Source organism: Enterobacter cloacae complex sp. S1 (genome assembly GCF_014930525.1).
Taxonomy (GTDB): Bacteria; Pseudomonadota; Gammaproteobacteria; order Enterobacterales; family Enterobacteriaceae; genus Enterobacter; species Enterobacter hormaechei_C.
Map to the genome: position 1 here is coordinate 56,943 of NZ_JADBRE010000002.1, position 55,647 is coordinate 112,589.

Genomic DNA, 55,647 nt, shown 5'->3' on the forward strand with positions numbered 1-55,647 from the left:
TTCGTCGAAGTTGTTCAGGCCTTCCTGGTTTTCGATCTTGGAGATGATCTGAATGTTCTCGCCGCCGTGCGCTTTCAGGTGCTCACGGATCTCAACCACGTCAGAACGTTTACGGATAAAGGAGGCAGCAACGAAGTCCACGCCTTGTTCGCAGCCGAAGATCAGGTCTTGTTTGTCTTTTTCAGCCAGCGCTGGCAGAGCAATGGACACACCCGGCAGGTTAACGCCTTTGTTTTCGCCCAGATCGCCGTTGTTCAGCACTTTACAGATAACCTTGTTACCTTCGATCGCGGTCACTTCCATGCCGATCAGGCCGTCATCCACCAGCACGGTGTTGCCAACGGACAGATCGCTGGTGAAGCCTTCGTAGGTCACGGCAACGATTTCGTTATTACCTACAACGGATTTGTCGGTGGTGAAGGTGAAGGTCTGGCCCGCTTTCAGGGAAACGTCGTTACCGCCTTCCAGTTTGATGGTGCGGATTTCAGGACCTTTGGTGTCGAGCAGGATTGCCGCTTTTTTCCCGGTCTTGCTCATCACGTTGCGCAAGTTCTGGATACGCTGACCGTGTTCAGCATAGTCGCCGTGGGAGAAGTTCAGACGCATCACGTTCATGCCGGCATCCAGCATTTTGCTCAGCATCTCTTCGGATTCGGTTTTCGGGCCGATAGTACAAACAATTTTCGTCTTTTTCATGACAGTCTTAGTCTTTAAGTTGGGAAGGATATGGAAATCTCGCTCCGGGGGCGCACCGCCGCGGAGTCAAACCTGTGTTGCGAAAGAGTATATGACACGCACTAAGAATAGGTGACATCAAATGAGCGTGCAGAAGAAAGTGTGCCTGAGTGCCAGCCCAACGAAGGAGAGGAGAAGTTGTACGTTGTTTTTTGTATTCCAAGCGCTGAAACCATTCACCAGGGATTTGGCGCGCATTATACGCTGATTTACAGTAAAAAGGAAAATGGAAACAGCGTTTCAAAACAATCTGTGCAGATTCACATAAGTTTGTTATCAAGGCGTTAAGGTCTAATGTCATCTTATGACGGCAGGCGCAACGCCCGCCGTTTTTTGCTCACTTTTCCAGCGCCTGCTGAAGGTCGGCGATCAGATCCTTCGCATCCTCAATCCCCACCGACAGGCGGATAAGCTGCGGCACAATACCGTTTGCAAGACGCTGCGCCAGTGGTATGGAGGCGTGGGTCATGCTGTAGGGCTGGCTCACCAGACTTTCCACACCGCCCAGACTTTCCGCCAGGGTAAAGAGCGTAAGATGACGGATCACCTCTGTCGCGCGTTGCGCATCGCCTTTAATCACAACGGAGATCATGCCGCCCGGCAGCGCCATTTGTCTGCGTGCCAGCGCATACTGGGGATGTGACGCCAGCCCGGGATAGAACACGCGGTCTACCTGAGGATGCTGCTCCAGCCATTGCGCAATTGCCAGTGCGTTGGCGCTGTGCTTCTCAACGCGCAGTGAGAGGGTGCGAATCCCCCGCAGCGTCAGGAAACTGCTGAACGGATCCAGAACGCCGCCAACCGCGTTTTGCAGATAGCCCAGACGCTCCGCGAGATCCTTATTTGCCCCGACAACAGCCAGCCCGGCAACCACGTCTGAATGACCGTTGAGATATTTAGTGGCGGAGTGGACCACTATATCGAACCCCGCCTCCAGCGGCCGGTGAATGACCGGGGAGGCGAAGGTATTATCCGCCACGCTGATCGCATTATGGCGCCGGGCAATGTCCGCGATGGCCTCCAGGTCGGCCAGTTTCAGCAGCGGGTTCGTTGGCGTTTCCACCCAGATCATGCGCGTGTCCGGGCGAATGGCGGCCTCAAGCCCGGCTACATCGTCCGGCTTAACCCAGCTCACCTGTAACCCGGTGCTGCGCTTGCGCACGTTTTCGATCAGGCGATACGTACCGCCATACACGTCGTCAATGGCGACGATATGGCTGTCTTTATCCAGCAGTTCGAGCACGGTGGAAATGGCTGCCAGCCCTGACGCGAAAGCGTACCCGCGCGTGCCGCCTTCCAGTTCGGCGATGGCGGTCTCCAGCGCGTGGCGGGTTGGATTGCCGCTCCGGGAGTATTCGTAGCCGGTATGTTCACCCGGTGCCGGTTGCGCAAACGTCGACGTGGCGTAAATTGGCGGCATCACGGCGCCGTGCGGGTCGTGATACTCACCGCTGTGAACGCTGAGGGTGGCCAGGTTTTTCATCTTTTGCTCCTTTTATTTTGTCAGGCGGTTACGCCAGGCGGTGAGTACGTCACTGCGTGTGATCAGACCCAGAAAGCGATCTTCGTCATAAATAATCGCCACCAGGCCACGGTCAAAGATGGCGTACAGGGCGCTCTCCGGGGCCTGCTTATCCAGATATTCGACCTGACGCGTCATGGCCGCCGTCACGGGGAGAGAGAAGCGATCGGCATCTCCCCCGATGTGTCGCAGCAGGTCCCACTCGTCGATGATGCCGACGACCTTGTCGTTATCGAGCACCGGCAGCTGGGAGATGTCGTACAGGCGCATGCGGGCCAGTATGGTGGAAAGCGTGTCGTCCGGGGCGGCAGTCACCGTCGCGCCTTCATCGTGGCGCAGGGCAATATAGTCCGAGAGATCGCCTGCCTGCGGACGCGAAATCAGCCCTTGCTGACGCATCCAGTCGTCGTTGAACATCTTCGATAGGTATTTATTGCCGCTGTCGCAGGCGAAGGTGACCACACGTTTTGGCGTAGTCTGCGCCTGGCAATATTTCAGCGCCGCCGCCAGCAGCGTGCCGGTGGAGGAGCCTGCCAGGATCCCTTCCGTTTTTAGCAGATCGCGGGCGGTGGTGAACGCCTCGCGATCGGTAATGCGCCAGGCGCGGTTAACCCCTTCGATGTGCGCCAGCGGAGGGATAAAGTCTTCGCCAATCCCTTCAACCAGCCACGATCCGGCATCCTGATGGCGTCCGTTTTCAACCTGGTCCGCCAGCACCGACCCGGCCGGATCGGCAAGCACAAATTCCGTCTGCGGCGAATGTTCTGCAAACCACGCCTGTAAGCCACCCAGCGTACCGCCGGACCCCACGCCGACGACGATGGCATCGATCTGGCCGTCAAGCTGTTCAAACAGTTCCGGTGCGGTAGTGGTGCGGTGCGCCAGCGGATTGGCCGCGTTATTGAACTGATCAATATAAAACGCGCCTGGCAGTTCGTTCGCCAGCCGCCGGGCATAATCCTGGTAGTAGGCCGGATGCCCTTTATTCACATCTGAACGGGTCAGCACGACCTGCGCCCCTAACGCGCGCAGGTGGAAAATCTTCTCGCGGCTCATTTTGTCCGGCACCACCAGGATCAGCGAGTAGCCCTTCTGCGCCGCAATCAACGCCAGCCCCAGGCCGGTGTTCCCCGCCGTGGCTTCAATAATGGTGCCGCCGGGCCGTAGCTGGCCCGTACGCTCGGCTTCATTAATCATCGACAACGCGACGCGGTCTTTAATCGAGCCGCCGGGATTCTGGTTTTCCAGCTTCAGAAACAGCGAGCAGGGGCCGGTGTCCAGCTTGTGCAGCTGGATGAGCGGCGTACGGCCAATCAGTTCGGTGACGGAGTGGTAAAGCGTCATGGTCATGTCCTGTGAAGAGGTGATGACCGGATGATAGAACCATGAAATTTTCTCAATAAAGAACCTTTCACTGAGTTTTAGAACGGAAAGGAATAATCCTTGTGTTTTCAGATGGAAAGACAGCAAGACGTAAAGTTGTCCGGATGTGAGGATGGCTATATCCGCATAAAGTGCTGCAAAATTAGCCGATTTCGTCGGGTGAGTAAGACCTGATATGCAAATGGCAGATAATTATTGCTGATATTCATCTAAATGCTTTTCACCCGCCAGTTCGCTGCTTATTCCTGAGCGTTATAAGAAATTCTTTTTTGGTCATTTAAAAGCTGATAACGGCTGTTTACTATCTTTTGGACATCCATACTGCTAAACCGCTATATGCGAAACGGATAACGAATAAGAATGATTGTACTCAGCAATATTTCGAAGGTTTTTGACAACGGGAAACAGGCGCTGACAGCCGTAGATAACGTCAACCTGACGATAGAGCAGGGACAGATTTACGGGATCATCGGTTACAGCGGGGCCGGGAAAAGTACGCTGATCCGTCTGCTGAACGGTCTGGAAAAGCCCAGCGCCGGCAGCGTCACCATTAACGGTCAGGATATCTCCGCCGCGAAGGGAGAAGCGCTGCGTCAGGCACGCCTGAAAATCAGCATGGTGTTCCAGCACTTTAATCTGCTTTGGTCGCGCACGGTGAAGGAAAACATCGCCTTTTCAATGCAAATTGCCGGTGTGCCAAAAGCGCAAATTCAGGCTCGCGTTGCCGAGCTGGTGGAGCTGGTCGGCCTGAAGGGGCGCGAGAATGCCTACCCATCCCAGCTGAGCGGCGGGCAAAAACAGCGTGTGGGCATTGCCCGCGCGCTGGCCAATCATCCGGACGTACTGCTGTGTGACGAAGCCACCTCGGCGCTGGATCCGCAGACCACCGATCAGATCCTCGATCTGCTCCTGGACATTAACCGTCGCTTTAACCTGACCATCGTACTCATTACGCATGAGATGCACGTGGTGCGCAAAATCTGCGACCGCGTGGCGGTGATGGAAAACGGCAAGGTGGTGGAAGAGGGGGACGTGCTGAGCGTGTTTACGCATCCGCAGCAGCCGATCACCCGGCAGTTTGTCCGCCAGGTGAGCCAGTACGCGGAGGAAGAGACCTTCAACACCGAACTGGCAAACGATCTGGAAGGCACGGTGATCAGGCTGACCTTCACCGGGCACAGCACGCACAGGCCGATCGTCGGTGAACTGACCCTGCGCTACGGCCTGCCGTTTAACATCCTGCACGGCAAAATGACGCAAACCGCCCACGGTGTTTTCGGGCAGCTCTGGGTGCACGTGGTGGCATCGGACGAACAACTGAACAATATCCTCGCCGACCTGAAGCAAAGCGATATTGAAGGCGAGGTAATCAAGCATGGCTGAAGAACTCTTTCCGCACCTGAAGTGGGATCAGCTTTGGGCTGCAACCCAGGAGACGCTTTACATGACCGCGCTTTCCGGCGTGGCGACGTTTGTCCTGGGGATCGCGCTCGGTCTGGCGCTGTTTTTAACCGCCCGCGGCGGGTTATTCCACAACCGCACGGTCTACAGCGTGATGTCGATTGTGGTGAACGTGTTCCGCTCGATTCCGTTCATCATTCTCATCGTTCTGCTGATCCCGTTCACCAAGACCGTTGTGGGGACCATTCTCGGCGCTAACGCTGCGCTGCCCGCCCTGATTGTGGGCGCGGCGCCGTTCTACGCCCGTCTGGTCGAGATTGCCTTGCGAGAAGTAGACAAAGGAGTCATTGAGGCCACGCGTTCGATGGGCGCGCGGCTGAGCACGTTAGTGTTTCGGGTTTTATTGCCGGAATCTTCACCCGCACTGGTTTCAGGTATGACGGTGACGCTGATTGCGCTGGTGAGCTACAGCGCAATGGCAGGGGTGATAGGTGCCGGCGGTTTGGGAAATCTGGCTTATCTGGAAGGATTCCAGCGCAACCATGGTGACGTCACGCTGGTGGCAACGGTGACCATTCTGATCATCGTGTTCATTATCCAGTTCTGCGGCGATGCCATTACTTCACTGTTAGATAAACGCTAATAAATACACACAGGAACCACATCATGAAAAAGACACTGACACTGATCGCCGCCGCAACCCTGAGTGCCCTGAGCTTTGCCTCCTGGGCGGACACGCTCACCGTGGGGGCGTCCAACACCCCGCACGCGGAAATTCTGGAGCAGGCTAAGCCGATTCTGGCGAAGCAGGGGATCGATCTGGAGATTAAACCGTTCCAGGACTACATTCTGCCAAATACGGCGCTGGCGGGGCATGACATTGACGCAAACTATTTCCAGCACATCCCTTACCTGAACAGCGTCCTGAAAGATCACGCGGGCGATAAGGATTATGACTTTGTCAGTGCGGGCGCAATCCACATTGAGCCGATCGGTATCTATTCGAAAAAATACAAATCGCTGAAGGATCTGCCGGAAGGCGGCAAAATCATCATGCGTGATGCGGTTTCCGAGGAAGGGCGTATTCTCTCCATCTTCGAAAAAGAGGGTGTGATCAAGCTGAAGCCAGGCATCGATAAAGTGACCGCGCGCATCAGCGATATCGTGGAGAACCCGAAAAAGCTGCAATTCACCCCTAACGTTGAGGCATCTCTGCTGCCGCAGATGTACAACAACGACGAAGGTGCTGCGGTGGTGATCAACGCCAACTACGCAATTGATGCCGGTCTGGATCCGGTGCACGATCCAATTGCGGTTGAAAGCGGTGAGAATAACCCGTACGCCAACATCATTACCGTTCATCGCGGTGACGAGAAGAAGAAGGATATCGTCGCGCTGGTGAACGTGCTGCACTCCAAAGAGATTCAGGACTGGATCCGCACCAAATACAAAGGCGCAGTCATCCCGGTAAACAACTAATCTCCTGATTTTCCAGACGAAGCCCGGCGAACTACACGCCGGGCTTCTTTTTTGTATCCAGCCGACGAATGATTTAAGCTGACGGTTTAGGGCAACGGAGTGATGGCAATGGGCAATGTGACCAAAGACGAAGCGCTTTACCAGGAGATGTGTCGGGTGGTGGGCAAGGTCGTTCTCGAAATGCGTGATTTAGGGCAGGAGCCGAAACATATTGTCATTGCGGGCGTTCTGCGTACCGCGCTGGCGAACCAGCGCGTTAAGCGCAGTGAGTTGACCACCAAAGCGATGGAAACGGTGGTTAAAGCGCTGGCCGGCTAACTCGCCAGCGCTTCGCGAGCAGCTCAAGCGAGCAGCAGAGCAGGTAATAGATCACACCCGTGAAGATAAAAATGGCCGCCGGGTAAATTTGCACCCGGTTGTTGATCTGTCCCGCCACCGTGGTCAGTTCAGGAACGTTCACGATAAACGCCAGCGACGTATCCTTCAGCAGGCTGATAAAAATCCCCACCAGCGACGGCAGAATATTTCTCAGCGCCTGCGGCAGCAGCACGCGCCACAGCGTTTGCTGCGTACTGAACCCTTGAGAAAGCGCGGCCTCATTCTGGCCCGACGGCAGGGCTCTCAGTCCGGCTAACACCGAATGCATCACCGCAGCCGCGGTAAACCAGGCCAGCGCCAGCGTGACGGTCGTCGCGCCCGGGAGATCCCTGCCGGTTATCAGTGGCAGCAGATACCACATCCAGAATATCACGAAGATCAGGGGGATCCCGCGAATCAACTCTGCCCACGCAAACAGCGCACTGCGCACCACGCCGGGATAGCGCCAGGCGACGCAAGCCAGCACAATCCCGCCGGGCAGGGCAAGCGCGGCGGCGCCTGCGGCCATCAGCAGTGAGAGCAGTACGCCGCCGGGTTCTCCCGCAGCCGCACGTCCCCAAAGCAGATAATCCAGGTTTTCGACAATAACGTTAAATCCGGGGATCATGATATTTCCTCCCTGAATGGGGGCCGAGGCGCACCAGCACGCTTCCCGTCACCATCCCGGTAAGCAAGTAGAGCACCGTACCGACGGTGAAGGCTTCCAGTGCATGGGCGTTGTAACTTTCTATCTGGCGGACCTGGTAGGTCAGTTCGGCGAAGCCAATCCCGCTCGCGAGCGAGGAGAGCTTCATCAGGTTAAGGTACTGGCCGACGACGGGCTGCCAGGCGTTAGCGAGCCCCTGAGGCAGAAGAATGTAGCGAAACAGACGCCATGAGGAAAATCCCTGGGCGAGCGCCGCCTCCCGTTGCCCGGCAGGTACGGAATGCAGCCCCGATTCGACTTCTTCAATTAAAAACGCCGAGGTAAAGACGCCTAACCCCCAGGCGGAGCATAAAAACTCGGGCGTAAACCACCAGACGTCACCGGGCAAAATGGACCAGCTGTGGTCTGCGTTCACCGCGTCACGCAGCCCCTGCGGCAGCCCGTTCCAGGCGGCGAAATACCAGAACAGCAGCTGTACCAGCAGCGGCGTATTGCGAAACAGCGATACCCAGCCGCTGACGATCATTGTCCCGAAACGTCCCCCGGAAAGCCGCAAAAGCATAAAGAACAAGGCGAGCAGGCTGGCCAGCATAATCCCCGCCAGCGTCACCCACAGAGTGGTGAGAAATCCGGAGAGGATCCAGTGCAGGGGCTGTCCGGCCAGCACCCCCTGCCAGTCCAGAGCAGGCATTACAGTTGCTCCTGATGCAGCGGATCCAGCACTTTTTGCAGGAACCGCCTCGCACGGGGATGCGACGGTTGATTGAAAAATTGCGCCGGGGGCGCGGTTTCCAGAATTTTTCCGCCGTCGATAAAGACGATTCGATCGGCAATTTCCCGGGCGAACTGCATCTCATGGGTGACGACAATCATGGTGATCCCGCTGTGGGCGAGGGTTTTCATCACAAACAGCACTTCGCCAATCATCTCCGGGTCGAGTGCCGACGTCGGCTCGTCAAAGAGAATGATTTGCGGCGACGAGGCCAGAGCACGGGCAATTGCCACGCGCTGCTGCTGTCCGCCGGAAAGTTCAGCGGGGAAGCGGTGCGCCTTCTCCAGCATGCCGACCTTCTCCAGCAGCGCCAGCGCGCGATCCTGGGCGGGCAGGGGTTTCCAGCCGTGAACGTGCTCCAGTGCCAGGGTGATGTTCTGGCTGGCGGTAAGGTGGGCATAGAGATTGAACTGCTGGAACACAAACCCGACGCGGCTGCGTAACTGACGTAGCCTGCTGCCGGAAAGCTGTCCGGTCGGCTTGTGGTCGACCAGAATCTCCCCGCCGCTCAGGCTCTCAAGCTGGTTGATAAGCCGAATCAGGGTCGATTTTCCGGAACCCGAAGGGCCGAGAATGGCAACCACTTCACCCGGCATGATGGTGAGGTTAATGTCGGTTAAAACCGGATGGTCGCCGTAGCGTTTGTCCACATGGCGAAACTCAACGCTGGCCTGTTCCAGACGTGAAAAATCCGCGGCATTGGCCGCGGAGCGTGAAAATAAACCTGAGAGCATATTACCGGGCTTCTATTTTAAAGTTACGAGGCTGTGGAGCAGGGGTGCCTGGACCGAACCAGACGTCATAGATTTTTGCCGCCTGGCCATTTTTCTCCAGGGTTACCAGCTCATCGTTAACGGCTTTCAGCAGCGCCGTTTCACCCTTTTTCACCCCCACGCCAATCTCTTCTTTACTGAGCAGGTCGGGCAGGATTTTGAAGTCGGCTTTATCCGGCGCCTGCGCCAGCAGACCGGCCAGAATGGTGCTGTCCTGGGTAATGGCCTGCACGTTGCCATTGCGCAGTGCCGTCAGCGCCAGCGGGATGTCATCGTAAGAGAGGACGCGGGACTGCGGAAAACGCTGGTGCAGCGCCTGTTCACCCGTCGTACCTTTTACGGCGCCAATGCGTGCCCGGCTATAGTCATCAAGCTTGTCCGGTGATTTTGCCGGAACCAGGAACTGCTGGCCGGTGACAAAGTAAGGCGTTGAGAAATCAATGACCTGTGCGCGTTCCGGAGTGATCGTGATATCCGCCACGATGAGATCCGCTTTTCCGGACTGTAGCAGCGGAATACGGTTAGCCGGATTCGTGGCGACCAGTTCAAGCTTGACGCCGAGCGATTTCGCCAGCGCTTTGGCGAAGTCCACGTCGTAACCCACTATCTCATGCGTTTTGGCATCAATCGAGCCAAAGGGTGGATTGGCATCAAACGTGGCCACTTTCACCACGCCTGCTGCCTTGATATCCGCCAGCCGATCGGCCTGCGCCTGCGCTGAAACCAGGCCCCAGGCTGCCACTAATCCCAGAACCTGCGCCCGTTTTTTAAACCCTTTCATTTTTGCAGCCATAGTCATACGCCATCCCGTTGTTTTTGTTTTACCCCGTTACGCTCCCATAAGGGAATGCTATCGCCAAATAAGAAATCGTTCTTTGCTATGAGAAAAAAAGCATGAGTGAACAAGGTGTTAAAGAAGAGAGCAGACGGCGGGGCGCTATTTGCAGATCCTGCACATCGACAGTGGATTTTGATATTTCCCCCGGGCGCAATTTGGGTGTTTAACTGAGGACAGGTTAAGCGAGAAGGGTAATGACGATGAAAAAATGGATAAGCACGTTACGGCGGTTTTTTGCGCCCCGACCAGTGAATGCGGAGAACAGCGCGCAACGTGTTCTTGAGTCAATACTGCCTGTCGCCAGCCTGTATGGCGTGGACGTAGCCAACATCGACCCGGAGTGGTTCCATGATAAAACGTCACGCTGAACTGCGCCGGACGCGCGAAATGTACTGGAATGAGCTGTGCGTGGTGTCTGTAAAGCGAGGATGAAGGGAAAAATACCCAGGCTAATCCTCGGTAAATGATGGCCGTTTTGTTACCACTATCTCCTTTCACAGATGGAGATAATAATGAAACGGACAGTATTAACCCCCGCGCTTTCTGCCACCGCACTTCTGCTTACCATGCAGGCGGCACACGCTGGTCCACAGGCGCATGTTGTATGCAGTTATTCCCACACCCTCGGCGATGATGCCATTATGATGTTCGGCATGCCCAATGAGGCTATGCTGCACGATTTTTTTGGTAACGTGCACGCGGATGCTTACTCCAGCCGTGAATCTCTGCGTACCCAGGAAAACACCACCTGCGATAACAAAGCAGACAGCTCGGCCTACTGGGCTCCGTCGCTAAAATTGCCGGACGGAACGGTGGTCAAACCCGCCTATCAAAAAACCTATTATCAGGCATCGAACGTTGACGCCTGGCCGCTTCATCCGTTTCCGCCGGGGCTGTCGCTGCTGGCGGGCGATCATCATGGCACCGCGCCAAATACGCATATCACCTTTTTATGCGCCAATGGCAAGGGCTACACCACCAGAACGGGTGAAGTCTGCGGCTTACGCAAGGCGAAGGATGCCGTGCAGTTTAATATCGGCATTCAGTTCCCGAACTGCTGGGACGGGGTCAACCTGAAGCCCGCCCACGGCCTGGCTAACGCCACCTACGATACGAAAGGACAGTGTCCGTCCGCCTTCCCGGTGAAGATCCCGACGGTGAACATGAATATTGCGTACGTGCTCCCGACAATTAGCTCTCTGGATACCAGTAAAGTCCAGCTTTCCCTCGACCCCATCATGCATGGTAGTGAGCGTGAAGAGCGGTGGGGGAGCCTGTATACGGCGCATGCTGACTTCATGAACGGCTGGACGGAAGATGCCGCGCGATTTATGACCGACCTGTGCATGAACCGAGGAATGGATTGCGGCACCACCGTGCCGTATGGTTATTCAAAAGCGAAGGCTAACGTCTGGCTCAGCAGCATGGAACCGGCACTTTCACAGCCCGATCCCCAGGTCTTACTGGTGCAGGATAACTGGAAGAACGGTGGACGCACGAAAAACAGCGAAACATTGTCGCTGGTGAAGTTCAACATCCCTCCGCTGCCTGTCGGACAGGATCCTGCCAAGTTTAAATACCGCGTGAGAATTTATGGCGGGAAAGTGGAAACTGACGGCGCGGATCAAATCTTCTTCTATCCGGCGAGTAACGACTGGGAACCGGCCACCGTGAGCTGGCAGTCACGACCGTCCTGCAACTATCGCTCGGATGCGGTGCTGTACCTGAACCACTCCCGCGAATACCGGATGGTGGACGTGGATAAAGCGGTGCGCAAGGCGCTGGCAGAAGGGAAAACCGACATTTCGTGGTATATCGGCGGCGATCGTCAGGGAAATCACTATCAGTTTGAGACGGGGTCATCTCCCCAAAGCCTGATCCTGATGCTGACCGGGTTTAGCAAAACGCCGGAGATCTGATAGCCGGTAGCAAAAGGCATTCATAAAAAAAAGCACCGGGGAGCCCGGTGCTTTTTCTTCAGATCTTGCAGGCATCGCCGCAGTCGTCATCGGCGACAATCGCCTGGGCTTTTTTATCCGCATCGTCGAGACGTTCCGCGTTGCGCTCTTCTGCTTCATCCAGCCCGTTAAAGACTAAGTTATCGAGATCAATTTCCATGTGCCACCTGCGTTATTCAGTTTTTGATACTGGCACAGTATAAGTCAAAAAAAGCGGGCCAGGCACCCCTCAGCACATATGGATAATCCCTGCCATACTCAGTGCTTTATTGCTGAGGAAAGCCGATGATTACACTCTGTAAAACCTGCGGTACCGCTTACGATGAACAGCCCAAAAACTGCCCGATTTGCGACGATGAACGCCAGTATGTCCCGGTGACGGGCCAGGCATGGACGGACTTCGACAGCCTGACGACCACGCACACCAACAAATGGCAACAGCTGGAGCCGCAGCTGTTCAGCATCAAAACTGTTCCCTCTTTTGCCATCAACCAGCGGGCGCTTCTGCTGCGTACGCCACAGGGCAATGTTCTGTGGGACTGCATCGCCAACCTTGACCCGGCGACCAGAGCGTTAGTTAACGCGCTCGGGGGGATCAGCGCGATCGCGATTTCGCACCCACATTACTACACCACCATGCAGGAGTGGGCCGCGGCGTTTAACGCACCGATCTACCTGCACGCCAGCGATCGGCAGTGGGTGATGCGTGACAGCCCGGCGATACGCTTCTGGGAGGAGGACGCCCTGGAGATTATGCCCTTGGTGACTCTTCTGCGGCTGGGCGGGCATTTTGCCGGCGGCACGGTGCTGCACTGGCAGTCAGGCGACGGCGTGCTGCTGGCCGGTGATATTTTGCAGGTTACGCCCGGTAAAGACGCCGTGTCGTTTATGTGGAGTTATCCGAATATGCTGCCACTGCCTGCCCGCACAGTTGAGTCGGTGATTGGCCGACTGACAGGGAAAACGTACCAGCGCCTGTACGGGGCCTTTGAAGGGCAGAACATCCCGGCGAACGCGGATGAGATCGTGCAGCGGTCGGGCCAGAAATATATTGCTTGTCTCGGCTAAGGCGCGGTGGTTAAATTTTACGAGTGTGATCGCGATCATACCTAAACTAAAACAGATAAAAGAGAAATGGCTATGCAACATATCATTGAAGGTTTTCTCAGCTTTCAAAAAGAGATTTTCCCGCAACGTAAAGAGCTTTTTCGTAGTTTAGCGTCCAGTCAGAATCCCAAAGCGCTGTTCATCTCCTGCTCCGACAGCCGTCTGGTTCCGGAACTGGTTACGCAACAGGAGCCAGGACAGCTCTTTGTCATTCGAAACGCGGGCAACATTGTGCCACCGTTCGGGCCGGAGCCTGGCGGTGTCTCTGCGACCATCGAATATGCTGTTGTTGCCCTGGGCGTGACCGATATCGTTATTTGCGGCCACTCCAACTGCGGCGCGATGAAGGCGATTGCTGACAACGCCGATCTGGAGCCGATGCCGGCCGTTTCCCACTGGCTGCGCTATTCTGATGCGGCAAAAGCGGTGGTTGAGAAGAAAACCTGGGATAAGCCAATCGATAAAGTGAATGCGATGGTGCAGGAGAACGTCTTTGCGCAGCTGAGCAACATCAAGACCCATCCGTCGGTGGCGGTAGGCCTGCGCAACAACGCTATTCGCCTGCACGGCTGGGTATATGACATTGAAAGCGGCAAAATCCTTGCCCTGGACAAGAACACTAAATCGTTCGTGTCGCTGTCGGAAAACCCGGACGTCTTCTTCGAGTAACCCGCCCCGCAGGGCAGGGAAGCTCTGTTAAAATTCCATGAATGGTAACTTCCTTCGCACGCCCGACGCAGGTTTTCCAGCCGCTTTCGCCATCGCTTTACCAATTTCAGCGCACTCAGACAAACCCTGAACAAAGGGATGATCGTGCATTAGCCAGGGGATCGCCCCAAAAGCGATGCGCCCCCGCAGTGATGCAGGCGCCAGCAACGTATAGTCTTCCCCCACGTCCGGGACGTCATCGCCAGTTTCCGCAAGCTGTTTACGCAGGGTGGGGAAGGGAATGTCCTTGTTTTTGAGCGGCTTTTGCCCGCGCGCATCAATAAACACGTCGAAGCGGTAACGCTTTTCTGCCGTGGTGATGACGGTCTGATCGCTGCCGATATCCAGGTCGTAATTATCACCGAGTGCGACCACGCTAATGATCCCTGCCTCGCGCAGCGCCAGTAACCGGCGGATAGACTGCGGTGGAATGGCGGCATAATTATCAATAAACACACGCTCCAGCCCGGATTTAAACCGCTCTCTGTCATGCTCACTGAGTGAAGGGACGATGGCCTGAACCACTTCATGCAGACGAAGCACGGTATAGCGCCAGGCAACGGTGCGTTTTTCGCGCTTGTTGCGCTCCACTTCTTTCAGATTCGCTTCGGCCCAGGTGAAAGGGCCATGCTTTTTACGATCCTCAAACCAGACATCACGAAGCGTGTCGGCATTCAGCGTACCGAGCGATATCGCCTGGCACCAGCGCGGGTCGGCCAGCTCGAGCTCTTTCACCATCAGCGCAAAGATGCGGTCAAGCAGCCCGTCCGGGCCTTTGGCGATTTCACTTTCCGCCACAGACTCCGTTAACACGGACAGCGGTTCATAAGGGATAGGGCAGTAAAAGTCGGCCTCCGGCAGAACGCCCGTGCGGGACATCAGCGTGATTTTTAGCCCTTCGCTGCCTTTATTGACAACGAACTGCTCCCCGCTAAACCGGCCATGCTGCATCACAACCGCCATTGCAGCGTCCAGGCCGCTGAGGGAAGTACCCATGATCCCCACCTCACAGGCTCGGACCTCCGCGTCCATCAGCCCTGACCATGGGCTTGGGAAATATGCGCGGGTGGTTTCATCTTCATCAGGCCAGACGTGGCCGGTGGCAACAACCGCAAGATCAAACCGCCTTGAGAAAGGGGCATCGTTCACTGAAAGGGCCACACCGTCTGCATCAGCCTTAATATCCGTGACTTCTGCGTTGGGGTGCACCTCGACATGAAAGCCCGACTTTTTCGCCTCAGCAACGACGGCAAGAAACCGATCGTGAAAATATTCACCCAACAGAATACGCGGCAGGAATTGCCGGTCGTGCAGTTTCTCACTATCGACGTTATAGCGGGCAAGATGGGCCGCACTCTGCTGTTTGAGCCAGTCGAGGTAGGTAATAAAAATGGGCGGGATTTCGATACTGGCGATGTTCGCCAGCATCAGCCGGGAATTATCCTCGTCGCTGTAGGGCATCCCGACACCGGGTTGGTCTGCCTTTTCGAACACGGTGATCGAAAGCGGTGCTGCGTTGTTAAGAAGTGAGTAAAAGGTATAAATCCCTGTTGGACCTGAGCCGATAATGGCGATTTTTTTCATCGAAAGCGTTCCTGCATTTCTGAACCATAAAATAAGCGTAGCAGGAGAAAGGTTAAGTCATTCAATGAAGGTAGAAATTAAGACGTTTTGAAGAGGGATTTTGCACCATTTCAGGACTGAAATGGTGCGTCCGAGTGGACTCGAACCACCGACCCCCACCATGTCAAGGTGGTGCTCTAACCAACTGAGCTACGGACGCAGAATGGTGCGTTCAATTGGACTCGAACCAACGACCCCCACCATGTCAAGGTGGTGCTCTAACCAACTGAGCTATGAACGCATTGTGTTGTCGGTGACAACGGGGACGAATATTAGCGGCACAGCCCCAAGGTGGCAAGAGGGAAAATGCATTTTTCTCTCTGATTTCACGCGATTGCTTCATTACCGCGCAAAGTGAAGAGAAAGTAGCCGCCAGCCGGCGGCTACTGTGTCATTAACGTGCAGCGCGCTGCAAAATTACCGCAGACGGCTGACGTTGCAGGAAGCGCATACGCAGCATCATCATAATGGCCGCAGACGTTAAGCCGATGATAAAGCCCATCCAGAATCCGGCTGGCCCCATGCGATCCACCACCAGATCCGTGAGCGCCAGAATGTACCCGCACGGCAGACCCAGCACCCAGTAAGCGATAAAGGTGATGAAGAAGATGGAACGCGTATCTTTATACCCACGCAGCACGCCGCTGCCAATCACCTGGATGGAGTCAGAGATCTGATAAATGGCCGCCAGCAGCATCAGATGCGAGGCCAGGGTCACTACCTCCGGGTTGTCGTTATAGAGCAGGGCAATTTGCTCACGCAACAGCACGGTAAAGAGCGCGGTACAGACTGCCATGCAGACGCCGACGCCGAGGCCGGTGCGGGCTGCCGTTTGCGCGTCCAGCGTCGAGCCTTGCCCCAGACGGAAGCCCACGCGAATCGTCACCGCGGCAGCCAGGGACATCGGCAGGACGAACATCAAAGAGCTGAAGTTCAGGGCGATCTGGTGTCCTGCGACATCAATAATCCCTAACGGCGAGACCAGCAGGGCGACGACGGCAAACAGCGTCACTTCGAAGAACAGCGCCAGCGCAATGGGTAACCCCAGCTGAATGAGACGGGTCATGAGCGTCCAGTCGGGTGCGCTGAACGAGGTGTCGTTACGAATGTCACGCATGGATCGCGCATGTTTAATGTAGGTGAGCATACAGCCGAACATCACCCAGTACACCGCAGCCGTTGCCACGCCGCAGCCCACGCCGCCGAGTTCCGGCATGCCAAAATGACCGTAAATGAAGATATAGTTCACGGGAATGTTCACCAGCAAGCCGATAAAGCCCATCACCATGCCCGGCTTGGTTTTTGCCAGCCCTTCACACTGGTTACGTGCCACCTGGAAGAACAGATAGCCGGGCGCGCCCCAGAGCAGGGCGCGCAGATAACCGACCGCCTTATCCGCCAGCGCCGGGTCGATATTATGCATGGCGCGAATAATATACCCGGCGTTCCACAGGACGATCATAATCAGGACGGAGACCCCCCCGGCCAGCCAGAAGCCCTGGCGCACCTGATGCGCTACGCGGTCGCGTCGACCGGAGCCGTTAAGCTGCGCGATAACGGGCGTCAGCGCCAGCAGCAGGCCGTGACCAAAAAGAATGGCCGGGAGCCAGATTGAGGTTCCGATCGCCACGGCGGCCATATCGGTGGCGCTGTAACCACCGGCCATTACCGTATCCACAAATCCCATTGCGGTTTGGGCTACCTGCGCGACGATCACCGGTATGGCCAGTGCCAATAACTGACGCGCTTCGATCATATACTTCTGCACGTGAACACCTTTGTATTGTAGTTATTTGAGAGACTAAAAAGGCCGCCGTTACTGGCAGCAAGAAGAAAAAACAGAGGGATGCCAGCTATTGTAGCGGGGTTTAACTAATTATCTAGTGAAAAAATCGCCAGAAATTGCGCATCACTGGCAACCTGTTTTTTCAACTGTTATTGTGGTGGGATTATACGGTGTCATCGCCGTTCGGAATGAACAGGAGCTGTAAGCATGTTTACTGGTATTGTGCAGGGCACTGCCAAAGTGGTGTCCATTGATGAAAAACCGAATTTCCGCACTCACGTAGTTGAGCTGCCTGAATATATGCTCGACGGCATTGAAACCGGGGCGTCGATAGCGCATAACGGCTGCTGCCTGACGGTGACCGAAATTAACGGTAACCAGATTAGCTTTGATTTAATGAAAGAGACGCTGCGTATCACTAACCTGGGTGAGCTGGTGGTGGGAGATATCGTCAACGTGGAACGCGCGGCGAAATTCAGCGATGAGATTGGCGGGCATCTGATGTCGGGCCATATTATGACCACCGCAGAAGTGGCGAAAATCGTGACCTCGGAAAATAACCGTCAAATCTGGTTTAAGGTGCAGGATCCGTCATTAATGAAATACATCCTTTATAAAGGATTTATTGGCATCGATGGGATTAGTCTGACCGTCGGTGAAGTGACGCCAACGCGTTTTTGCGTGCATTTAATTCCTGAAACGCTGCAACGTACTACGCTTGGCGCAAAAAAACTGGGGCAGCGCGTAAATATCGAAATTGATCCCCAGACCCAGGCGGTCGTGGATACCGTTGAGCGCGTACTGGCGGCGAAAGAGGCGGCGATAATAAAGACCGTGGAAGAAGAATAAAAAATAACCCCGGGTAACCGGGGTTATTTTTTCAGCGAGCCACTCGCAAACCGTGCTCAATCCCACGACTAAACACCACCTGCCACAGCTGTATATCCCGCGCACGGAACGCGCCCGCACAGGCATTCAGATAATAGCTAAACATCCGTTTGAATCGTTCCGAATAGTGGTCGGCGATTTCAGGCCATGCAGCCTGGAAACGTTCATGCCAGGCCATCAGGGTGGTGTCGTAATCTGCGCCGAAGTTATGCCAGTCTTCCACAATAAAATGCGGTTCGCTGGCGTTCGCAATCTGGCGAACAGAGGGTAAACAGCCATTCGGGAAGATATATTTGTTGATCCAGGGATCCACATTGTTATCGGTGCGTTTAGAGCCGATGGTGTGTAGCAGGAAAATTCCCTCAGGCTTCAGGTTAAGATCGGCGACCTCGAAGTAAGTCTTGTAGTTCTTCGGCCCCACGTGCTCGAACATACCTACGGAAACAATGCGATCGAACTGCTCGTTCAGGTCGCGGTAGTCCTGAAGCCGAATATCAACATCCAGACCCAGGCAGCGTTCCTGCGCCATCTTCTGCTGTTCAGCCGAAATCGTGACACCGACTACGCTGACGCCGTAATTTTTCGCCATAAACCAGGCAAGACCACCCCAGCCACAGCCGATGTCCAGCACACGCATACCGGGCTGTAACTGCAATTTATCGCAGATCAGTTGCAGCTTGTCCTGCTGCGCCTCTTCCAGGGTCGTCGCTTTTTTCCAGTATCCGCAGGAGTACTGCATTAAAGGATCGAGCATACGGCTGAACAGATCGTTGCCCAGGTCGTAATGCTCTTTACCGACGATCCACGCCCGTTTTTTACTTTGCAGATTGAACAGGCGGGCGGAGGCAATGCGTAAGGTATCTTTGAAATGACGAGGGAGCTGTTTTTCAAGACCGGCGCGTAATACGCTGGAGAAGAACATATCCAGCCGCTCACACTCCCACCAGCCGTCCATATAGCTTTCACCCAGCCCTAACGACCCCTCCTGTAACACGCGTTTGAAAAAATCGGGATGCTTTATCTGGGGATCGGAGGGGGATGAGCCATTAATCGTAATGCCCGCACGTCCCAATAGTTCACTGACGATCCGGGACCAGTTATCGTCCGGAACGCTGACTTCTTCTATACACGATGAACTCATAGCTTCTCCATCACCTTGCTGTGATCAGAACCTTAAAACAGCGTAGACGCTTTTTTGGTTTGTGAGAAATCTCACGGTAAATGCCCGCGAGGCTAATATCCGACGTAGAACAGAGGAAGGGAGATAACCCTTGCCGAAATGCCTTCCATGGTAAAACGGGAGCGCTCCGGCTCCCGTTAACACTTAATATTTATCGTATTTAATCGAACCAAATTTAGTATAGGCCGCAAAATTTGGTGATTCAACAGAAAATTGTTAGCAACCTAATCACTGGTATTTAACATAGTTTCCCGCGCAATCAGGCATGCGACGTTTCTGTCTGCGCGTTTTCACTCTGCTCGCGATGGGCTGAGGACTGCATGCGATAGCCCAAACCCGACAGCGCAACGGTGACCAGCATCACGCTGGTAGTGGTGAGCAGCGGGGTTGCAATCAACGCAGAGACCACGAGACTTGCCAGGAAGCACAGGCCAAGTTGCAGGGTATTTTGCAGCGCGGCAGCGCGGCCTGTCGCCTGCGGAAATGGACGCAACGCCTGGGCTACAACAATAGGGTAGATGGCCCCGTTAGCGATCGCCATGACGCAGAACGGAATCAAAATTTCTGCAAGCCCGGCGCCGGGAATAAAGCCGACAGCCCAGGTCGCCATCACGCTTAGCGCATACAGCACCAGCAGCCAGGGCAACATCTGTTGGCCTTCCCATTTTTGCAGCGCGGCGCGACAGCCATAGCCACCCACCAGGAAGGCGATGGTCTGTGGTACATAACTCAGGCCGATAGCCGCCGGGCTGTAGCCCATGTCATGCAGAATGAACGGCGAACCGGTTAGCCAGGCAAAGAAGCTGGCAGAGCAGGCAGCATAAATCAGCACGTTACCGCGATAGGCTTTCGACCGCAGTAAAGAGGTAAAGGTGATGGGCTTTGCGTCCGGATGCGTCTCTTTTTTATGCGCAGGTTTAAGCCCGAAAGCAGGCAGCATCAGGACCAGCGTAATAGCAAAGAGCGTGGCGAAAATGGCCTGCCAGTCGAAATGCGCCAGGATCCAGCTGCCCAGTAACGGGGCAAGCGCCGGCGACAGGCCGACCAGCGGCATAATAGTGGCGAATATGCGGTTAGTGCGCGAGGCGGGGTAGTAATCGGTCACCAGCGCCTGCCAGGTCACCGCTGCGGCGCAGACGCCGACCGCCTGAATAAAGCGCAGCGCCAGCAACCAGGCGGCATCGCGGACCCACAGCATGCCCAGACAGCCTACGGCAAAAATCGCCAGCCCCAACAACAGGACGGGCTTACGGCCAAAACGATCCGAGAGCGGCCCCCACAGCAATTGCGCAAAAGCAAAGCCAGCGAGGAACAAACTTAAACTGGCGCTGATGGCGGCGGCAGGGGTTTGCAAATCTTCCTGCATCGCGGCGAACGCGGGCAGATACATATCGGTCGCCAAAAAGCCCAGCACGCTTAAGCCGCCGAGCCAGACTAAAAATCCTTTCCTGGGTTGCACTTTTTTTCTCCTGAGGAGGCAGGTGTACGTTGGCGCAGAGTGTAGGGAGTGCAAAGCGGCTTGTGAAACGCTAATATTTGGCGGGTGCATTCAAAAAATTTGCAGGCTAAAGATGTGGTCAGATTATTCCCTTGAAGTGGTTGATGCCGTGGCGCGTAACGGCAGCTTTACCGGTGCCGCCCAGGAGCTGCATCGCGTTCCCTCGGCTATCAGCTATACGGTGCGCCAGCTGGAAGCGTGGCTGGCGGTCCCGCTGTTCGAGCGGCGCCATCGCGACGTGGAGCTCACGCCTGCCGGAGCGTGGTTTTTGAAGGAAGGGCGGTCTGTTATCAAAAAAATGCAGATCACCCGTGAGCAGTGCCAGCAGATCGCCAACGGCTGGCGGGGGCATCTCGCTATCGCGGTGGATAACATCGTTAAGCCGGAGCGGACCCGGCAGATGATCGTCGATTTCTATCGTCATTTTTCCGACGTCGAACTGCGTGTTTCGCAGGAAGTGTTCAACGGCGTCTGGGATGCGCTGGCGGACGGCAGGGCGGAGATGGCGATTGGTGCAACCCAGGCGATCCCGGTTGGGGGGCGCTACGCGTTTCGCGACATGGGCATGCTGAGCTGGACCTGCGTGGTCGCGCGCGATCACCCGCTGGCGGCGCTGGAAGGTCCGCTGAGCGATGACACCTTACGCAACTGGCCCTCGCTGGTGCTGGAAGATACCTCCCGCTCGCTGCCCAAGCGCATTACCTGGCTGCTGGATAATCAGCGCCGCGTAGTCGCGCCGGACTGGGAGTCGTCGGCCACCTGTCTGAGCGCGGGGCTGTGCGTTGGCATGGTGCCGGTGCATTTTGCGCGCCCGCGCATCGATGCGGGAGAGTGGGTGGCCTTGACGCTGGAAAACCCCTTCCCGGATGCCGCGTGCTGTCTGACGTGGCAGCAAAACGACGTCTCGCCCGCCATGGCCTGGCTGCTGGATTATCTGGGCGACAGCGAAACGCTGAACCGGGAGTGGTTGCGGGAACCAGCATAGCTGGTCCCGTAAAGTGATTAACGACGGTAGTCTCGGAACGGACCGTCCGCAACGGAACGGCGTTCAATCAGGCGCGGGTGAACTTCAATGGACTGGGACTGTTCACGCTTGTTGACGATCCTGTCCAGCAGCATGTTGAAGGCCGTTTCACCCAGCGAATCTTTCGGCTGGTGAATGGTGGTCAGCGCAGGGGTAAAGAAGCGGGCGTTGCGCACGTTGTCATAGCCGATCACCGAGATATCCTGCGGGACGCGCAGGCCGAGTTCATCCGCCGCGCAGAGCGCGCCCATCGCCATGATGTCGCCGCCGCAGAACACCGCGGTAGGGCGATGCGGCTGGGAGACGATCTGCTGCATGGCGCGATAGCCCGACTCCGGCTCGAAGTCGCCCTGAACAATCCAGTTTTCCGGCACGGTGATCAGCGCCTCTTCCATCGCTTTCATGAAACCGGCCAGACGGCCAGCTCCGGTGTTACGCTCCAGCGGACCCGGGATCACGCCAATTTCACGATGACCGCGTTCTACCAGATAACGCCCCGCCATGTAGCCGCCTTCAAAGGCGTTATCAATAACGGAGTCGGTGAAGTCTGCGCGCGCTTCGCCCCAGTCCATGACCACCATCGGAATGTGGCGATACTCTTCCAGCATGGAAAGGACCGACTCAGGGTATTCAGAACACATTACCAGCAGGCCGTCGACGCGCTTTTGCGCCATCATTGACAGGTAAGCGCGCTGTTTTTCAATGTTGTTCCACGCGTTGCCCAGAATCAGGGTATAGCCTTTCTGGAAGCAGTTTTTTTCAACGGCTTCGATGATTTCAGCAAAGTAGGCCGCTTCACTGCTGGTGGCCAGCAGGCCAATCGATTTGGTGTGATTAACCTTCAGGCTGCGGGCGACGGCACTTGGCGAGTAGTGCAGTTCTTTGATTGCCGCCCAGACGGCATTACGCGTCTCTTCAGCGACAAAACGCGTTTTGTTAATAACATGTGATACGGTTGTAGTGGAAACGTTTGCGCGTTTTGCTACGTCTTTAATTGTTGCCATTAAATGTCACTCCAGACCATATCCTAAGCTCCTGAAAAAATTGAAGGTAAACGTTTGCCTTCTCTCACCCTTATCACGCAAACATGAGTTGCGACACGCCGGGAAAACGACACAGGACGTCAGGAGGGGGTCAGTGGCCGGTACGCTAATAAATTTAGCGTGGAATTTTGTCCTATCTTGATGAAAAGGGGAAGAGGTAAAGTGGATATCCGCTTAAATCCTGGAAGATTTTTGACCTGAACTGTGTAAAAATGAGCAAGCTCACTTTTCGTAGGGTGAATAAAAGGAGAAAAATTGATGAGTACCGATCTGAAGTTTTCGCTGTTTACCACCATTGTTGTTCTTGCCCTGATTGTTGCGGGTGGTTTAACCGCTGCGCTGCACTGATTCAGGAGGGGGGAGAACCTTCTCCCTCTCTTGCCGCTATTGTTACCTCTCCGGCAAAAATCTTTTGCCAAAATGTTAACTTCTCATTTTTTGTGATTGATGTCATGCTTTTGACTTCTTAGTTCTGTGCCGGGTTATGGCACGGTATCCGGAGTCTCTTCATGAAAATCAATTTTCCCCTGCTGGCCCTGGCGATTGGCGCCTTTGGGATTGGCACCACTGAATTCTCCCCTATGGGGTTATTGCCTGTTATCGCCCGGGGTGTGGACGTCTCAATTCCTGCGGCCGGTATGTTAATTAGCGCCTACGCGATTGGCGTGATGGTGGGCGCGCCGCTGATGACGCTGCTGCTTTCCCACCGCGCTCGCCGCAATGCGCTGATTTTCCTGATGGCGATTTTCACTCTCGGAAATGTGCTTTCCGCGATTTCGCCCGATTACACCACTCTGATGCTTTCGCGCATTCTGACCAGCCTCAACCATGGCGCCTTCTTCGGACTGGGCTCGGTTGTTGCCGCCAGCGTGGTGCCAAAACATAAGCAGGCCAGCGCGGTAGCCACTATGTTCATGGGCCTCACCATCGCTAATATCGGCGGCGTTCCCGCTGCCACCTGGCTGGGAGAAGCCATCGGCTGGCGTATGTCTTTCCTCGCAACCGCCGGACTGGGCGTGGTCGCGATGGTTGCGCTGTTCTTCTCACTGCCGAAAGGAAGTGCGGGAGAACGTCCGGAAGTACGTAAAGAGCTGGCGGTGCTGATGCGTCCTCAGGTGTTGTCCGCGCTGCTTACCACGGTACTGGGGGCCGGGGCGATGTTTACGCTCTACACCTATATCTCCCCGGTGCTGCACGATATTACCCACGCAACGCCACTCTTTGTTACCGCGATGCTGGTGCTGATTGGTGTCGGGTTCTCGATTGGCAACTATCTCGGCGGGAAATTTGCCGACCGCTCCGTCAGTGGAACACTGAAAGGTTTTTTAACGCTGCTGATTGTCATCATGGCGGCGATTCCGTGGCTGGCGCGTAACGAAGTGGGTGCCGCGATTGCCATGGTGGTGTGGGGCGCCGCAACCTTTGCCGTGGTGCCACCGTTGCAGATGCGCGTAATGCGCGTTGCGCACGAAGCGCCGGGGCTCTCTTCGTCGGTGAATATCGGTGCGTTTAACCTGGGCAATGCGCTGGGGGCCGCAGCGGGCGGGGCGGTGATCTCAGGTGGTTTGGGTTACAGCTTTGTGCCGGTGATGGGGGCGATCATTGCTGCACTCGGCCTGCTGCTGGTGATGATGTCTGGTCGTAAACAGCCTGAAGCGGTGTGTACGGCGGAATAAACAAAAACGCAGAAGGGCTGCCCCTTCTGCGTGTCTCTTACGCGGCGAAGTTCTTCGCAACAAATTCCCAGTTAACCAGTGCCCAGAAGTGTTCCAGGTAGTTCGGGCGCGCATTACGGTAATCAATGTAATAGGCGTGTTCCCATACGTCCACGGTCATCAGCGGCGTGGCGCTGGTGGTCAGAGGGGTACCCGCATTAGAAGTGGAAACGATTGCCAGTTTGCCATCAGCCTCTTTTACCAGCCAGGTCCAGCCGGAGCCAAAGTTTTTAACGGCTGCGTCAGTAAACTTCGTTTTAAAATCCGCGAAACTGCCGAACGCGGCGTTAATCGCTGCCGCCAGCTCGCCGGTAGGTTCTCCGCCTGCATTGGGGGCCAGGCAGTGCCAGTAGAAGGTGTGGTTCCACACCTGTGCGGCGTTGTTGAATACGCCGCCGTCTGAACTGCGCACGATCTCTTCCAGCGTTTTGCCTTCAAAATCGGTGCCCTTGATCAGATTGTTCAGGTTGGTGACATAGGTCTGGTGATGCTTGCCGTAATGGTACTCCAGGGTTTCCGCGGAAATGTGCGGGGCCAGGGCGTCTTTTGCATACGGTAGTGCAGGTAATTCGAACGACATTGCTTCTCTCCTTATAGTTTTATACGTTGCCAATAACCCTACAGACAACAAGGACAGAATAGCAAATTGAAAGGGTATGCAAAAGAGGAACTTACCCTGCCATGGAGGCGGCAGGGCAGGGTTTAGCGAATGGTTTTTGGCGTCATCACGCGGCGCGCACCCACATAGTGGCGCACCCAATAATCTTCGCTGAGGGAGGTGATCTGAATGTCCTGACCGCTGCGCGGTGACTGGATAAATTTACCGTTACCCACATACACCCCAACGTGATCGGCCGTACCGCGTCCCTGGGTGCGGAAGAACACCAGGTCGCCATTTTGCAGTTCGCCACGGTTTACAGGCGCGGCGTCCCGCAGATGGTACATCTCATTGGCGGTGCGTGGAATGCGAAACTTCACCAGATCTTTATAGGCATAATAAACCAGCCCACTACAGTCAAAACCGGTGCGCGGAGAGGTGCCCCCCCAGCGATACGGTTTACCTATTTGCCCCATCAGTTTGTTCATCGCCGTTTTTTGCGCTTTCTGCATACGCGCTTTATGCACGTCAGCCAGCTTCGTCACTTTTGCGCATTTCGTTTTATGGCCTTTGCGCACGGTGCATTTTTCATTCACCAGGCTGGCGGTCGTGCGGGTGGTTTTGTGCGTGCCGGAACGGAGAGTTTTGGGTTTACTGGAGGCGGTCTTTTTGGTCTGAGCGGTGGTTTTCTTCTTTACTGTTTTACTGGTGGTTTTTTTCTTACGTTCTGTGGTTTTTGCCAGATGCGATTTTTGTACAGCAGAATGCCGCGCCTGTTCAGAGGCGTTCGCCGCTGGCGTAAATGAGAGTGTGGTAAACAGTAAAGCACAGAGCGTCATCGAGATTTTAGTTATCCGCGCCACTGGGCAGTCCCCTGATAAATGCAGGCCACAATGCATACCCGCGTGAGATTTACAAAACCTGTCGATTCTAATCCATAAATTCAGAAGAAGTTAATAGCATTTTTCATTCAAAAATTATGTTTCGTTAGCAAGTGCAAAAAAATTCACCATTCTGTCGCACTCCTGTTCGCTCCTTAAGCAAAACCGCACCTCGTCTGGGGATAAACGACATTAGCAATGCAACTTTATGCGATAAGCGATAAAATAATTAGACGTGACAAAAATGTTATTTTCCGATGTCGGCCTGACCCGCTACAATGTCAGACTGATGCCGTAACAGAAGTTAAAGGAAGCAAGACATGAGCACCACTATTGAAAAAATTCAGCGCCAGATCGCTGAAAACCCGATTCTCCTGTACATGAAAGGTTCTCCGAAGCTGCCAAGCTGCGGCTTCTCCGCGCAAGCGGTTCAGGCACTGTCCGCCTGTGGTGAGCGTTTTGCTTACGTTGATATCCTGCAAAACCCGGACATTCGCGCTGAACTGCCAAAATACGCCAACTGGCCGACCTTCCCACAGCTGTGGGTTGATGGTGAACTGGTCGGCGGATGCGACATCCTGATTGAAATGTATCAGCGCGGCGAACTGCAACAGCTGATCAAAGAGACTGCGGCGAAGTATAAAACCGAAGAGCCGGACGCAGAGTAAGTTTTCTGCGGATATAAAAAAGCGACCACATTATGTTGGTCGCTTTTTTTTGTCCTGTGGGGCTATTGATTACCCAACCTACGATTGAAGATCGGCCTCGTCGCCCATCGGCAGCGGCCAGCCGCCGAGACGTTTCCAGCGGTTGACGATCTCACAGAACAGCTCCGCCGTACGCTCGGTGTCGTATAACGCGGAATGCGCCTGGGTGCCGTCAAACGCAATACCCGCCGTGATGCAGGCTTTAGAGAGCACGGTTTGCCCCAGCGCCAGGCCGCTCAGCGCGGCGGTGTCGAAGGTCACAAACGGATGGAATGGATTACGCTTGAGCGAGGCACGCTCGGCGGCAGCCATAGTGAAGCTGTGATCAAAGGTGGCATTGTGGGCCACCATGATGGCGCGGCTACAGTCATTCTCTTTCATGCCTTTGCGCACCATTTTGAAAATGGCGTGCAGCGCCTCGTATTCGCTTACCGCCCCGCGCAGCGGGTTTGTCGGATCGATACCGTTAAAGGCCAGCGCCTCTGGCTGTAAGTTTGCCCCTTCAAAGGGTTCAACGTGGAAATGCAGCGTGGTGTCCGGTACAAGCCAGCCCTGTTCATCCATCTTCAGCGTGATGGCGGCAATCTCAAGCAGCGCATCGGTTTTAGCGTTAAATCCGGCTGTTTCTACATCAATGACAACGGGATAAAAACCACGAAAACGGTCGCACAGACCGGTAAATTGAGCGTTATCGGACATCAGGGTCTCTTACAAGGGGGAAAAAGCAGTGCGCATTATGGCAAATTTTGAGAGGGGATGCAGCAAAACAACGGGCGCATAGTGCGCCCTGCGGGATCAATTGCCCAGGCCGCGACCAGCGTCTTTGGCTTCGATCAGTTCGATTTTATAACCGTCCGGATCTTCCACAAACGCAATTACGGTGGTACCGCCTTTAACCGGACCGGCTTCACGGGTGACGTTACCGCCATTGCTGCGGATACGTTCGCAGGCTTCGGCGGCGTTATCCACTTCCAGCGCGATGTGGCCGTAAGCCGTACCCAGCTCGTAGCTGTCCACGCCCCAGTTGTAGGTCAGCTCGATGACCGCTTCATCAGATTCCAGGCCGTAACCGACAAACGCCAGGGAGTATTTATATTCCGGATTTTCGCTGGTGCGCAGCAGCTTCATGCCCAGAACGTTAGTGTAGAAATCGATGGAACGTTGCAGGTCGCCAACGCGCAGCATGGTGTGAAGTAGGCGCATAATTTCCTCATTAACCAGTGGAATGGATTATCTTTTTGAACAGAAACGATGTTTTAGTATAGCGGCGAAAGGTCGCCGCTATCAATGTACAAAGCGGAATTACAGTGAAGGGTAGTCGGTATAACCTTCCGCGCCGCCGCCATAGAAGCTTTCAGGACGCTGCGGGTTCAGTTCGGCTTTTTTCTGCAAACGGGCAACCAGATCCGGGTTAGCAATGTAGTCACGGCCAAAGGCCACGGCGTCGATCAGGCCTTTACCGATCAAATCCTCGGCTTTCTCTGCCGTATACGCACCCGCCCCGATAATCACGCCGTGGAAGCGCTCGCGCACTTTCTGACGGAAGGCTTCACTGTAAGGCTTGCCGCCTGCCCAGTCCGGCTCGGACATGTGCAGATAGGCGATACCGCGTTTCGCCAGCTCTTCAATCAGATACAGCGCGTCTGCTTCTTCGTTCGGACCGTTGTCAACGTTCTGGAAAGTACCGATCGGGGAGACACGAATACCAATGCGGTCTGCGCTCCACTCATTACAGACAGCATCCACCACTTCAAGCACCAGACGCGCGCGGTTTTCAACGCTGCCGCCGTACTGGTCGGTACGCTGGTTGGAAGACGGGGACAGGAACTGATGCAGCAGGTAACCGTGCGCAGAGTGCAGCTCAACCAGGTCGAAGCCCGCTTCACGGGCGTTGGCGACGGCCTGACGGAAATCATTCACGATACCCGGGATCTCGTCCAGCTCCAGCGCGCGTGGCGTGGTGGTGTCGACGCGGATCGCATTACCGTTTTCATCGCGCAGGGAAGTGCGGGTATTGGCGTTCAGGGCAGAGGCAGAAACCGGCGCCTGACCGCCAGGCTGGATGCTGCTGTGTGAGATACGACCGGTGTGCCACAGCTGAACCGCAATACGGCCATCTTCAGCATGCACGCCTGCGGTGATTTTTTTCCACGCGGCGATCTGTTCCGGGCTGTGCAGACCCGGTGCACCGGCGTAGCCTTTTGCCTGAGCAGAAATCTGCGTGGCTTCGGAGATAATCAGGCCCGAGCTGGCGCGCTGACGGTAATACTCACCCATCAATGGCGTTGGGATATCGCCCGGCTCGATGCTGCGCAGACGGGTAAGTGGGGCCATAAACACGCGGTTTGGGGCAGTAACGGCACCCACTTTCAGTGGGGTAAACAGCTTTTCAGCGGACATAACGGCTCCTGAGTAGACCAGTCGACTAGTAAAAGGGTAAATAAAAACGCCGGCTACACGCCAGGCGCGGTAATACAGTTTTTCACATGCGCCAGCGCGCTTTCGAGCGGCACGGCGCTGCGAGACATTTTTGCTTGCAGGTTGGCGCCTAACCAGAGGGAATAGAGCACCTGTGCCTGCGTGAGCGGATCGCCGGAGAAGGAGAGCGTTTTTTCATTGCGCCCGCTCTCTAGCGCCTGAGCCAACAGGGCAATAACGCCGCTGGCCCCTTTATCCATTGCGGTGCGCATATCTTCGGAGAGATCGCACACTTCGGCAGACAGTTTTACCGTCAGGCAGCCGCTGATGATGCCCTGCTGACAGAACTGCGTCAGCGTTTCCTGATAGTAGTTCAGAACACGATCCCGGTAGTCACCTTCACCGCTGGCGAAGTGGGTTGCCAGGCGCTGATGGTAGCTGGCGTAGTGCCGCTCCAGCATGGCAACGCCAAACGCCTCTTTGGATCGAAAATAGTGATAAAACGATCCCTTAGGTACTTCAGCGGTTTTTAACAATTCGCTCAGCCCCATACCGGTAAACCCGCGATGCATGCAAAGGCGCTCGCCGGTAGCCAGCAAATGTTCTCGTGTATCGTGTTCTGTGTGTCTGCTCATGCCCTTACTCTAATAGACCGTTCGGTCTAATGCAAGCCCGCTTAGCGACGACATTGCGACAGAATATCCAGCTGCGGCTGATAAACCGCTGATTTCACGTCCATCATGCCCAGAACGGTGGCGAATAAATTGTCCTGTGAAACCGCCTCTTTTGCGGCATGGTCACGCAGGCAATCCGTGTTTACGCCGAAGTTTTTCGCATAATCCGGGGAGAGCCAGAACATAAACGGAATGTGCGTTTGCTGCTCAGGGGCCAGCATATATGGCGTACCGTGCAGGTAAATTCCGCTTTCACCCAGCGATTCACCGTGATCGGAGAGGTAAATCAACGCCGTGTTCATGGTGGCCTGCCGGGCTTTCAGCGCGTCGATGGTTCGGCTGACCACGCTGTCGGTATACAAAATCGAGTTGTCATAGGTATTGATCAGCGACTGATGATCGCAATCCTGAATTTCATTGGTATCGCAGGTTGGGGTGAACTTGCGAAAGCTGTCCGGATAACGGTTGTAGTAGGCCGGACCGTGGCTGCCCATCAGGTGGATCACCAGTACCGTATCCTGCTTTATTCCATCCAGTACGTTGTCCAGACGGTACAGGTTGACGTCGTCGATACAGGATTTGTCCTTACAGAACTGATCCAGTTTCCACTGGGTCATGTCCGTGTGTGGCACGCGGTCGCAGGCGCCTTTACACCCGCCGTCGTTGTCGCGCCACAGCAGGTTGAATCCGGCATGGTTAAGTACATCGAGCAGACCTTCCTGGTGATGGGCGAGGTCCGCGTCATATTTTTTCCGCGTCATGCCAGAGAACATGCAGGGGACGGAAACGGCGGTTTCCGTGCCACAGGAGGAGGCCTGTGGGAAGTTGATGACATCCTGCTTTTTCAGCTCGGGGTTAGTTTCACGCGGGTAACCATTTAATGCGTAGTTTGCGGCGCGGGAGGCTTCGCCCACCACCACAACCAGCACGGTTTTCTTGTGTTGGCTGGAAATCAGCGCCCCTTTATGAGCATCCTCGCCAATGCGGACCAGCGTCTGGTCGCCGGCAAACCAGCGCATTTTGCTGTATTTCACCACGGCGCTCACGTAATTCGCCGGGGTAACCATTTTGACGATGCTTTTGTTATTGCGGAACAGAGAAGCATAGTCTTTATAAAACACCGCCGCGACCAGGATGATCACCAGCAGCGCACCCAGCATAGCGGCGACACGCGTCAGGAGGGCATACCACCATTTTCCGGTGCGAATGCGCGTCAGGGCTAAAATAATCGATGGAACCAGACCTGCAACGACCAGCCACAGGATCATCTGCGGCGTCACCAGAGCAGTCGCTTCCTGGGAATTAGTTTCGAACACGTTCACAATCATGTTCTGATCGATAACCGTGCCATAGGTATACATAAACCAGGTTGCGGCGGCGCATCCCAGGGTCAGGACAATCATGAGCGGCTTGCGAATAAAGGGAATATTCAGCAGGCTGAAGACAATCACCCAGCCGCAGAACAGCACCAGCGGCACGCTGGCAGCAAACAGGAGATCGTGCAGATGCGCAGGCGCAATGATTGACCAACTGCGCTGGATAAACAGTGCATTCAGTACGGTGAATAAAAGTGCACAGCCCAGAGTAAACTTTATATCGTTACAGTGTAACTTTTTAGTGAACCACATAATGACCAGACCATTCGTTATATCAATGCGGCGAGTATAAGAAGGGAAGATTAGCGAAACCTTAATGCCCTGTATGTGGGGGTCATCCTTGCATGTAAGCCATTTAGGGTCTTCACTGTAGGGAATAATGACGTTCTGGAGGTAGGTGTGGCAGAGCAACTGGAGTTTTTCCCTGTCCAGAGCCCGTGCCGGGGTATTTGCCAGGTCGATGAACGAGGATACTGTCGTGGCTGCATGCGCACGCGCGATGAACGTTTTAACTGGCAAAATTTCAGCGACGCGCAAAAGCAGGAGGTCTTACGGCTCTGTCGACAGCGTCTGCTGCGTAAAATTCGTGCAAACAAAGCGGTTGAAAGCGAAGAACCTCAGCAACCTTCACTGTTTTAGCAGGGTAATTGCGTATACTGGTGACATGACTTCCTTGAGGAAAATGTTATGGTTCAGCGTATTACCCTTGCCCCGCAGGGCCCGGAATTCTCCCGATTTGTTATGGGCTACTGGCGCCTTATGGACTGGAATATGTCTCCGGTCCAGCTGGCGGACTTTATAGAAGAGCATCTCGATCTCGGGATCACCACCGTCGATCACGCTGATATTTATGGCGGCTATCAGTGCGAGGCCGCCTTTGGCGAAGCGCTGAAGCGTGCGCCGGCGCTGCGTGAACGTATGGAGATTGTGACCAAATGCGGTATTGCCACCACAGCAAAACCGGAGCATGCGCTTGGGCATTACATCACTGACAGCGCGCATATCGTTAAAAGCGCCGAGAAGTCACTGATTAACCTGGCCACCGATCGTATCGACCTGCTGCTGATCCACCGTCCCGATCCGTTGATGGATGCGGATGAGGTCGCGGAAGCCTTCCTGACGCTGCACCAGAGCGGCAAAGTGCGCCATTTTGGCGTGTCTAACTTCACCCCGGCACAGTTTGCGCTATTGCAGTCTCGCCTGCCGTTTACGCTGGCGACGAATCAGGTGGAGATCTCGCCTGTTCATCAGCCGCTGCTGCTGGATGGCACGCTCGACCAACTGCAACAGCTACGCATCCGTCCAATGGCATGGTCCTGCCTGGGAGGCGGCCGCCTGTTTAACGATGAGACATTCCAGCCGCTGCGCAACGAGCTTGAAACGGTGGCCCGCGAACTGAATGCGGAGAGTATCGAGCAGGTGGTTTACGCCTGGATCCTGCGCCTGCCGTCTAAACCGTTGCCAATTATTGGCTCCGGCAAAATTGAGCGCGTCCGCGCTGCGCTTGTTGCTGAGGAGCTGGATATGACGCGTCAGCAGTGGTTCCGCATCCGCAAGGCGGCGCTGGGCTACGACGTACCCTGAGCACGCCTTAACCTGACTTTCCGGTGAAATCTGCGCCGCTGGTATAGACTTAAGGTGCAAAAAATAACCCGTGGAGGTCTTATGAAGCGTTTTGCTCTGACAATAGTCACGCTGGTTGTTTGCGCAGGTGCGCAGGCAGCCAGCGAGGACGTTGAAATAAATCTCGTCACTTCTAAGGGGGTAGGTCAGTCCATCGGGACGGTGAAAATCACCGAAACCGATAAAGGGCTGGAATTTGCTCCCGATCTCAAGGCTCTTCCACCCGGCGAACATGGTTTTCACGTTCATGCCAAAGGCAGCTGTCAACCCGCGATGAAAGAGGGGAAACCAACAGCTGCGGAAGCCGCAGGGGGGCATCTCGACCCGCACAACTCCGGTAAGCATGAAGGCCCGGAAGGGATGGGGCATCTCGGCGATCTGCCGGTGCTGGTGGTGAATAACGACGGTAAAGCCACCGATCCGGTTGTGGCGCCACGACTCAAAAAGCTTGACGAGGTCAAAGGCAAGGCGCTGATGGTCCACGTGGGCGGCGATAACATGTCCGATCAGCCTAAACCGCTTGGCGGCGGCGGGGCGCGCTATGCCTGCGGGGTGATCTGATCGCCAATCGTTCCGGGTGGCGGCGCCTGTTCAAGCTGTGACAGGGAGCAGTGCAGCCGCCAGATAATGGACGCCAGATCGCGGGCCGCAGGCTGATGATGGTGCGCCAGCGCGTCGCAAATACGCTGAAGCTCGGCGAGCGTGACGCTCAGGGGGCGCTGCTGCACCCCGCGCTCGCTCATCACATCTCGGAGCATGGAAATACAGTTATCACGGACCTGCGACAGCGGATCGGAACGCGTCTCCCAGGCGCGCAGCTGCCACACCACGTGCGAACAGTTTAACAGCACCACGCCCCAGCGCAGTAGCCAGCGACGGGAGAGTGAATCCTGGCTGTTGTTCAGCTGGCTGACATGATGGTAAACCAGCGATTCATACTCGCTTTCGCGCAGATGCGGCCTGCGGCTCAGCTGATCGACAAAACCCCTGCGCAACTCCCGAATATGCCTGCGGCTTTTACGCGCGTCCGAGCCCGGGCGTAGCACAGCGAAAGCCAGCCACGCCAGCCCCACGCCGAGGATCTTCGCCAGGTTGTCGTTGAGAAAATCAGCGTAATCGTAAACCGGTGGATTCGTTACAGAGATAAATGAGCCCATAAAAACAATCAACTGACCCCACAGACCGGCCAGTTTAGGCATTTGCAGTTTGAGCAACTGCATGGTGGTTAATAGCGGGAAGAGAAACAGCAGAAATTGCCAGAGGTCGGTTATCTGCACCATCAAACCAAATTTCACCACGAAGCTGAACAGCGACAGCAGTACCAGCGTACGCAGCAGAAGCGTCAGGGAATTAAAGGGGGAAGCGGCGACGGAATAGAGCACGCAGCTGATTGCCGCAAGCGTCAGGGCCGCACTGCCCGCATCCCATTGCGTGGTGATGGCCCATGCGCCCACGGCCGTTAACGCGCAAAACGTACGAAAACCGCTCCACAGCGCCTCCATTGCGTCGGTATGGCGTGCCAGAGCAGGACTACCGGGAACGGAAAATTCGGTGACGGGCGTGGCATTTTCGACGGCTTTTAACCAGCGGCTGCTACGCAGATACAGGCGGCAGAAATAGTTCAGACGCTGCCAGAAGGCGCGGTGCCGGTAGTCATATTCATCCGTTGGGGCGAGCGGCGCGATAATGCGGGCCACGGTATAGATATCGGCATCCGGACGCGCAAGAGCGGCGAGCAGCGCCTCGATAATCTCCCGGGTATGGGCTGGCGGTGCAGGCCAGTTCAGCAACATCCGGCGAAGGCTCGAGATCGCGCTCGTCATCCGCAATTGCTGGTGCAGTAAATAGTTCAGAAGCGTGTTCTGGCGACGAAAACGGTAGTGGCTCCAGAAAGCCTGGATGCGCAACAGGTTCATGGTCAGGATCTGGCCGATGACCTTTTCGTGCGCGAGGCGGATGTCATCGCTGCTGTCAGGCTGCCAGAGCAGGCGGGCATGTTCCAGCAAACGTGCGTGCATCGTTTTAAGGGCGGTGATAAGCGTAGTGCCATCTGAGGTACTGGGCAGGATCATCATCATGACGCCCCCGCACAGAATGCCGACCATCACTTCACACACGCGTGCCTGGGCGATATCCCATAGCTCGGTGGTGTCCAGCACGTTGACGACCGGAAAGGCGATAATGGCCGCGGTGTAACCCGCCAGTTGAAACGCATAGGCAACGTTATTGGTAAAATGGGCGCAGGCCCAGGTACACAGCCCCAGCCATGCCGACATGCTTAACAGAAAGAGCCAGGGATCGTTCAGGGTATGGCCGGCAAGAAGCAGTGCGGCGGTTGCCCCCAGCAGGCTACCCGCCACGCGCCCGAGGCTTTTGCTGATAACGCCCCCGACGGTAGGGAAGCTGACGACCGCCGCAGAGGTCATCGCCCAGTAAGGCTCATCCAGATTCAGATAATAGGCAACCGTAAGCGCAAGGCACATGGCGATGCCGTTGCGCAGCGCGTAACGCCACTGCGGCCGTGTCGCTTTTATCCACGGCGTATTGCGCCAGGAGAAAGCCCCCAGGTTCATCATCGCGATCCGATGGCGACGGTGCAGGTTGTGCCAGAGACCAGGGTAATGTCTTTCGGCAGTTGATCAAACTCGACGCGAACAGGCACCCGCTGAGCCAGGCGCACCCACGGGACGTTGGGTTTGATGTCAGGCACCAGGCCAGAATCGGTTTCCACGCTCTGATCGTATATTGCCCGACCTATGCTACTAACGTGACCCCGTAACGTTTCTGCACCGCTGTAAAGCGTGATCCGGGCAGGCGCACCCTCGCGGATATGGCGCAGCTTGGTCTCTTCAAAATAACCTACAACATAGAAAGAGTGGCTATCGACCAGGGCGAAGACCGGCTGGCCTGTGGTGGCGTAATCACCCACACGGGTGGACAGGCTCGTGATCCATCCATCCACCGGGGCTTTGACCACGGTCTGGGTCAGTTGCCACTCGGCCTGTTTCAGCGTTGCCTCAGCAACCTTCAGGCTGGCCTGCATGGCTTTTACATTGATATTGGCGGTATCGAGATCTTCCGCAGAGATGTAATTTCTCGACAGATGGCGGCGGCGTTCGGCTTCGTTATTGGCTTTTGCCAGATCTGATTGAGCTTTTGCAAGCTGAGCCTGGGCATTAAGCACCGCAATGTGGAAAGGGGTCTCATCGATATGGAATAGCACATCGCCCGCATGAACGTACTGGTTGTCCTTCACCAGAAGCGCGCTGATACTGCCGGACACCTGTGGCGTGATGCTGACCTGTTCCGCGCGGATCTTGCCGTCACGCGTCCAGGGCGACTGCATGTAATAATTCCAGAGCCACCAGCCGGCCATCACCGCCAGCGCTAAAACGAAAAGAGTGGAAAAATATTTTAACGTTTTCAATGCTATTCTCACCACACGGTTAACACGGCAAGGCCAATACAGACGGAGAGGGTAAACAGGGAGAGATCCATTAACATCGGGTGCCAGATTTCACCGGAATACATCCAGTCGCGCAGCAGACGATGCGCAATGAGCCAGATTACAAAACCGACCATCACGGCTTTAAACAGTGGCGGAAAGTAGACCGATGCGCCAACAATCAGATCCTGGAGGGGCAACCCTGCGGAGAAGGAAAAAAACGTCACAAGCAGCGATCCTTTGCGGTGGAATGAGGGCCACAATGGCATATTTCAATGCGATGGCGCATTACCGTTCAGTGTAAATCATCCTTTAAGGAATGATGAATACCGTGATTGCATTTGTTTTGGCAATACAAATACTGCAAACTATTCTAAAATCACTATAATCACTTAGCAAGCTAATTATAAGGAGATGAAATTGGAATCGCCATTAGGTTCTGATCTGGCAAGGTTGGTACGCATCTGGCGTGCTCTGATTGACCATCGCCTGAAACCTCTGGAACTTACGCAGACGCACTGGGTTACGCTGCATAACATTCATCAGCTCCCGCCCGATCAGTCACAGATCCAACTGGCAAAAGCGATTGGTATTGAGCAGCCTTCTCTGGTGCGTACCCTTGACCAGCTGGAAGAGAAGGGACTCATCTCCCGACAAACCTGCGCCAGCGATCGTCGCGCCAAGCGGATTAAATTGACGGAAAAAGCGGCCCCGATTATTACTGAGATGGAAACCGTCATCAGTAAAACGCGAGGGGAGATCCTGGCCGGTATTTCCCCCGCTGAGCTGGAGATGCTGATCGGACTCATCGCCCGTCTTGAACAAAACATCCACGATTTACAGTCGCGCGACTGACGTTGTTCACAGGCCTTGCTGGTGCAAGGCCTTTGTCATGTTCTGAATACCACCACCCGGTTGCGGCCCGTCTCTTTTGCCTCGTACATGGCTTTATCCGCGCTTTCCACACAGGTTTCAGCGCTGGTTTCCGGCGAGGTGGCGGTGAATACCCCCATACTAATGGTAATCGGTTCCGGGAGATAACCGCCGCTGCTGACGTTGTCGAAACCGCTCAATTTGAGACGTATGCGTTCGGCAACCTGTTGCGCAAGATCGGAAGAGGTATTTGTCAGCATGAGCACAAATTCTTCGCCGCCGATCCGCGCCGCGATATCCTGCGGTCGCACTGAATCGGTCAACAGGTTTGAGACAAACTGTAAAACTTTATCCCCCTGCAAATGGCCGTAGCAGTCGTTAATGCGTTTGAAACGGTCAAGATCGCTCACGATTACCGATACCGGGTGCGCCATCGATGCTGTACTCAGCGCCTGATTTAATGAATCATAGAAATAGCTGCGATTATACAGACGGGTGAGGGGATCGCGGATCGAGTTTTGATAAGACTGCTGATATTTAACATGCGAGTCACGATACAAATTAAATACGTCGGAAAGTAAGATGAAAATAATCATCAGCGTAGCGACAGTTTCGAATAACCGTGCGCGGTACCATGAAACATCTTCTGCATGTCCGCCTAATAAAAGCATTAGCAGAGTGACGATATAACAGACGCATAAAAAATTGCCGCCGACCCAAAACAAATTCCTTACGCGGGTAATGGCCATCAACGTGATTAATGTTACTACCCACAGAACAATCAAAATGATATTGATCGCCTGGCTCCAGAGAACCATAAACTGTCGGGTTTCATTATCCACCAGGTCCAGTGTGAGCAGCGTTGAATGGCTGGAATAGAAAAATGCCAGCCCAAGCATACAGCCGGTAAAGAGCGCCGTCCCGGCCAGTACTGCGACATGGGCGCCGCGTGAGAGAGCGGACGTACGCAGGGTATATAGCAATGCCGAGATGATTATCAGCACCGCCATTAAAAAGTGGCGGAACATATAGAAAATCATGGCGTCATTATAGTTCGCCACGTTGAACTGATAGAGATCAAGCCAGGCCGGGAAGCTGGACAGTGTCCCCACCATCAATAATGCTGAGCCGGCAAAGGCCAGGGCAATGGGAACAAGATATAATCGCCTTCTGTCGCACCAGTATTTCATTGCCATAAAACAGGCAATAAACAGATGAAACACCAGAAGAAATATCGTCAGCGTAGGGAAAAACAAAGGTGAAAACGAAGGAACCCATTCAACAAGTTTTATAAAAAAAGCTTGTAATATGGCAACGATAACAATGCACCCAAGCGCGAAGACCACAAAGCGGTTCTTTACAAATCGACAGATCGCAAGCATAGAGAACTTAAAAATTAAAAAAGAAAACGAGATTGCAAAGAGTCTAAGCGAGGGAAATAAAAAATACTTTGCGCACGGACAAGAACAGATAAAATGAATAATTCATCATGTGAATGTATTGTGCAAATATATTGTTAGAAATGATGATTTTGTTAAATGGATGCGGTCTGAATAGACCACATCCATCAGGATATTAGCGCGGGGAGACGGTGACCTGGCTGCCGTTGCTTGCCAGAACAACACGCTGGCCAGCAGAGAAGCGAGTGTTACCCTGTTTCTGCACAACCATAATGGTGCTGCCATCGTCTTTACGGATTTCCAGCTCAACGCCCTGAGTTTTGTTCATCGCACCCTGAACGCCCTGACCCGCTACGCCGCCTGCAACTGCACCCGCTGCTGTAGCCAGAGAACGTCCGGTGCCGCCGCCAATGGTATTACCCAGGAAACCACCCAGCACAGCACCACCGATTGCGCCCACCACGTTCGTGTCATCGCCACCCTGAATCTGAACAGGACGGGCATTAACGATAGTACCGTATGTCACGTTCTGTACCTGTTTAGCTTCAGAAGCACTATATACGTCGCCGGAGAGTGAACTGTCATTCACACAACCCGCCAGTGTTAAACCAATCAGCGAAACGCCCAGTACACGTAAAATCATTTGACTCTCCTGTTCACCAAAAAACGCCCGGTTGGGGCATCCGTTATGGCTAAATTATATGGCATTCCTGACCACAGTTCATATCTTTGCATGCCGAATAGATAAATTTTACTTCAACAGGGCTTAACGGGACATAAACAAAAACCGTCTGTGCTACAGGTCTGAGATTGTTAAAAAATATTATCACCGCATAGCAAAGCCGCGTTATTTATGATGGAGTGTTTGCACTTAGCCCATGTAACGTAAGGAAAGCGCATGAAATCGGGTCGCTATATCGGTGTGATGTCTGGTACCAGTCTTGACGGTGTGGATGTCGTTCTGGCCGCCATTGATGAAAATATGGTGGCGCAGCAGGCAAGCCTGACCTGGCCTATTCCTGTCTCGTTAAAAGAAGAGATCCTGAACATCTGCCAGGGACAACAGCTGACGCTTTCCCAACTGGGCCAACTGGATGTGCGTCTGGGGGCGCTGTTTGCTGAGGCGGTACTGGCCCTGATGCAGCAGGAAAGACTCCACCCGCAGGATATCGTGGCAATAGGTTGCCATGGGCAGACCGTCTGGCATGAACCTGTCGGCGAGGCGCCGCACACGATGCAAATTGGCGATAACAACCAGATTGTGGCAAAAACCGGCGTGACGGTGGTGGGTGATTTCCGTCGTCGCGATATGGCCCTCGGCGGGCAGGGGGCGCCGCTGGTTCCGGCATTTCATCAGGCGCTGCTGGCGCACCCGGTAGAGCGCAGGATGGTCCTGAACATCGGCGGGATCGCCAACCTGTCGATGCTTATTCCCGGGCAGCCCGTGCGGGGGTACGATACCGGACCCGGTAATATGCTGATGGATGCCTGGATTTGGCGCCAGAGCGGTAAAGCCTACGACAAAGACGCGCAGTGGGCCAGCCAGGGGAAAGTGATCCTTCCCTTGCTGCAAACCCTGTTAAGCGATCCTTTCTTTGCTCTGCCCGCGCCGAAAAGCACGGGGCGGGAATATTTCAACTACGGCTGGCTTGAACGTCAGCTGGCGCGCTTCCCCGGTCTTGCGCCTCAGGATGTGCAGGCTACGCTGACGGAGCTCACCGCGGTGTCGATTTCTGAACAGGTGTTGCTGAGCGGCGGATGTGAGCGCTTGCTGGTATGCGGAGGCGGAAGCCGCAACCCGCTGGTGATGGCACGCCTCGCCGCCTTGCTGCCAGGCACCGAAGTCACGACCACTGATGAAGCCGGGATCAGCGGAGACGATATGGAAGCGCTGGCCTTCGCCTGGCTTGCCTGGCGTACGGTTGCCGGTCTGCCGGGGAATTTACCCTCCGTAACCGGTGCGCGGGAGGCGAGCGTCCTTGGGGCCATTTTCCCCGCAAACCCGCGCCATAATCAGAGTTAACTGAAATTCAGCGGGAGGCGTAACCCGTAAAATAGGGAAAAACAGGAGGGCGGTTAGGCCCTCCAGGACCAGGATAGTCTTCGGAATCTGCCCATGAAAAAACTTCTTCTCATTGCTGTACCTTTTCTTATGACCGGATGCAGCGTCTATAACCAGTTTGTTGAGCGTATGCAAACCGATACGCTGGAATATCGTTGTGATGAAAAACCGCTGACGGTGAAGCTGAACAACCCGCATCAGGAAGCCAGCTTTGTTTATGACAATAAGTTGTTAACGCTGAAGCAGGGAATGTCGGCCTCCGGTGCGCGCTACTCAGACGGGATCTACGTCTTCTGGTCGAAAGGCGACAGCGCCACCGTCTACAAGCGTGACCGCATTGTGCTGAACAATTGTCAGCTTGAAAATCCGAAGCGTTGAGATTTTTGAAGGGGGCGCGCACAATAGCGCCACCCAATCTCACTTTCAGCTAACGCCATGTCAGATAACGACGAACTACAGCAAATTGCGCATCTGCGCCGTGAATACACCAAAGGCGGTCTGCGCCGCCAGGATCTTCCCGCCGAACCGCTGGTGCTTTTTGAACGCTGGCTGAAGCAGGCCTGCGAAGCGAAACTGGCTGACCCGACGGCAATGGTCGTTGCCACGGTTGATGAAAATGGTCAGCCGTATCAACGCATCGTTCTTCTCAAGCATTATGACGAGAAAGGGCTGGTGTTCTACACCAATCTTGGCAGTCGTAAAGCGCATCACCTTGAAAATAATCCGCGTATTAGCCTGCTCTTCCCGTGGCATATGCTGGAGCGCCAGGTGATGGTCACCGGCAAGGCGGAGCGCCTCTCTACGCTCGAAGTGGTAAAATATTTCCACAGCCGCCCGCGCGACAGTCAGATCGGCGCCTGGGTCTCTAAACAGTCCAGCCGAATCTCAGCCCGCGGTGTGCTGGAAAGTAAATTCCTCGAACTCAAACAGAAGTTTCAGCAGGGTGAAGTACCGCTGCCGAGTTTCTGGGGCGGGTTCCGCATCCCCATTGAGCAGATGGAATTCTGGCAGGGCGGTGAACACCGCCTGCACGACCGCTTTTTATACCAGCGCGACAACGGTGGCTGGAAAATCGACAGACTGGCCCCGTAATCCCCAAAATTTGTTGATTTAAGCGCTAGCGCACACCGCGCTGGCGCTTTATTCTATGGTCCTTTCGCATCAGGCGAAAAGTCGTGTACCGGCAAAGGTGCAGTCGTTTATACATGGAGAATTTGATGGCAAGCAGTAACTTGATTAAACAATTGCAAGAGCGGGGCCTCGTGGCCCAGGTGACGGACGAGGAAGCGTTAGCAGAGCGACTGGCGCAAGGCCCGATCGCGCTCTATTGCGGCTTCGATCCCACCGCTGACAGCTTGCATTTGGGGCATCTTGTTCCATTGTTATGCCTGAAACGCTTCCAGATGGCCGGCCATAAGCCTGTCGCACTGGTTGGCGGCGCGACCGGTCTGATTGGCGACCCAAGTTTCAAAGCCGCTGAGCGTAAGCTGAATACCGAAGACACCGTGCAGGAGTGGGTGGATAAGATCCGTAAACAGGTTGCACCGTTCCTGGATTTCGACTGCGGTGACAACTCTGCGATTGCGGCGAACAACTACGACTGGTTTGGTGGCATGAACGTGCTGACGTTCCTGCGTGACATCGGCAAACACTTCTCTGTTAACCAGATGATTAACAAAGAAGCAGTGAAGCAGCGTCTTAACCGTGACGATCAGGGTATCTCTTTCACCGAATTCTCCTACAACCTGTTGCAGGGGTATGACTTCGCCTGCCTGAACAAACTGCACGGCGTCTCTCTGCAAATTGGCGGTTCCGACCAGTGGGGTAACATCACCTCCGGTATCGATCTGACCCGTCGCCTCCACCAGAATCAGGTGTTTGGTCTGACCGTGCCGTTGATCACCAAAGCCGACGGTACCAAGTTCGGTAAGACCGAAGGCGGCGCGGTATGGCTGGATCCGAAGAAAACCAGCCCGTACAAGTTCTACCAGTTCTGGATCAACACGGCGGATGCCGACGTTTATCGCTTCCTGAAGTTCTTCACCTTTATGGATATCGAAGAAATCAATGCGCTGGAAGAAGAAGACAAGAACAGCGGTAAAGCACCACGCGCCCAGTACGTGCTGGCGGACGAAGTGACTAAACTGGTTCACGGCGAAGAAGGTCTGGCGGCGGCGAAGCGCATTACGGCTAGCCTGTTCAACGGAACCCTGAGCGATTTAAGCGAAGCGGATTTCGAACAGCTGGCGCAGGATGGCGTGCCGATGGTTGAGATGGAAAAAGGCGCCGATCTGATGCAGGCGCTGGTGGACTCCGAGCTCCAGCCGTCTCGCGGTCAGGCGCGTAAAACCATCGCCTCTAACGCGATCACCATTAATGGCGAAAAACAGGCCGATCCGGAATACACCTTTACCGAGAACGACCGTCTCTATGGTCGCTACACGCTGCTGCGTCGCGGTAAGAAAAATTACTGCCTGGTCTGCTGGAAGTAATTAAAAGTATGCAGGGGCGTGGGAAACCACGCCCCTTTTGTTTTGACAGGGTTTGGTAAGTACAACATGAAGAACATCCTCGCCATTCAGTCCCACGTTGTGTTTGGACATGCTGGCAACAGCGCTGCGGAATTCCCGATGCGCCGCCTCGGCGTTAACGTCTGGCCCCTCAATACCGTCCAGTTCTCGAATCACACCCAGTACGGTAAATGGACCGGCTGCGTAATGCCGCCGTCGCATCTGACGGAAATCGTTCAGGGGATTGCGGATATCGACCAGCTTAAACGCTGCGATGCCGTACTGAGCGGCTATCTGGGTTCGGCGGAGCAGGGGGAGCATATCCTCGGCATTGTGCGCCAGGTGAAAGCGGCAAACCCCGCGGCGAAATATTTCTGCGATCCGGTGATGGGACATCCGGAAAAAGGCTGCATCGTAGCGCCGGGCGTTGCGGAGTTTCATGTCCGTCATGCATTGCCCGCCAGCGATATTATTGCCCCCAACCTGATTGAACTTGAGATCCTGTGCGAGCATCCAGTCAACAGCGTAGAAGAGGCGGTAAGCGCCTCTCGCGAGCTGATCGCCCAGGGGCCAGAGATTGTGCTGGTTAAGCACCTGGCACGCGCAGGGTTGAGCCAGGACCGTTTTGAAATGCTGCTGGTGACGAAGGATGAAGCCTGGCATATCAGTCGACCGCTGGTGGATTTCGGTGCACGTCAGCCTGTCGGGGTCGGGGATGTGACCAGCGGTTTGCTGCTGGTGAAGCTATTGCAGGGCGCGAGCCTGCGCGATGCGCTGGAGCACGTCACCGCAGCCGTTTATGAAATCATGATTGCGACGAAGACGATGCAGGAATATGAGCTCCAGGTCGTCGCGGCGCAGGATCGCATCGCGAAGCCGGAGCACTATTTTAGCGCAACGCAGCTTTAGAAAACGCCCGGCGCCGCTGCGCTTGCACGGGCCTACGGAATTTATAGGCCGGGTAAGCGTCAGCGCCACCCGGCAATCCAGGCCGCTCGGTTAATTCAACCCTTCCGCTTTCAGCGCCGCTGCCACCGCAGGACGCTCCGCCACGCGCGTCATATACGATGCGACATGGTCTAATCCTTCCATGTTCAGCTTAACCGCGCGCGCCCAGCGCAGAACGGTAAACAGATAGGCATCGGCGATGGTGAAACGCGAGCCACAGATCCACTGGTCGTCTTTCAGCGCGTCGTTAACGTACTGCAACTTTTTCTCCAGCAGCGCGCGCACGGTAGGTTTGTACTCTTCCGGCGTGTCCGGGCGGAACAGGGGCGTAAAGCCTTTGTGCAGTTCGGTGGCAATATAGTTCAGCCACTCCAGCGTTTTATAACGCGCAATGCTGCCGGTGGGGGCAAGGAGCTGACGATCCGGTACGTTGTCCGCCAGGAATTGCATAATCGCCACCCCTTCGGTCAGCAGGGTGCCATCATCCAGCAGCAGGGCCGGAACCTGGCCTTTTGGGTTAATCGCAAAAAAGTCATCCCCGTTTTCCAGACGCTTTTTCATCAGGTCAACGCCGTCCAGCGTGAAATCTTTACCGCTCTCGCGAAGCGTAATATGGGAAGCAAGAGAGCAGGCGCCCGGTTTATAGAACAGTTTCATCGGTAACTCCTTTTTGCTGAGGTTCCAGCTATGTTAGTGCGCGTTCGGATAAAAAAAAAGCCGCTAATCAATTAGCGGCTTCTGTTCAGTCGTTTCCCGATGACATTACGCGTTCGCGGTTTTGATCGCTTTAGCGGATTTGTCGTCGTCCTGGGTCATACGATTCAGTTTAGGTGCGGTCAGCAGCATCAGCACGGCAATCACGGCGGTCGCGATACCAATTTGCATGAACACGGTGCCGTAGACATTCAGGGAAACCAGCGGGTCGGTAACGTTGTCTGGTACCGCCATCAGGTTCGCAATCTTACCTGCGATGATAGCCGCGCCAGCGGTGGTCAGGAACCAGCTGCCCATGATGAAGCCCATCAGACGCTGAGGGACCAGCTGCGCAACCATCGCCAGGCCCAGACCGGAGATCATCAGTTCACCGATGGATTGCAGCGCATAGCTCAGGATCAGCCAGTTAACAGACACGATACCCGCGTCGGTCGCGAATTTCGTCCCCAGCGGCAGCACCAGGAATGCGCCAGAGCACAGCACCATACCGATAGCGAACTTGTGCGGCATAGGCAGACGGTCGCCCATCTTGTTATAGATAGCGGCCAGAATCGGGCTACCAATCATGATCCAGAACGGGTTCAGGGCCTGATACTGCTCCGGCTCGAACGCGATACCAAGGATGGAGTGCTCAACGTTGCGGATAGCGAAGAAGTTCAGAGACGTTGGCATCTGGCTGTACAGAACGAAGAAGATGATCGCTTCCAGCATCAGGATGAACGCCACAATCATCTTACGACGTGCCGCACCCTGCATCGCAAAGGCTTCTTTCGCGAAGATAATCACGATACCCAGCGCAACCACGCCCAGTACGGCACGTGCAACGCCCTGGTTGTGCAGCAGCCAGGTGGCGACAGCGGCCAGGATCACGATGCCGACGATGGTTGCCAGCAGTTTGCCCATGTGCACGGGTTCGAAGTCTGGTTTTGAACCATAGTCTTTAACCCAGCTACGGCAGAACAGGAAGTTCACAACGGTGATCAGCATACCCACGAAGCTCAGCGCAAACGCTACGCTCCAGCCGAATTTTGCGGCCAGCCATGGGGTTGCCAGCATAGAGAAGAAGGAACCGATGTTGATGGACATGTAGTACATGGTAAATGCACCGTCCAGACGTGGGTCATCTTTGCTGTAGCAGGTAGAGAGCAGGGAAGACGGGTTCGCCTTGAAGAGGCCGTTACCTACCGCGATGGTAGCCATGCCCATGTAAACCACACCTGCATCGTGCCCGGACCAGGCAACCAGCCCATAGCCAATCGCCAGAACAACGGCGCCCAGCATAATGACTCGTTTAGTACCGAGGACTTTATCGCCTAACCAGCCGCCGATAGCGACCAGGCCATACACCAGGGCGCTGAAGGAAGAGAACAGCGTGATGGAATCGGCTTCAGACATACCCAGTTGTTTAACCAGGTAAACCGCCATGATCCCTTGCAGGCCGTAGTAGCCAAAACGTTCCCATAATTCGATAGAGAAAATGAGATAGAACGCTTTAGGCTGTTTGAAAGCGTTAAGACTTACGCTCTCATCTGTTGGTTTATTGTTTGCAGTAGACACATATACCTCTTTTTTTACATCCCATATTAACGGGGGTGTTCATAGCGTGATGACCGTAGTCCATCCGCTTTATAGTTATATTGGGAGGGGAAACGGCGGGTAATGTTCACTATCCAGCCCCATCTGGCAATACGTTTGTAATAATCTGTTACATATAACTCTGGCGGTATAATCATCGGTTCATGCAAATGTTATACAGCGTTAAATCTCATCCGTTCAAAATTGATGGTTTTTTTCACTGTAATCGACCCTGTTTAATGGTTGTATGGCGATATGTTCTGCTATTTTGGGTGATTGGCAGTGATATAGCCCATATTCTGAAAAATGACTGGTCTTATGTGCGGTGTGGAATCGATGAAATCTTGTCTGACAAAGGGGTTGGGCGGGTTTTAACAACAAAAATCCAACATCAGGTTATCAGAGTGATCGCGATCACAGATGCATAGAAATTTTTGGTGATGAAAAAACTATTAACCTGTTTGAGTGTTGAATGACCGAAGAATCGACAATGCGTAAAGGAGAAAGAGAGGGCAATTTATGGTCAATCGGGAAGATATCAGAGCCCTTGTTAATTTTAAGGGCTTGAACAGGTAAGAAGTAAGGTGGTTTACGCTCAGGGATAGACTTTTTCTTTGTATTCGCAAAGATCTTCGATAATGCAGGAACCGCAGCGTGGCTTACGGGCAATACAGGTATACCGTCCGTGCAGGATCAGCCAGTGGTGGCAGTCCACCTTAAATTCCGCCGGGACCACTTTTAACAGCTTCTCTTCCACCTCTTCCACGTTTTTACCCGGCGCGAACCGGGTACGGTTAGAGACGCGAAAGATATGGGTATCCACGGCGATAGTCGGCCAGCCAAACGCCGTGTTCAGCACCACATTTGCCGTTTTACGCCCGACGCCCGGCAACGCTTCCAGCGCAGCGCGGTCTTCCGGGACTTCACCGCCGTGCTGCTCCAGCAGGATCCGGCAGGTCTTAATGACGTTTTCGGCCTTGCTGTTAAACAGGCCAATGGTCTTGATATAGGATTTCACACCTTCAACGCCCAGCTCCAGCATGGCCTGCGGCGTATTGGCGACAGGGTAGAGCAGGGCCGTGGCTTTGTTGACGCTCACGTCCGTCGCCTGTGCAGAGAGCAGCACCGCGATCAACAGTTCAAACGGCGAGTTAAAGTTCAGCTCTGTCGTAGGATGAGGATTCTCATCGCGCAGGCGCGTCAGGATCGCAATGCGTTTCTCTTTATTCATACTGCTTTCTCGGGGATCCCTTCCTGTACGCTGCGCTCAGCGGCGCGGCGTTTACGTTTTTCATCAATCAGGTATTTTAACGCCAGCATCATCCCAAGGCCAATGAAGGCGCCAGGCGGCAGCATGGCCAGCAGGAACGGAGTGTCCGTATGGAACACCTCAATACGCAGCGACTTCGCCCAGCCGCCAAGCAGCGCATCTGCGCCGTCAAACAGCGTGCCGTTGCCTAATATTTCACGCAGCGATCCCAGCACGAACATCGCGCAGGTCGCGCCCATTCCGATAGCGAAACCGTCCAGGGCAGACATAGCAGGGCTGTTTTTTACCGCAAAGGCTTCTGCGCGGCCAACGACGATACAGTTGGTGACGATCAGCGGAATGAAGATCCCAAGCGATTGATAAAGCCCAAACGCATAGGCGTTGATCAGCATCTGTACCACGCTCACCACCGAGGCGATGATCATGACATAAATCGGAATGCGGATCTCCGACGGCGTCCAGCGGCGCAGGGCGGATATGGACAGGTTTGTCAGGGTCAGCACCAGTGTGGTTGCCAGCCCCAGACCCAGTGCGTTGGTGGCGGTCGATGTGACGGCCAACAGCGGACACATCCCCAGCAGCTGAACCAGCGCAGAGTTGTTTTTCCATAGCCCCTGAACGATAACCTCTTTAACCTGGTTCATGATTACTCCTCGCAGGTCTGAAGACCGTTGATCTGCGCGGGCAGCGTTTGTGCATACAGCCCGGCTCGTTTTACGGCGTTAACCACGGCACGCGGGGTAATAGTCGCGCCCGTGAACTGGTCAAATTCGCCGCCGTCTTTTTTTACCGCAAAGGCAGCATCGTCTTCACCGTGGATAACTTTACCGGCAAAGTGCAGTATCCAGTCGCTTAGACGTGTTTCAATTTTGTCCCCCAGGCCCGGCGTTTCGTGGTGTTCAGTCACGCGGGTGCCCAGTACGGTACCTGAGAAATCAGCCCCTACGAGCAGCTGAATGGCCCCTGAATAGCCATCCGGCGCAGTCGTTTCCAGCACTGCGCCCACTGCGTTATCCCCTTTACGGGCAATGAAGACGCGATGCATGCCATTGCCAAGCTCCGGTGCGTCTACAACAAAGCAGCTTTTTTGCAGGTCATTATCGTAGAAGTCGGATGGGATCACCTGATCGAACAGCGCTTTTTGCTGCTTCATTGCCTGCTCTTCAATCGTGGTTTTCGTCAGTTCATTTACCAGCGCGGTCAGCCCGGTGAGGGCGGCGGCGAAAATCGCCAGCGTGACGCCGTGTTTTTGCATTGTCTTTAGCATGGCGTGACCCTTAGCGATGACCGTACACGCGTGGACGCGTGTAGTAGTCGATGAGCGGAACGGTGATGTTAGCCAGCAGCACGGCAAATGCCACACCGTCCGGATAACCGCCAAAACTGCGAATAAGCCAGACCAGCAAGCCTGCAAGCGCGCCGAAAATCAGACGGCCTCGGTTGGTGGTAGACGCGGTGACCGGATCGGTCAGAATAAAGAATGCCCCGAGCATGGTCGCGCCGGAGAGCAGATGGAGCTGCGGGCTGGCCAGTGACTCTGGTGAGATGACCCAGCCGAGCGTCGAGCAGACGGCCAGCGTCACCAGGAAGCTCACCGGAATATGCCAGCGGATCGCCTTCTGTTGCAACAGGAACGCGCCGCCCAACAGATAGGCCAGATTGACCCACTGCCAGCCAGCACCCGCCAGTACGCCGCTGTAAATAGACGATTTCATCACCTGCTCCACGCTGTGACCGGCGCGCAGGGAGGTTTTGAAGGTATCGAGCGGGGTGGCCTGGCTGATGCCATCCACGCCCATGCGAAGCGCATTCATATCAGCGCCCAGCGCGGTGTGGCCGGTAAAGATAACGTGCAGGGCATCCATGAAGCCGGGCACCGTGGCGGCGATCTCATGCGGCGGCAGCCAGCTGGTCATCTGTACCGGGAAGGAGATCAGCAACACCACGTAGCCAATCATCGCCGGGTTAAACGGGTTATGGCCCAGCCCGCCGTACAGCTGCTTGGCGATGATCACCGCAAACACCGTTCCCAATACCACCATCCACCACGGGGCGAACGGGGGAATGCTGATGGCCAGCAACAGGCCGGTCAACAGGGCGGAGTTATCGCTCAGGATGCGAGTCACCTCCATTTTGCGCAGCTTCAGGATCGCTGCTTCCGCTGCGACGGCACTGGCGCAACCCAGAACTAACTGGAAAAGCGTACCCCAGCCGAAAAACCAACACTGTACGGCAATACCTGGCAGCGCGGCCAGGCAGACCAGCATCATAATACGCGATGTCTGGCGCTGGTTATGGGTATAAGGGGAACTTGCAATTCTGAAAACCATTTAATCCTCGTTAACGGCTTGCTGCGCGGCTTTCTTTGCCTGAACGCGCGCAATCGCGGCGGCGACTGCGGCTTTGCGTGGATCGTCGTTGGCGGCAGCAGGCCGTTCGTCCTGCTGTGCCGCTTTTCGTGCTTTGGCACGGGCGATGGCCGCTTCAACGGCGGCTTTACGCGGGTCGACAGGCGCTTCACTCTCTTCGGCAGGCTGAAGCTGTGCCGCTTTACGTGCTTTGGCACGGGCGATAGCGGCTTCAACGGCCGCCTTGCGCGGATCCGTCGCTTCCTGTTCAACCACCACTGTCTGCTGACCGTCCTTACGGGCTTTTGCCCTGGCGATAGCCGCTTCCACCGCCGCTTTACGCGGGTCGATGCCGGCTTCCGGTTTGGCGTTTTGCGCTTTCTCCGCCTGACGCGCACGCGCTTCGGCTTTACGCGCTTCGCGGGCCGCAATCGCTTCGCTGTTGTCCGGCTTTTCTCCTGGAGCGATCACCACCGTCTGGGCGGCGGTGGCTTTCTTCTCGCGCACGCGGGCCAGGGCTGCGTTAATGGCATCCTGATCTTTCGCCGCAGGCTGCACGGCAGCCTGCTTATGGCGTTCCTGACGGGCTTGTTTCTCGCGCTCCAGTCGCGCCTGACGCGCTTCAAAGCGGGCCTTCGCTTCAGCGGCACGTTTTTCTTCCATGGAGATGGCGTAGATTTCGGCTTTCTCCTGACGGAAGTATTGCACCAGCGGAATATTGCTTGGGCAGACCCAGGCGCAGGCACCGCATTCAATACAGTCAGCCAGGTTATGCGCCTGGGCTTTATCGTGCAGCTGGCCTTTGCTGTACCAGTACAACTGCTGCGGCAGTAAATCTGCCGGGCACGCGTCCGCACAGGCGCTACAGCGTATGCAGCCTTTCTCTTCCTGCGTTTCGCCCATCTCCGTTGGGGAAGGGGCGAGCAGGCAGTTGGTAATCTTCACCACCGGCACATCCAGCCACGGCAGGGTAAAGCCCATCAGCGGGCCACCCATAATGACCAATTGATCGCTACCCGGGCAGAAGCCAGCCTGTTCCAGCAGATGACGCACCGGCGTACCCAGACGCGCCCAGACGTTGCCGGGACGGGAGACGGACTCGCCGGTCAGCGTGACGACGCGTTCGGTCAATGGCTCGCCGTCAATCACCGCACGTTTCACCGCGTAGGCGGTTCCCACGTTTTGCATCAGCACGCCGATGTCGGACGAACGGCCCCCGTGGGGGACCTGTTTGCCGGTCAGGATCTGCGTCAGCTGTTTTGCCCCGCCGGACGGGTATTTGGTCGGGATCACGCGCAGGGCGATATCATGGCTGTCCGCCAGTACCGCACGCAGCATCGAAATGGCCTGCGGTTTATTGTCCTCAATACCGATCAGTACTTCGCGGGGTTGCAGAATATGCGCAAGAATGCGAATCCCTTCCACCACCTGCGCGGCACAGTCCTGCATCAGACGGTCATCGGCGGTAATGTACGGTTCGCACTCGGCGGCGTTGATAATCAGCGTGTCGATTTTATCGCCGCCGCCGTGAAGCTTAGCGCCGGTCGGGAAGCCTGCGCCCCCCAGACCCGCCACGCCGAACTGATGAATGCGTTCAATCAGCGCTTCACGGCTGTGGGAACGGTAGTCGCTCCAGCCGTCACGATCGATCCAGCGGTCTTCACCATCGGCTTCAATGATCACGCTCAGCTCAGACAACGCCGACGGATGGGCAACGGTATGGGGGGCAACAGCTACCACCTTACCGGAAGTCGGGGCATGTATCGGCAACATCCGCCCGCGACCAAAGGTCAGCGGCTGGCCGCGAAGAACGCTATCGCCTTCTTTCACGCACAGTTCACCTTCCGCGCCGATATGCTGTTTAAGGGGCATAACGTAACGGGTTGCCAGCGGGATCTGGCGCAGCGGCGTGCCGTTAGACTGCGATTTCATCTCAGGCGGATGAATGCCGCCGTCGAAATCCCAGATCTTCTCTTTTCTGAAGGCAGAAAATAACTTAAGCATGTTGTTCCACAGGAATATTGCGAACCGGAATGGTCTGAAGGTCCCACTTCCAGTTTTCGGTAGTCGTTTCAACCGGGCGTAGTTCTATACACTGCGTCGGGCAGGGCGCCACGCAGAGATTACAGCCAGTGCACAGATCCGCCACAACGGTGTGCATCGCGCGCGTTGCGCCCACAATGGCGTCAACAGGACACGCCTGAATACATTTGGTGCAGCCAATGCAGTTGGCTTCGTCGATGACAGCAAGGGCACGAACGGGCTCTTGCGCCTGTTCATCGCCGTCGACAGGCTGGGGATCGACGTTCAGCAGGGCAGCTATTTTAAGCATGACCGCTTCGCCACCCGGTGCGCAGCGGTTGATCTTTTCGCCCTGCACGCCCACCGCCTCAGCGTAAGGGCGGCAGCCAGGGTAGCCGCACTGCCCGCACTGGCTCTGCGGTAAAAGTTCATCAATTTTTTCAACCACCGGATCGTCCTCCACCGCAAACCGGCGGGAGGCATAACCCAGAATGATGCCAAAGACGAGTCCCAGTACGCTGATGGACACGATGGCAATCCAGATAGCACTCATTACAACTTCACCAGACCACTAAAGCCCATAAAGGCCAGAGACATTAAACCTGCGGTCACCAGAGCGATGGCGTTACCGCGAAACGGCGCGGGAATATCCGCCGCGGCCAGACGCTCGCGAATCGAGGCGAACAGGACCATAACAAAAGAGAAACCGACCGCGGCGGAAAAACCGTACAGCGCCGATTGCAGGAAGTTATGCCCGAGGTTGATATTCAGTAGCGCCACGCCCAGCACCGCACAGTTGGTGGTGATGAGAGGCAGAAAAATACCCAACAGGCGATACAGGGCAGGGCTGGTTTTCCGCACCACCATTTCGGTAAATTGCACCACGACCGCAATGACCAGAATAAAGGCCAGGGTGCGCAGGTAGAGCATGTCGAGCGGGATCAGGATCCAGGTATCAATCAGCCATGCGCAAATGGAGGCTATCGTCATCACGAAGGTGGTGGCTAGCCCCATGCCCATTGCCGTCTCCAGCTTTTTGGAGACGCCCATAAACGGGCACAGGCCAAGGAACTTCACCAGTACGAAGTTATTAACCAGCACAGTTCCGACAAAGAGCAGTAAGTAATCGGTCATTATTTAGCCTGAAATAAAATAGCTGCCTATTATCGGATAAACAACAACAGGCCACAACAGGTTAACTGTAAGGTTATTACGGGTTAACGAAGGTCTTTTTAACGCGCGTCGAACGCTTGAAATAAGGGACCAGAAGCGCCGTCGCCAGTAGCGGAAACAGTAACTGTCTAACCGCCAGTGCGTCAGAGACCGGCGAGAAAGCGAACGCTTTGACGGCCAGCAGCACGGAGACCAGCAGCCAGATAATGTAATGTTTTGGCACGCTTTTGCGGCGTTTGAAGAAGGCGATGGTCAGCCACAGCGTGTAGTACCACATCGCGATCGCGAAAACGAACGACACAAACCACGTCGCAATATTGAGCGCACTCTGGGACATCAGTGTCTGGATAGCATGAGGCGTAACCAGTGCAGTGGTGTAAAGCAACAGCGCCAGCGAAGCGCTTAATAATGCCACCAGCAGCCATGCCAGCGGGGCGATTAACCAGCCCCCAATCCTCTCTCCAGGCAATGCGGTCATACGCTCTCCCATAGTCTGCGCGAAATGTTATACAGAAATTTGCAGGGCGGAGAGTATATAACATTTCACGCCGAAGGCTACTTTCTTATACAACGTAACGCCATACGGATTTAGGCACTTCCCCCACATTGAACAGACGACCGCCAGAGACCAGTTCGGCGCGACGATGGTCAGCAGCGCGGTACATGTTGATGATGTCCTGATTATCCGACAGCGTGTAGTTCAGATGGTCAAACAGTTTTTCCAGGCTTTCAAGGGAATTGATCTTGCGAAATTTTAATAAATAGTCCTGAACTGTCATATTAATAAGATTCCATATAAAAGGGTAATACCCATAAAGGTAATGCGTTCGAATAATAAACGGATTAATAAAGACGTAAACTGTCCACTCGGGTAACGCGACGAAATTAGGAGTTTTCTTTGCGAAGAATCAGGCATCAGCAGATGCCTGGAAGAGAAGGGTAACCCCGTTCATTACGGCTGGCAATACGTTCCATGACGTAATGTGTCACGCTTTATGACGATGCGGCTTACTTTTGTTGTGCGACAGTAACAGGCTCCGGCGGCTGGTAGTTATCGATATGGCTGGCAATGCCGAGCAACACGACTGAAACGCCAAGGACAATCCATCCCGCTAATTCAATGATTCGATTAATTATTGACGACATAATTTGTGTTTGTAATTTATCCATAAATACAGATTACAAATGTTACAGCGCCCTTTTCGCCAGAGCAAGCGCTTTGGGAACGATTCCCCGGACCCACATGCACACTTTAATGCGAGGTAACAAAAAACGCTGTCGCGAGATGCTATTTTAACTCACAGGGCACATTATTAATGTGTGCGTTAAGCACAAGGCCAGTGATAAATAAGCGCACAGCGAGGGGGCAAACGATGAGTGAAAACATCCGCGTCGGTCTTATTGGCTACGGGTACGCAAGCAAAACCTTTCATGCACCGCTGGTTGCCGGCACGCCGGGAATGGAACTGGCGGCTATCACAAGCAGCGATGAGACTAAGGTCCGCGCCGACTGGCCAGCCGTGCCGGTGGTAACGGAGCCTAAGCATCTGTTTAACGATCCTAATATTGACCTTATTATCATTCCAACTCCTAACGACACTCATTTCCCCCTGGCGAAAGCGGCGCTGGAGGCAGGGAAACATGTTGTTGTCGATAAGCCCTTCACCGTGACGTTGTCACAGGCGCGCGAGCTGGATGCGCTGGCGCGTAGTCTGGGTCGGTTATTATCGGTCTTTCACAATCGGCGCTGGGACAGCGATTTCCTGACGGTTAAGGCGCTGATAAACGAAGGCACGCTCGGCGAAATTGCCTTTTTTGAGTCGCACTTCGATCGTTATCGTCCGCAGGTGCGAGATCGCTGGCGCGAGCAGGCGGGACCGGGTAGCGGCATCTGGTATGACTTAGCGCCGCATCTTCTCGATCAGGCCGTTCATCTGTTTGGTTTGCCCGTGAGCATGACGGTCGATTTAGCGCAGCTCAGGCCGGGGGCGCAGACCACCGACTATTTCCATGCCATTTTGAGTTATCCGCAGCGGCGCATTGTGCTGCACGGGACAATGCTTGCGGCGGCGGAATCGGCCCGCTATATCATTCACGGGGCGCGCGGCAGCTATGTGAAGTTCGGCCTGGATCCGCAGGAAGAGCGCCTCAAAAATGGCGAACGCTTACCGCAGGAGGACTGGGGCTACGACATGCGCGATGGGGTGGTGACGCGTGCGGAGGGGGAGGTACTGGTTGAAGAGACGGTATTGACCCTGCCGGGGAACTATCCGGCGTATTACGCCGCCATTCGTGACGCGCTGAACGGTTCAGGTGAAAATCCGGTTCCCGCAAGCCAGGCAATTCAGATTATGGAGCTGATCGAGCTCGGGATCGAATCTGCCAAACATCGCGCAACGCTCTGTCTGGCATAAGTGCCAAACGCTTTCGTAGGCCGGGTAAGCGCAGCGCCACCCGGCAGTAAAGAGGACTACTGAGCAACTTTATCGCGCAGCGCCTGTTTCTCTTCAGGCGTCAGGAAGGCGATCTCCAGCCCGTTGATTTGCGCCTGACGGATCTGCTCGCGGCTCAGC

At 55.1% G+C, this 55,647-nt stretch carries 61 protein-coding genes and 2 tRNA genes (2 of these 63 running past the window's edge); 23 read left to right on the forward strand and 40 right to left on the reverse strand.

From position 1 onward, the window contains the following. From pykF to IM290_RS01455, 3 genes are all read right to left on the reverse strand, one after another. Positions 1–696: the 5' end (the start) of a pyruvate kinase PykF gene (gene pykF / locus IM290_RS01445; protein ID WP_015570703.1), read on the reverse strand. The gene continues 726 nt to the left of window position 1, outside the view; only the first 696 of its 1,422 coding nucleotides appear in the window; the start codon lies at positions 694–696; its stop codon lies beyond the left edge, outside the window. A gap of 376 nt (positions 697–1,072) precedes the next feature. Then, positions 1,073–2,218, reverse strand: a complete 1,146-nt coding sequence (locus tag IM290_RS01450) for a PLP-dependent aspartate aminotransferase family protein (protein WP_032648094.1) — start codon at positions 2,216–2,218, stop codon at positions 1,073–1,075. Between the two features lie 12 nt (positions 2,219–2,230). Further along, positions 2,231–3,601: a cystathionine beta-synthase gene (locus IM290_RS01455; protein ID WP_193041980.1), complete on the reverse strand. Its 1,371-nt coding sequence runs from the start codon at positions 3,599–3,601 to the stop codon at positions 2,231–2,233. A gap of 399 nt (positions 3,602–4,000) precedes the next feature. On the opposite strand from IM290_RS01455, the gene IM290_RS01460 reads away from it, so the two are divergent. From IM290_RS01460 to fumD, 4 genes are all read left to right on the forward strand, one after another. Further along, positions 4,001–5,023, forward strand: coding sequence for a methionine ABC transporter ATP-binding protein (locus tag IM290_RS01460; RefSeq protein WP_017384622.1), 1,023 nt, complete (start codon positions 4,001–4,003; stop codon positions 5,021–5,023). Further along, a complete protein-coding gene (locus IM290_RS01465) occupies positions 5,016–5,684 on the forward strand; it encodes a methionine ABC transporter permease (protein ID WP_017384621.1) in 669 nt (222 codons plus the stop codon). Before IM290_RS01460 ends, IM290_RS01465 begins: the two co-directional genes overlap by 8 nt. 23 nt (positions 5,685–5,707) lie before the next feature. After that, entirely contained in the window at positions 5,708–6,520 is an 813-nt protein-coding gene (locus IM290_RS01470) for a MetQ/NlpA family ABC transporter substrate-binding protein (RefSeq protein WP_003857677.1), read from the forward strand. A 108-nt stretch (positions 6,521–6,628) separates the two neighbouring features. Continuing rightward, complete coding sequence (gene fumD / locus IM290_RS01475; protein ID WP_003857676.1) at positions 6,629–6,838, forward strand: fumarate hydratase FumD; 210 nt, start codon at positions 6,629–6,631, stop codon at positions 6,836–6,838. On the opposite strand, the gene IM290_RS01480 is transcribed toward fumD, so the two are convergent. The 4 genes from IM290_RS01480 to IM290_RS01495 are packed head-to-tail and all read right to left on the reverse strand — an operon-like array spanning position 6,819 to position 9,882. Beyond that, entirely contained in the window at positions 6,819–7,505 is a 687-nt protein-coding gene (locus IM290_RS01480; RefSeq protein ID WP_015570700.1) for an amino acid ABC transporter permease, read from the reverse strand. The two genes, fumD and IM290_RS01480, sit on opposite strands and share 20 nt — an antisense overlap. Next, on the reverse strand, positions 7,489–8,235 hold the full coding sequence (locus IM290_RS01485; RefSeq protein ID WP_193041981.1) for an amino acid ABC transporter permease: 747 nt from the start codon (positions 8,233–8,235) through the stop codon (positions 7,489–7,491). The genes IM290_RS01480 and IM290_RS01485 overlap by 17 nt, the downstream gene beginning before the upstream one ends. Further along, a complete protein-coding gene (locus IM290_RS01490; protein WP_193041982.1) occupies positions 8,235–9,050 on the reverse strand; it encodes an amino acid ABC transporter ATP-binding protein in 816 nt (271 codons plus the stop codon). Before IM290_RS01490 ends, IM290_RS01485 begins: the two co-directional genes overlap by 1 nt. A 1-nt stretch (position 9,051) precedes the next feature. Next, entirely contained in the window at positions 9,052–9,882 is an 831-nt protein-coding gene (locus tag IM290_RS01495) for an ABC transporter substrate-binding protein (RefSeq protein ID WP_044488997.1), read from the reverse strand. A gap of 245 nt (positions 9,883–10,127) precedes the next feature. Here IM290_RS01495 and IM290_RS01500 point away from each other — a divergent pair, with 245 nt between their 5' ends. Together IM290_RS01500 and IM290_RS01505 are read left to right on the forward strand one after the other, a co-directional pair. Further along, positions 10,128–10,295, forward strand: a complete 168-nt coding sequence (locus IM290_RS01500) for a hypothetical protein (RefSeq protein ID WP_032653328.1) — start codon at positions 10,128–10,130, stop codon at positions 10,293–10,295. A 144-nt stretch (positions 10,296–10,439) separates the two neighbouring features. Further along, positions 10,440–11,846: a DUF1996 domain-containing protein gene (locus IM290_RS01505; RefSeq protein WP_193041983.1), complete on the forward strand. Its 1,407-nt coding sequence runs from the start codon at positions 10,440–10,442 to the stop codon at positions 11,844–11,846. Positions 11,847–11,904: 58 nt separating this feature from the next. Here the strand turns inward: IM290_RS01505 and IM290_RS01510 are convergent, their stop codons facing one another. Then, the gene (locus IM290_RS01510) at positions 11,905–12,045 is read right to left on the reverse strand and encodes a hypothetical protein (protein WP_003857665.1); all 141 of its coding nucleotides are present in this window, start codon (positions 12,043–12,045) and stop codon (positions 11,905–11,907) included. Between the two features lie 125 nt (positions 12,046–12,170). Between IM290_RS01510 and IM290_RS01515 the strand changes: the two genes are divergently transcribed. Both IM290_RS01515 and IM290_RS01520 read left to right on the forward strand, forming a co-directional pair. Continuing rightward, on the forward strand, positions 12,171–12,953 hold the full coding sequence (locus tag IM290_RS01515) for an MBL fold metallo-hydrolase (RefSeq protein WP_032670050.1): 783 nt from the start codon (positions 12,171–12,173) through the stop codon (positions 12,951–12,953). Between the two features lie 72 nt (positions 12,954–13,025). Beyond that, positions 13,026–13,661 (forward strand): carbonic anhydrase, encoded by a 636-nt coding sequence (locus IM290_RS01520; protein WP_015570694.1) that lies wholly within the window; start codon positions 13,026–13,028, stop codon positions 13,659–13,661. A 27-nt stretch (positions 13,662–13,688) separates the two neighbouring features. Here IM290_RS01520 and IM290_RS01525 read toward each other — a convergent pair whose 3' ends face one another. The 4 genes from IM290_RS01525 to mdtK form a co-directional block, all read right to left on the reverse strand. Further along, a complete protein-coding gene (locus IM290_RS01525; RefSeq protein ID WP_193041984.1) occupies positions 13,689–15,284 on the reverse strand; it encodes an FAD-NAD(P)-binding protein in 1,596 nt (531 codons plus the stop codon). Between the two features lie 122 nt (positions 15,285–15,406). Then, positions 15,407–15,483, reverse strand: a tRNA-Val gene (locus IM290_RS01530). Positions 15,484–15,487: 4 nt separating this feature from the next. Then, positions 15,488–15,564: transfer RNA gene (locus IM290_RS01535), tRNA-Val, on the reverse strand. A gap of 153 nt (positions 15,565–15,717) precedes the next feature. Continuing rightward, on the reverse strand, positions 15,718–17,091 hold the full coding sequence (gene mdtK / locus IM290_RS01540; RefSeq protein WP_017384611.1) for an MdtK family multidrug efflux MATE transporter: 1,374 nt from the start codon (positions 17,089–17,091) through the stop codon (positions 15,718–15,720). Positions 17,092–17,316: 225 nt separating this feature from the next. Here mdtK and IM290_RS01545 point away from each other — a divergent pair, with 225 nt between their 5' ends. Further along, positions 17,317–17,958 (forward strand): riboflavin synthase, encoded by a 642-nt coding sequence (locus IM290_RS01545; protein WP_017384610.1) that lies wholly within the window; start codon positions 17,317–17,319, stop codon positions 17,956–17,958. Positions 17,959–17,989: 31 nt separating this feature from the next. Here the strand turns inward: IM290_RS01545 and cfa are convergent, their stop codons facing one another. After that, positions 17,990–19,138, reverse strand: coding sequence for a cyclopropane fatty acyl phospholipid synthase (gene cfa, locus IM290_RS01550; protein ID WP_193041985.1), 1,149 nt, complete (start codon positions 19,136–19,138; stop codon positions 17,990–17,992). 298 nt (positions 19,139–19,436) lie between these two features. Then, positions 19,437–20,636, reverse strand: coding sequence for a purine nucleoside transporter PunC (gene punC, locus IM290_RS01555; protein WP_193041986.1), 1,200 nt, complete (start codon positions 20,634–20,636; stop codon positions 19,437–19,439). 112 nt (positions 20,637–20,748) lie between these two features. Between punC and punR the strand changes: the two genes are divergently transcribed. Further along, positions 20,749–21,660 carry a DNA-binding transcriptional activator PunR gene (punR, locus tag IM290_RS01560; RefSeq protein WP_003857638.1) on the forward strand — a complete coding sequence of 304 codons (912 nt, stop codon included), beginning with the start codon at positions 20,749–20,751 and terminating at the stop codon, positions 21,658–21,660. 17 nt (positions 21,661–21,677) lie between these two features. On the opposite strand, the gene purR is transcribed toward punR, so the two are convergent. Next, positions 21,678–22,703: an HTH-type transcriptional repressor PurR gene (gene purR, locus IM290_RS01565; protein WP_003857634.1), complete on the reverse strand. Its 1,026-nt coding sequence runs from the start codon at positions 22,701–22,703 to the stop codon at positions 21,678–21,680. A 297-nt stretch (positions 22,704–23,000) separates the two neighbouring features. Between purR and IM290_RS01570 the strand changes: the two genes are divergently transcribed. Further along, positions 23,001–23,090 (forward strand): YnhF family membrane protein, encoded by a 90-nt coding sequence (locus tag IM290_RS01570; RefSeq protein ID WP_003857632.1) that lies wholly within the window; start codon positions 23,001–23,003, stop codon positions 23,088–23,090. 161 nt (positions 23,091–23,251) lie between these two features. Beyond that, positions 23,252–24,418, forward strand: a complete 1,167-nt coding sequence (locus IM290_RS01575) for an MFS transporter (protein WP_193041987.1) — start codon at positions 23,252–23,254, stop codon at positions 24,416–24,418. A 37-nt stretch (positions 24,419–24,455) separates the two neighbouring features. Here the strand turns inward: IM290_RS01575 and sodB are convergent, their stop codons facing one another. Then, complete coding sequence (gene sodB, locus IM290_RS01580; RefSeq protein ID WP_023296387.1) at positions 24,456–25,037, reverse strand: superoxide dismutase [Fe]; 582 nt, start codon at positions 25,035–25,037, stop codon at positions 24,456–24,458. A gap of 122 nt (positions 25,038–25,159) precedes the next feature. Continuing rightward, entirely contained in the window at positions 25,160–25,918 is a 759-nt protein-coding gene (locus tag IM290_RS01585; protein WP_017384605.1) for a C40 family peptidase, read from the reverse strand. Between the two features lie 338 nt (positions 25,919–26,256). On the opposite strand from IM290_RS01585, the gene grxD reads away from it, so the two are divergent. Continuing rightward, entirely contained in the window at positions 26,257–26,604 is a 348-nt protein-coding gene (gene grxD, locus IM290_RS01590; protein WP_003832760.1) for a monothiol glutaredoxin 4, read from the forward strand. Positions 26,605–26,682: 78 nt separating this feature from the next. Here the strand turns inward: grxD and rnt are convergent, their stop codons facing one another. From rnt to eptA, 5 genes are all read right to left on the reverse strand, one after another. Further along, positions 26,683–27,342 (reverse strand): ribonuclease T, encoded by a 660-nt coding sequence (gene rnt / locus IM290_RS01595; RefSeq protein ID WP_003857625.1) that lies wholly within the window; start codon positions 27,340–27,342, stop codon positions 26,683–26,685. 96 nt (positions 27,343–27,438) lie between these two features. Next, positions 27,439–27,846 (reverse strand): lactoylglutathione lyase, encoded by a 408-nt coding sequence (gloA, locus tag IM290_RS01600; protein WP_193041988.1) that lies wholly within the window; start codon positions 27,844–27,846, stop codon positions 27,439–27,441. Between the two features lie 99 nt (positions 27,847–27,945). Next, on the reverse strand, positions 27,946–29,043 hold the full coding sequence (locus tag IM290_RS01605; protein ID WP_023299948.1) for an alkene reductase: 1,098 nt from the start codon (positions 29,041–29,043) through the stop codon (positions 27,946–27,948). Between the two features lie 53 nt (positions 29,044–29,096). Beyond that, positions 29,097–29,696, reverse strand: a complete 600-nt coding sequence (locus IM290_RS01610; RefSeq protein ID WP_017384602.1) for a TetR/AcrR family transcriptional regulator — start codon at positions 29,694–29,696, stop codon at positions 29,097–29,099. Between the two features lie 41 nt (positions 29,697–29,737). Then, positions 29,738–31,363, reverse strand: coding sequence for a phosphoethanolamine transferase EptA (gene eptA, locus IM290_RS01615; protein WP_193041989.1), 1,626 nt, complete (start codon positions 31,361–31,363; stop codon positions 29,738–29,740). A 147-nt stretch (positions 31,364–31,510) separates the two neighbouring features. Here eptA and IM290_RS01620 point away from each other — a divergent pair, with 147 nt between their 5' ends. The 3 genes from IM290_RS01620 to sodC all read left to right on the forward strand — a co-directional run bounded on the left by IM290_RS01620 (position 31,511) and on the right by sodC (position 33,295). Continuing rightward, the gene (locus tag IM290_RS01620) at positions 31,511–31,750 is read left to right on the forward strand and encodes a DUF1289 domain-containing protein (RefSeq protein WP_017384600.1); all 240 of its coding nucleotides are present in this window, start codon (positions 31,511–31,513) and stop codon (positions 31,748–31,750) included. A gap of 48 nt (positions 31,751–31,798) precedes the next feature. Further along, positions 31,799–32,695 carry an aldo/keto reductase family oxidoreductase gene (locus IM290_RS01625; protein WP_193041990.1) on the forward strand — a complete coding sequence of 299 codons (897 nt, stop codon included), beginning with the start codon at positions 31,799–31,801 and terminating at the stop codon, positions 32,693–32,695. Between the two features lie 81 nt (positions 32,696–32,776). Next, positions 32,777–33,295, forward strand: coding sequence for a superoxide dismutase [Cu-Zn] SodC (sodC, locus tag IM290_RS01630; protein ID WP_193041991.1), 519 nt, complete (start codon positions 32,777–32,779; stop codon positions 33,293–33,295). Here the strand turns inward: sodC and IM290_RS01635 are convergent. Genes IM290_RS01635 through IM290_RS01645 form a run of 3 tightly spaced genes read right to left on the reverse strand, consistent with a single transcriptional unit; the run spans position 33,274 to position 36,406 of the window. Next, positions 33,274–35,307, reverse strand: coding sequence for an FUSC family protein (locus IM290_RS01635; RefSeq protein WP_193042004.1), 2,034 nt, complete (start codon positions 35,305–35,307; stop codon positions 33,274–33,276). The genes sodC and IM290_RS01635 overlap by 22 nt on opposite strands. Then, positions 35,307–36,167 (reverse strand): HlyD family secretion protein, encoded by an 861-nt coding sequence (locus tag IM290_RS01640; protein WP_193042005.1) that lies wholly within the window; start codon positions 36,165–36,167, stop codon positions 35,307–35,309. Before IM290_RS01640 ends, IM290_RS01635 begins: the two co-directional genes overlap by 1 nt. A 2-nt stretch (positions 36,168–36,169) precedes the next feature. After that, the gene (locus tag IM290_RS01645) at positions 36,170–36,406 is read right to left on the reverse strand and encodes a DUF1656 domain-containing protein (protein WP_047737591.1); all 237 of its coding nucleotides are present in this window, start codon (positions 36,404–36,406) and stop codon (positions 36,170–36,172) included. 187 nt (positions 36,407–36,593) lie between these two features. Between IM290_RS01645 and slyA the strand changes: the two genes are divergently transcribed. Continuing rightward, positions 36,594–37,034, forward strand: coding sequence for a transcriptional regulator SlyA (gene slyA, locus IM290_RS01650; protein ID WP_006808997.1), 441 nt, complete (start codon positions 36,594–36,596; stop codon positions 37,032–37,034). 35 nt (positions 37,035–37,069) lie between these two features. Here slyA and IM290_RS01655 read toward each other — a convergent pair whose 3' ends face one another. Together IM290_RS01655 and slyB are read right to left on the reverse strand one after the other, a co-directional pair. Continuing rightward, positions 37,070–38,434 (reverse strand): GGDEF domain-containing protein, encoded by a 1,365-nt coding sequence (locus IM290_RS01655; RefSeq protein ID WP_193041992.1) that lies wholly within the window; start codon positions 38,432–38,434, stop codon positions 37,070–37,072. 193 nt (positions 38,435–38,627) lie between these two features. Beyond that, entirely contained in the window at positions 38,628–39,095 is a 468-nt protein-coding gene (gene slyB / locus IM290_RS01660) for an outer membrane lipoprotein SlyB (protein WP_003857604.1), read from the reverse strand. Positions 39,096–39,350: 255 nt separating this feature from the next. Here slyB and anmK point away from each other — a divergent pair, with 255 nt between their 5' ends. The 5 genes from anmK to pdxY all read left to right on the forward strand — a co-directional run bounded on the left by anmK (position 39,351) and on the right by pdxY (position 43,933). Then, positions 39,351–40,475, forward strand: coding sequence for an anhydro-N-acetylmuramic acid kinase (gene anmK, locus IM290_RS01665; RefSeq protein ID WP_015570673.1), 1,125 nt, complete (start codon positions 39,351–39,353; stop codon positions 40,473–40,475). 93 nt (positions 40,476–40,568) lie between these two features. After that, on the forward strand, positions 40,569–40,892 hold the full coding sequence (gene mliC, locus IM290_RS01670; protein ID WP_015570672.1) for a C-type lysozyme inhibitor: 324 nt from the start codon (positions 40,569–40,571) through the stop codon (positions 40,890–40,892). A gap of 57 nt (positions 40,893–40,949) precedes the next feature. Continuing rightward, positions 40,950–41,606 (forward strand): pyridoxamine 5'-phosphate oxidase, encoded by a 657-nt coding sequence (gene pdxH / locus IM290_RS01675; protein WP_003857601.1) that lies wholly within the window; start codon positions 40,950–40,952, stop codon positions 41,604–41,606. A 125-nt stretch (positions 41,607–41,731) separates the two neighbouring features. Continuing rightward, a complete protein-coding gene (gene tyrS, locus IM290_RS01680; RefSeq protein WP_017384594.1) occupies positions 41,732–43,006 on the forward strand; it encodes a tyrosine--tRNA ligase in 1,275 nt (424 codons plus the stop codon). A gap of 66 nt (positions 43,007–43,072) precedes the next feature. Continuing rightward, entirely contained in the window at positions 43,073–43,933 is an 861-nt protein-coding gene (gene pdxY, locus IM290_RS01685) for a pyridoxal kinase PdxY (protein WP_015570669.1), read from the forward strand. A 90-nt stretch (positions 43,934–44,023) separates the two neighbouring features. Here the strand turns inward: pdxY and gstA are convergent, their stop codons facing one another. From gstA to blr, 12 genes are all read right to left on the reverse strand, one after another. Further along, the gene (gstA, locus tag IM290_RS01690) at positions 44,024–44,629 is read right to left on the reverse strand and encodes a glutathione transferase GstA (RefSeq protein ID WP_003857598.1); all 606 of its coding nucleotides are present in this window, start codon (positions 44,627–44,629) and stop codon (positions 44,024–44,026) included. 105 nt (positions 44,630–44,734) lie between these two features. Then, a complete protein-coding gene (gene dtpA, locus IM290_RS01695) occupies positions 44,735–46,243 on the reverse strand; it encodes a dipeptide/tripeptide permease DtpA (RefSeq protein ID WP_003857596.1) in 1,509 nt (502 codons plus the stop codon). Positions 46,244–46,856: 613 nt separating this feature from the next. Continuing rightward, entirely contained in the window at positions 46,857–47,492 is a 636-nt protein-coding gene (nth, locus tag IM290_RS01700; protein WP_015570668.1) for an endonuclease III, read from the reverse strand. Continuing rightward, positions 47,489–48,175, reverse strand: a complete 687-nt coding sequence (locus IM290_RS01705) for an electron transport complex subunit E (protein WP_193041993.1) — start codon at positions 48,173–48,175, stop codon at positions 47,489–47,491. The genes nth and IM290_RS01705 overlap by 4 nt, the downstream gene beginning before the upstream one ends. 2 nt (positions 48,176–48,177) lie before the next feature. Continuing rightward, entirely contained in the window at positions 48,178–48,798 is a 621-nt protein-coding gene (gene rsxG, locus IM290_RS01710) for an electron transport complex subunit RsxG (protein ID WP_193041994.1), read from the reverse strand. Between the two features lie 10 nt (positions 48,799–48,808). Then, positions 48,809–49,861 carry an electron transport complex subunit RsxD gene (gene rsxD, locus IM290_RS01715; protein ID WP_015570666.1) on the reverse strand — a complete coding sequence of 351 codons (1,053 nt, stop codon included), beginning with the start codon at positions 49,859–49,861 and terminating at the stop codon, positions 48,809–48,811. After that, complete coding sequence (gene rsxC / locus IM290_RS01720) at positions 49,862–51,883, reverse strand: electron transport complex subunit RsxC (protein ID WP_193041995.1); 2,022 nt, start codon at positions 51,881–51,883, stop codon at positions 49,862–49,864. It lies immediately after the preceding gene. Continuing rightward, complete coding sequence (rsxB, locus tag IM290_RS01725) at positions 51,876–52,454, reverse strand: electron transport complex subunit RsxB (protein ID WP_193041996.1); 579 nt, start codon at positions 52,452–52,454, stop codon at positions 51,876–51,878. The genes rsxC and rsxB overlap by 8 nt, the downstream gene beginning before the upstream one ends. Next, positions 52,454–53,035 carry an electron transport complex subunit RsxA gene (gene rsxA / locus IM290_RS01730; protein ID WP_193041997.1) on the reverse strand — a complete coding sequence of 194 codons (582 nt, stop codon included), beginning with the start codon at positions 53,033–53,035 and terminating at the stop codon, positions 52,454–52,456. The genes rsxB and rsxA overlap by 1 nt, the downstream gene beginning before the upstream one ends. 76 nt (positions 53,036–53,111) lie before the next feature. Next, positions 53,112–53,552 (reverse strand): DUF2569 domain-containing protein, encoded by a 441-nt coding sequence (locus tag IM290_RS01735; protein WP_015570663.1) that lies wholly within the window; start codon positions 53,550–53,552, stop codon positions 53,112–53,114. A gap of 85 nt (positions 53,553–53,637) precedes the next feature. Continuing rightward, entirely contained in the window at positions 53,638–53,853 is a 216-nt protein-coding gene (ydgT, locus tag IM290_RS01740) for a transcription modulator YdgT (protein WP_000217941.1), read from the reverse strand. A gap of 229 nt (positions 53,854–54,082) precedes the next feature. Further along, the gene (gene blr, locus IM290_RS01745) at positions 54,083–54,208 is read right to left on the reverse strand and encodes a division septum protein Blr (RefSeq protein ID WP_151884424.1); all 126 of its coding nucleotides are present in this window, start codon (positions 54,206–54,208) and stop codon (positions 54,083–54,085) included. 239 nt (positions 54,209–54,447) lie between these two features. Between blr and IM290_RS01750 the strand changes: the two genes are divergently transcribed. Continuing rightward, positions 54,448–55,488: an oxidoreductase gene (locus IM290_RS01750; RefSeq protein WP_032648137.1), complete on the forward strand. Its 1,041-nt coding sequence runs from the start codon at positions 54,448–54,450 to the stop codon at positions 55,486–55,488. Positions 55,489–55,544: 56 nt separating this feature from the next. Here the strand turns inward: IM290_RS01750 and add are convergent, their stop codons facing one another. Beyond that, a protein-coding gene (add, locus tag IM290_RS01755) for an adenosine deaminase (protein WP_032670038.1) crosses the window boundary here: on the reverse strand, positions 55,545–55,647 show its 3' portion. Its footprint extends 896 nt past the window's final position; 103 of the gene's 999 nt are visible here — the last part of the coding sequence; its start codon lies off the right edge, out of view; it ends in the stop codon at positions 55,545–55,547.

What these genes read in the sequence shown, in the direction of transcription:
- IM290_RS01450 (WP_032648094.1), bottom strand. Translation starts at nt 2,218, where the DNA reads ATGAAAAACCTGGCCACCCTCAGCGTTCACAGCGGTGAGTATCACGAC.
- IM290_RS01455 (WP_193041980.1), bottom strand. Translation starts at nt 3,601, where the DNA reads ATGACGCTTTACCACTCCGTCACCGAACTGATTGGCCGTACGCCGCTC.
- IM290_RS01460 (WP_017384622.1), top strand. Translation starts at nt 4,001, where the DNA reads ATGATTGTACTCAGCAATATTTCGAAGGTTTTTGACAACGGGAAACAG.
- IM290_RS01465 (WP_017384621.1), top strand. Translation starts at nt 5,016, where the DNA reads ATGGCTGAAGAACTCTTTCCGCACCTGAAGTGGGATCAGCTTTGGGCT.
- IM290_RS01470 (WP_003857677.1), top strand. Translation starts at nt 5,708, where the DNA reads ATGAAAAAGACACTGACACTGATCGCCGCCGCAACCCTGAGTGCCCTG.
- fumD (WP_003857676.1), top strand. Translation starts at nt 6,629, where the DNA reads ATGGGCAATGTGACCAAAGACGAAGCGCTTTACCAGGAGATGTGTCGG.
- IM290_RS01480 (WP_015570700.1), bottom strand. Translation starts at nt 7,505, where the DNA reads ATGATCCCCGGATTTAACGTTATTGTCGAAAACCTGGATTATCTGCTT.
- IM290_RS01485 (WP_193041981.1), bottom strand. Translation starts at nt 8,235, where the DNA reads ATGCCTGCTCTGGACTGGCAGGGGGTGCTGGCCGGACAGCCCCTGCAC.
- IM290_RS01490 (WP_193041982.1), bottom strand. Translation starts at nt 9,050, where the DNA reads ATGCTCTCAGGTTTATTTTCACGCTCCGCGGCCAATGCCGCGGATTTT.
- IM290_RS01495 (WP_044488997.1), bottom strand. Translation starts at nt 9,882, where the DNA reads ATGGCTGCAAAAATGAAAGGGTTTAAAAAACGGGCGCAGGTTCTGGGA.
- IM290_RS01500 (WP_032653328.1), top strand. Translation starts at nt 10,128, where the DNA reads ATGAAAAAATGGATAAGCACGTTACGGCGGTTTTTTGCGCCCCGACCA.
- IM290_RS01505 (WP_193041983.1), top strand. Translation starts at nt 10,440, where the DNA reads ATGAAACGGACAGTATTAACCCCCGCGCTTTCTGCCACCGCACTTCTG.
- IM290_RS01510 (WP_003857665.1), bottom strand. Translation starts at nt 12,045, where the DNA reads ATGGAAATTGATCTCGATAACTTAGTCTTTAACGGGCTGGATGAAGCA.
- IM290_RS01515 (WP_032670050.1), top strand. Translation starts at nt 12,171, where the DNA reads ATGATTACACTCTGTAAAACCTGCGGTACCGCTTACGATGAACAGCCC.
- IM290_RS01520 (WP_015570694.1), top strand. Translation starts at nt 13,026, where the DNA reads ATGCAACATATCATTGAAGGTTTTCTCAGCTTTCAAAAAGAGATTTTC.
- IM290_RS01525 (WP_193041984.1), bottom strand. Translation starts at nt 15,284, where the DNA reads ATGAAAAAAATCGCCATTATCGGCTCAGGTCCAACAGGGATTTATACC.
- IM290_RS01545 (WP_017384610.1), top strand. Translation starts at nt 17,317, where the DNA reads ATGTTTACTGGTATTGTGCAGGGCACTGCCAAAGTGGTGTCCATTGAT.
- cfa (WP_193041985.1), bottom strand. Translation starts at nt 19,138, where the DNA reads ATGAGTTCATCGTGTATAGAAGAAGTCAGCGTTCCGGACGATAACTGG.
- punR (WP_003857638.1), top strand. Translation starts at nt 20,749, where the DNA reads ATGTGGTCAGATTATTCCCTTGAAGTGGTTGATGCCGTGGCGCGTAAC.
- purR (WP_003857634.1), bottom strand. Translation starts at nt 22,703, where the DNA reads ATGGCAACAATTAAAGACGTAGCAAAACGCGCAAACGTTTCCACTACA.
- IM290_RS01570 (WP_003857632.1), top strand. Translation starts at nt 23,001, where the DNA reads ATGAGTACCGATCTGAAGTTTTCGCTGTTTACCACCATTGTTGTTCTT.
- IM290_RS01575 (WP_193041987.1), top strand. Translation starts at nt 23,252, where the DNA reads ATGAAAATCAATTTTCCCCTGCTGGCCCTGGCGATTGGCGCCTTTGGG.
- sodB (WP_023296387.1), bottom strand. Translation starts at nt 25,037, where the DNA reads ATGTCGTTCGAATTACCTGCACTACCGTATGCAAAAGACGCCCTGGCC.
- grxD (WP_003832760.1), top strand. Translation starts at nt 26,257, where the DNA reads ATGAGCACCACTATTGAAAAAATTCAGCGCCAGATCGCTGAAAACCCG.
- rnt (WP_003857625.1), bottom strand. Translation starts at nt 27,342, where the DNA reads ATGTCCGATAACGCTCAATTTACCGGTCTGTGCGACCGTTTTCGTGGT.
- gloA (WP_193041988.1), bottom strand. Translation starts at nt 27,846, where the DNA reads ATGCGCCTACTTCACACCATGCTGCGCGTTGGCGACCTGCAACGTTCC.
- IM290_RS01605 (WP_023299948.1), bottom strand. Translation starts at nt 29,043, where the DNA reads ATGTCCGCTGAAAAGCTGTTTACCCCACTGAAAGTGGGTGCCGTTACT.
- IM290_RS01610 (WP_017384602.1), bottom strand. Translation starts at nt 29,696, where the DNA reads ATGAGCAGACACACAGAACACGATACACGAGAACATTTGCTGGCTACC.
- eptA (WP_193041989.1), bottom strand. Translation starts at nt 31,363, where the DNA reads ATGTGGTTCACTAAAAAGTTACACTGTAACGATATAAAGTTTACTCTG.
- IM290_RS01625 (WP_193041990.1), top strand. Translation starts at nt 31,799, where the DNA reads ATGGTTCAGCGTATTACCCTTGCCCCGCAGGGCCCGGAATTCTCCCGA.
- sodC (WP_193041991.1), top strand. Translation starts at nt 32,777, where the DNA reads ATGAAGCGTTTTGCTCTGACAATAGTCACGCTGGTTGTTTGCGCAGGT.
- IM290_RS01635 (WP_193042004.1), bottom strand. Translation starts at nt 35,307, where the DNA reads ATGAACCTGGGGGCTTTCTCCTGGCGCAATACGCCGTGGATAAAAGCG.
- slyA (WP_006808997.1), top strand. Translation starts at nt 36,594, where the DNA reads ATGAAATTGGAATCGCCATTAGGTTCTGATCTGGCAAGGTTGGTACGC.
- IM290_RS01655 (WP_193041992.1), bottom strand. Translation starts at nt 38,434, where the DNA reads ATGCTTGCGATCTGTCGATTTGTAAAGAACCGCTTTGTGGTCTTCGCG.
- slyB (WP_003857604.1), bottom strand. Translation starts at nt 39,095, where the DNA reads ATGATTTTACGTGTACTGGGCGTTTCGCTGATTGGTTTAACACTGGCG.
- anmK (WP_015570673.1), top strand. Translation starts at nt 39,351, where the DNA reads ATGAAATCGGGTCGCTATATCGGTGTGATGTCTGGTACCAGTCTTGAC.
- mliC (WP_015570672.1), top strand. Translation starts at nt 40,569, where the DNA reads ATGAAAAAACTTCTTCTCATTGCTGTACCTTTTCTTATGACCGGATGC.
- pdxH (WP_003857601.1), top strand. Translation starts at nt 40,950, where the DNA reads ATGTCAGATAACGACGAACTACAGCAAATTGCGCATCTGCGCCGTGAA.
- tyrS (WP_017384594.1), top strand. Translation starts at nt 41,732, where the DNA reads ATGGCAAGCAGTAACTTGATTAAACAATTGCAAGAGCGGGGCCTCGTG.
- pdxY (WP_015570669.1), top strand. Translation starts at nt 43,073, where the DNA reads ATGAAGAACATCCTCGCCATTCAGTCCCACGTTGTGTTTGGACATGCT.
- gstA (WP_003857598.1), bottom strand. Translation starts at nt 44,629, where the DNA reads ATGAAACTGTTCTATAAACCGGGCGCCTGCTCTCTTGCTTCCCATATT.
- nth (WP_015570668.1), bottom strand. Translation starts at nt 47,492, where the DNA reads ATGAATAAAGAGAAACGCATTGCGATCCTGACGCGCCTGCGCGATGAG.
- IM290_RS01705 (WP_193041993.1), bottom strand. Translation starts at nt 48,175, where the DNA reads ATGAACCAGGTTAAAGAGGTTATCGTTCAGGGGCTATGGAAAAACAAC.
- rsxG (WP_193041994.1), bottom strand. Translation starts at nt 48,798, where the DNA reads ATGCTAAAGACAATGCAAAAACACGGCGTCACGCTGGCGATTTTCGCC.
- rsxD (WP_015570666.1), bottom strand. Translation starts at nt 49,861, where the DNA reads ATGGTTTTCAGAATTGCAAGTTCCCCTTATACCCATAACCAGCGCCAG.
- rsxC (WP_193041995.1), bottom strand. Translation starts at nt 51,883, where the DNA reads ATGCTTAAGTTATTTTCTGCCTTCAGAAAAGAGAAGATCTGGGATTTC.
- rsxB (WP_193041996.1), bottom strand. Translation starts at nt 52,454, where the DNA reads ATGAGTGCTATCTGGATTGCCATCGTGTCCATCAGCGTACTGGGACTC.
- rsxA (WP_193041997.1), bottom strand. Translation starts at nt 53,035, where the DNA reads ATGACCGATTACTTACTGCTCTTTGTCGGAACTGTGCTGGTTAATAAC.
- IM290_RS01735 (WP_015570663.1), bottom strand. Translation starts at nt 53,552, where the DNA reads ATGACCGCATTGCCTGGAGAGAGGATTGGGGGCTGGTTAATCGCCCCG.
- ydgT (WP_000217941.1), bottom strand. Translation starts at nt 53,853, where the DNA reads ATGACAGTTCAGGACTATTTATTAAAATTTCGCAAGATCAATTCCCTT.
- IM290_RS01750 (WP_032648137.1), top strand. Translation starts at nt 54,448, where the DNA reads ATGAGTGAAAACATCCGCGTCGGTCTTATTGGCTACGGGTACGCAAGC.